Origin of the sequence: Shewanella colwelliana (genome assembly GCF_001735525.1) — a bacterium.
Taxonomy (GTDB): Bacteria; Pseudomonadota; Gammaproteobacteria; order Enterobacterales; family Shewanellaceae; genus Shewanella; species Shewanella colwelliana.
Genome location: NZ_MCBT01000030.1, coordinates 1 through 57,671, shown reverse-complemented (window position 1 = coordinate 57,671; position 57,671 = coordinate 1). Strand labels below are relative to the sequence as shown.

Sequence of the window (57,671 nt, the reverse complement as noted above, 5' to 3'; positions counted from 1 at the left end):
CAAGTTTCTGCGAGTTCATGGACCACACATTAATTGCCAGCCAAACTGATACGACGCCCTATCAGTATTTGATTAAAAAGGGCTTATAACCTTAACTTGCATCCCCTCCAGCCTGCAGTTTACACTGTTAAATAGCATTCAAAAGGACGGGAACAAAATGGCGAGTTTACTAGGTATTAGTTATAAAGTGGTCAAACGCGGCCCCATGCTGGAAACATCTAACGCGCTAGTCACCACAACGACAGGTGTCGCGCAGGACATATTTGGCAAGCCAAGCAAGCGACAGGTGACCGTTCTCTCTGCAGAGCAATGGCAACAAGCTTGTGACCATCTCAATATAGACCTTCCATGGACAACTCGTCGATCCAACCTGCTCATTGAAGGCTTGCAGTTTGGCGCAGACTCGGTAGGCAAAGTACTTAATATTGGCGAGCTCCAGTTGCATATCACTGGTGAAACCGATCCCTGTAAAAAAATGGAGCTGGCACAGCCAGGGCTCGAAACCGCACTTACACCTGACTGGCGTGGCGGTATCACTTGTCGCGTGCTCAATGATGCCAACATAAATATCGGTGATACGGTACACCTTACTGAACAACTCACTCTGATTTAGCTCGCCTACCGACAGCCTGTATATGCAGGCTGCTCACTTCTTAACACGCCAAATATTCACTAAATATCACAGATTTATGGTTTTCCTGTTACGCAATTTATGCGATAAATAACAGCTAAAATCATAACCCTAATCATCAACTAACTTATTCACCCCTAAACCCACAAAAGAACACGAATAAACGGGACATTAATGTTTAAACAAAAACTCACCCCGCTCTGCGCCGCTATAGCCTTAAGCCTTAGCCTTCCTGTATGGGCAGAAGACAAAACCGATGAAGCGACTTGGCAGGTCAATGCTCCTGCAAACGCTCCCCTTCAACAAGTCAAAATCGACGTATCCGAAGGCACCTGGATGAACGTCAGTGTCAGCCCAGACGGCAAAACTATAGTGTTTGATCTATTGGGCGATATCTACCAAATGCCAATTGAAGGTGGTGAAGCAAAAGCTCTCGCCAAAGGCATCGCATGGCAGATGCAACCCGTCTACAGCCCAGACGGCAAATCAATCGCCTTTACCTCAGATGAAGATGGTGGCGATAACATTTGGATAATGGATGCCGATGGCAACAACCCTCGCCCAGTTACCAAAGAGACCTTTCGTTTACTTAACAGTCCAGCTTGGAGCCCAGACTCTCAGTACCTGATCGCACGTAAGCACTTTACCGGCAGTCGTAGCTTAGGGGCTGGTGAAGTTTGGCTTTATCATGTTGCTGGTGGCGAAGGCGTCAAGCTCACTGAGCGCCCTAATGAACAGAAAGACCTAGGCGAACCGGCCTATTCACCCGATGGACGCTATGTTTACTTTAGTCAAGATGCCACACCAGGTAAAACCTTCCACTACTCAAAAGATTCAGTGAAGGGTATCTATAAAATTAAGCGCTATGACACTCAAACCGGTGATATTGAGGTTCTCATCGAAGGTACTGGTGGTGCGATTCGTCCAACCCCAAGCCCAGACGGCACTAAGTTGGCTTATATTAAACGTGACGGTTTCCAGTCATCGCTCTACCTACTCGATCTGAAGTCAGGCAAAAAAACCAAACTTTACGATAAGCTCGACCGCGACATGCAGGAGACCTGGGCTATCCATGGCGTATACCCAACGATGAGCTGGACCGCCAATAATGAAGAGATCGTGTTTTGGGCAGGCGGCAAAATAAACCGTCTCAATGTTGAAGATAAACAAGTTAGCCAAATCCCCTTCTCGGTTAAGACCGAACTGGCAGTCCAACCCTCAGTGCGCTTTAAGCAGAATATCGATAATGATAGTTTCGATGTCAAAATGCTACGTATGGCACAAGTTTCTCCAGATGGAAAAAAGGTCGTTTATGAAGCGCTAGGTAAGCTATGGGTTAAAGTCCTACCCGATGGCAAGGTTAGTCGACTCACTAAGCTAGACTCAGATCTGCGTGAGCTATTCCCGCAATGGTCTCGCGATGGTAAAAAGATTGTCTTCACGACTTGGGATGATGATAAGCAAGGAAGCGTGCGCGTTATTAGTGCACGCGGTGGCAAAGCTAAAACACTCACCCAAGAACCGGGTAAATATGTTGAACCCACCTTTTCGCCAGATGGCGAGTTAATTGTTTATCGTAAAGCGAAAGGCGGTAATATAACCCCTAGAACTTGGTCACAGGAACCCGGCCTCTATCTAGTCGACATCAAAGGCGACACTAATACCAAGATCACTCCAGACGGATATCAACCTCAGTTTGGCGCAGAATCAGACCGAGTGTTCTTTTTAGATCATGGCGAAACACCACAGCTCTCTTCGATTAATCTTCATGGCTTTCAAAAGCGGGTGCACTACACCAGTAAGCACGCCACCGAATTTAGAGTCTCGCCGGATGGAAAACAACTCGCTTTTGCTGAACGCTTTAAAGTCTGGGTAACACCATTTGCTAAACATGGTGAAACCATTAATATCGGCCCTAAAGCCAGCAACCTGCCAGTAACTCAATTAAGTGTCCGCGCAGGCGAAAGCATCAGCTGGAGCAGCAATAGTGACCAGCTTTACTGGACTCTGGGCCCAGAGCTATACCAAGTTAACGTCGATAACAGCTACACCACGCAGAAAGATGCCAAGGCTGATAACTCCCAACCTAAAATCACCGAGATTGGTTTCACTAAAAAAGCAGACGTTCCACGTGGAACCATTGCTTTTGTCGGCGGGCAAGTGATCACCATGGAAGATGATAAGGTTATCGATAACGGCATAGTGATAGTCAAAGACAACAAGATTGTCGCTGTAGGTGATGCAACAACTAAGATCCCGTCTGGAGCAGAGGTTATCGACATCAAAGGTAAGACGCTAATGCCGGGCTTATTTGATGCACATGCTCACGGATCACAAGGTGAAAGTGAAATTATCCCGCAGCAAAACTGGGAGCTTTACTCTAATCTGTCGCTAGGGGTTACCACTATTCATGATCCTTCTAACGATACCACTGAAATTTTTGCCGCCTCAGAGCAGCAAAAGGCGGGCAATATCGCTGGGCCACGTATCTTCTCTACTGGCACAATTTTGTATGGTGCAAATGCACCAGGCTATACCTCTCACATCGATTCACTCGATGATGCAAAGTTCCACTTAGAAAGGCTCAAAAAAGTCGGCGCCTTCAGCGTTAAGAGCTACAACCAACCTCGTCGTAACCAGCGTCAGCAAGTGATTGCTGCGGCACGTGAGTTAGAGATGATGGTGGTTCCAGAAGGTGGCAGCTTGTTACAGCATAACCTCACCATGATTGCGGATGGCCACACAACCATTGAGCATTCACTACCAGCTGGTGCCATCTATAACGACATCAAGCAATTCTGGAGCCAGACCGAAGTGCACTACACCCCCACCTTAGTCGTTGCCTATGGCGGTATCTCTGGTGAAAATTATTGGTACGACAAAACAGATGTGTGGTCTCACCCTCGCCTGTCTAAATACGTGCCAGGTGACTTGTTGCAAGCTCGCTCAATGCGTCGCCCAACTGCACCCGATGAACACTATAACCACTTCAATGTTGCGCGCGTTGCTAATGAGCTAAACGAACTTGGTGTTAAGCCAAACATTGGCGCACACGGACAACGTGAAGGTTTAGCCGCTCATTGGGAAATGTGGATGTTTGCTCAAGGCGGTATGAGTAATATGGAAGTGTTGAAAACAGCAACCATCAACCCTGCTGTGACCTTCGCCATGGATCATCAACTGGGTTCGATTAAGTCAGGTAAGCTTGCCGACTTGATCGTAATTGATGGCAATCCACTCGAAGACATTCGCGTTACAGACCGTGTCACTTATACCATGGTCAACGGCAAACTCTATAATGCCGAAACCATGGATCAGCTAAACGGTGACAAAACTAAACGGAAACCATTTTTCTTTGAACTTTAATCAAATTTTAATTTTAAAATCTGCCTGACTATAGTGGTAAATTTTAATTTCATAAAAATTTAAAAACAGTTCAAAATGTTGGTTTTCTAAATCAAAAAAGGGGTGTTCCACGTGGAACACCCCTTTTTTGATCTGCACAAACTGAATCTTTACCAAAAAAGATGATATTGCTAATGTAGGCAACTAACCTCTCAACAGGATGAGAGACCAAAAATAAAGGAATATAACATTGAAATTACCTCACCTACTTCTCAGCGCCACCCTCCTGCTATTTTTCCTTTTATTGACAACGTTTTTCTCTAGTCAGCAAACATTAATTGATGCGCAACAAGAAAGCCGTCATTCAACACAACAAGCCAAAGCAGTGCCCCCAATGGAGCCATTAACCAACAACGATGAGGCCGAGCAATCACAAGAATTGACAACTAGGGACGAGCAAGTACAAGCCCAAGATGAAGAGCTGGAACCAATAAGTGGTGAAGATATATCCAGCCTATTTATTGATGACGACAATGTGATTAATGGTGGCGCGGTGGAGCGACTTCTTCGTGAAGAACTAGATCAATTCATAGTTAGAATCACAGCGCTTGAGCAGGATGAGATGGGTGCTAACAGAATGTCTCTATTAGGAGACACTCTGTCAACATTAACTGATACTAGTATCTATTCACAGCAATTTGGCTGCACAGGCAGAATATGTGCTCTAACCCTAGTTACAGACAACTTGCCTCAACAAGTAACTGATAAAATTGCAAAGTTTGATGATAACTACACATTTATCCGCCGTGTTGAATCTGAAAACGGTGACATTAAGTTTCAGGCCATCTATCTGCAAACCCATGACCCATCAACCATGAGCTTTAGACAATAGCAAGGTTATCTTTGAGGCGGGTGATAGCAAAAACAATCGACCAAGTGATCGTTAACCATGCCGACAGCCTGCATAAAGGCATAGCAGATTGTCGGTCCGACAAAGTTGAAACCTAACTTTTTGAGGGCCTTTGACATTGCCTCTGACTCAGGGGTTTGTGCCGGAAGCTGCTCTAAAGAAGTGAAGTGATTAATAATGGGTTTACCACCAACAAAACTCCATAAAAATGTAGAAAAATCATTACCCTGCTCTACATATGCTAGATAGCCTTTGGCATTTTTAATAATCGAATTTACTTTTAGCCGATTACGCACAATGCCTGGGTTTTGCAACAATGCTTCTACCTTTTGCTGATCAAAAGTGGCTATAATCTTAGGGTCAAAATTGGCAAAGGCCGCCTCATAATTTTGCTGTTTTTTAAGAATAGTTATCCAAGATAAACCCGCCTGCTGACCATCTAAGCAGAGCTTAGCGAACAGTTCCTGGCTATCGTAGACTGGCCTACCCCACACTTCGTCATGATACGCTTGATATAAGGGATCATTGCTGACCCAGCCACAACGTTTAACTTCCATGGTGTTTTTTCTCAATTTTCCTCGGTTAAGATAAAAAATAACCTACATAAGCCGTTTTCAACAAGGTATAATCGAAACCATTTTCTATCACAAGCTGACAGTAGTAGACATGACGACGAAACATGACGTAAAAACATTCCAGGGTTTTATCTTTACCCTGCAAGAATACTGGGCGCAGCAAGGTTGCGCTCTCGTTCAACCGCTGGACATGGAAGTGGGTGCAGGTACATTCCATCCAATGACTTTCTTGCGTTCATTAGGTCCAGAGCCAATGAGCAGCGCGTATGTTCAGCCATGTCGCCGTCCAACCGATGGTCGTTATGGTGAAAACCCTAATCGCCTACAACACTACTACCAGTTCCAGGTTGTGCTAAAGCCGTCACCAAGCAACATTCAAGAGCTGTATTTGGGCTCACTTGAAGCCTTAGGTGTAGATATGGGCATTCATGACGTTCGCTTCGTTGAAGACAACTGGGAATCCCCCACACTTGGTGCTTGGGGCCTTGGTTGGGAAGTCTGGCTAAATGGCATGGAAGTGTCGCAGTTTACTTACTTCCAACAAGTCGGTGGCCTAGAGTGTAGCCCAGTAACAGGCGAAATCACCTATGGTTTAGAGCGTCTAGCTATGTATATCCAAGAAGTCGACAGCGTCTACGATCTTGTCTGGACTGATGGCCCGATGGGTAAAATTATGTATGGCGATGTGTTCCATCAAAATGAGGTTGAGCAGTCTACTTACAACTTCGAACACGCCAATGTTGAAGTACTGTTTAAGCAGTTTGATGACTGTGAAAAAGCCTGTAACGAGCTACTTGCTTTAGACACACCACTCCCCTTACCCGCTTATGAGCAGGTGATGAAAGCATCGCACGCTTTTAACTTACTCGATGCACGTCATGCTATTTCAGTTACCGAGCGTCAACGTTATATTCTTCGCGTTCGCACTATGGCGAAAGCAGTGGCTGAATCTTATTATCAAGCCCGTGAAGCCCTTGGCTTCCCAATGTGTAAGTAGAGGTTATTATTATGAAATTTGAAAACTTACTCATTGAAGTAGGCACCGAAGAGTTACCACCCAAGTCACTACGTAACTTGGCAGAATCATTTTTAGCTAACTTCACCGAAGAGCTAAACAAAGCAGAACTCAGTTTTGAATCGGCAACTTGGTACGCCGCTCCTCGTCGCTTAGCAATCAATGTTCAACAACTGGTATTGGCCCAAGCCGACAAGGTTGTAGAGAAGCGCGGACCAGCTATCGCACAAGCATTCGACGCCGATGGCAACCCAACCAAAGCTGCTATGGGCTGGGCTCGTGGTAACGGAATTTCCGTTGAACAAGCCGAGCGTCTTAAAACAGATAAAGGTGAATGGTTACTACACCAAGCTAAAGTCGTTGGCGTAGAAACAAAGTCACTGATCGCCGATATGGCTCAGCGTGCATTAGACAAGCTACCTATTCCAAAGCCAATGCGTTGGGGCAGCAGCAAAACACAATTTATCCGTCCTGTGCACACAGTAACTATGCTGATGGGTAGCGAGCTTATTGAAGGCGAACTACTGGGCATAAAATCTGCGCGTACCATACGCGGCCATCGCTTTATGGGTGTTGACACCTTAGAGCTAGACCATGCTGACAACTATCTCAGCGCGCTAAAAGAGCAAGGCAAAGTATTAGCCGATTATGCTGAGCGTAAAGCGATAATTAAAGCTGGGGCTGAAGCCGCTGCGGCTAAAATCGGTGGTGTTGCCGACCTTGAGGATGACCTACTTGAAGAAGTAACCTCTTTGGTTGAATGGCCAGTAGTATTAACGGCTAACTTCGAAGAGAAATTCCTCGACGTACCAGCAGAAGCCTTGGTTTATACCATGAAAGGCGATCAAAAATACTTTCCAGTATTTGATCAAGCTGGTGCACTGCTGCCTAACTTTATTTTCGTCACTAACATCGAATCTAAAGATCCGGCGCAGATTATTTCAGGAAATGAGAAAGTGGTTCGCCCACGTCTCGCCGATGCTGAGTTCTTCTTCGAAACCGACAAAAAGCAGTCACTCGAAGCACGTCTTGCCAGCCTTGAAACTGTCGTATTCCAAAAACAGCTAGGCACCATCAAGCAACGTGTTGAACGCATTTCAGCGTTAGCAGGTTTTATCGCCAGTAGCATTAATGTCAACAGCACTGATGCCGCACGTGCAGGTCTGTTATCTAAATCAGACTTGATGACCAATATGGTCATGGAGTTCACTGATCTGCAAGGCACCATGGGCATGCACTATGCGCGTCTAGATGGTGAAACCGATGCAGTAGCAGTAGCATTGGCAGAGCAGTACAAACCAAAGTTTTCAGGCGATACAGTGCCCACAGCGCCTATCTCTATCTGCGTAGCATTAGCAGAGAAGCTAGATACCTTGGTAGGTATTTTTGGCATTGGCCAAGCACCAAAAGGCGCAGCCGATCCGTTCGCGCTACGCCGTGCCGCTATTGGTGTGCTACGTATCTGTTTAGAGAACAACTTACCGCTTGATCTGGTTGAGCTAATTGCTAAAGCACAAGCACTTCATGGTGAGAGCCTCAGCAACGATAAGGTCGCAGAACAAGTACTTGAGTTCTTTATGGGACGTTTCCGTGCTTGGTATCAAGATCAAGGAGTGAGTGTAGACGTGATCTTAGCGGTATTGGCTCGTCGCCCTACTGCTCCTGCAGATTTCGAAAGCCGCATCAAAGCGGTAGCCCACTTTAGAACCCTTGAGCAAGCTCAAGCTCTGGCAGCAGCCAATAAGCGTGTCTCTAACATCCTAGCTAAAGTTGAAGGTGAGCTTCCAGCCACTATCGACGATAACTTATTAGTTGAAGGCGCCGAAAAAGCCCTCGCCGCTAAGCTTAATGAGCTACAACCTCAGCTTGCACCATTGTTTGCAGCCGCTAACTATCAAGAAGCCCTGTCACTGCTAGCCAACCTACGTGAAAGCGTAGATACCTTCTTTGAAGATGTGATGGTAATGGCCGATGATGAAGCACTGAAGAACAACCGCCTAGCCTTGCTATCTAGCCTACGTGAGCAGTTCTTACACGCGGCTGACATTTCGCTACTGCAGTAAGTGTTAAGTTTGCCTATAAAAACGCACCCGTAAGTGGTGCGTTTTTTTATGTCGGCCAATAAGCGACTGCGCTATCAAGATAGAAATCCCCCCTTGCTCACGCTAGACTAAGACCATCAAGTCAACAAAACCGAGAGCAGCGTGGCTTTAGACCCTATCATCTACCCTTTGGGTGAGCGCGGATTAGTACTCGACCCCACACCATCATCCCCAATTAACGTTGGTCTGCAGCGTAAACTGTGTTGGATAGCTGAGCAGTTACGCTCATCAAAAACCATTCTTGACGTGGTACCAGGGATGAATAACCTCACGCTATTCGTTACTCAGCCAGATCAACTTAAAGTGATACAGCAACAGCTTGAGACTCTGTGGCGCAACGCAAAACAACATCAGTTCCATGCTCGGGAGATAACGATTCCGGTCACTTACGGTGGTCAATTTGGTCCTGATCTCGATAACGTGGCCAAATACCACCAGCTCACCACAAATGAAGTGATCGCCTTACACTGCCAAGCTCAGTATCAAGTCTATTTTATCGGTTTCCAACCAGGTTTTGCCTATTTAGAGGGCTTAGTCGCAGAGCTGCATACACCAAGGCATTCACAGCCCAGATTAGAGGTTGCGGCAGGCTCAGTTGGCATAGGTGGCGAGCAAACAGGCATTTATCCTAGCCAAAGTCCGGGTGGCTGGCAGATAATAGGCAGAACCGACAGCCAGTTATTCAACCATACCAGCGCTGCTCCTTGCCTATTGCAACCCGGTGATATCGTTACCTTCGAGCCGACAAGGGATACACCATCATGATTGAAGTTACCCATATAATCGGTCATGTTACTATTCAGGACATGGGGCGCAGTGGTGTGGCACATCTTGGGGTCTCTTCTGGTGGAGCGCTAGATAAACACGCACTAATGCTGGCAAACCGTTTAGTTGCGAACCCCGATAATACGCCTGCTTTAGAGCTAAGCAGTGGCGAAATACAACTTAGCTTTGATAACGACACTTGGGTGGTACTTTGCGGTGCAGAGTATGATGCAAAAATAGCAAAAAGACCGCTATGGAATGGCTGGCGAGCCAAAGTGAATAAAGGCGAGCAGCTAACCATCCGTGGCCCAAAAAAAGGGATGTTGGGGTACTTAGCCGTAGCGGGTGGCATTGATGGCGAAAGGGTTTTAAATGGCTATGGTACAGATTTACGCGCGCAGTTTGGGGGCCATCACGGCCGCCACTTGCAGACGGGTGATAAGCTTGTACAGATGAAAGCTAGCCCGCCCTCTTTTAGTCGTCCAGTGGGAGCCGTTCAGCGTGCAAATGACGGTATTTTACGGGCACTTCCAGGCCCTGAATTAGCCCTATTTAGTGAGCCAAGCAGAAAAGCTTTTTGGCACTCCTCATGGCAAATCTCTCCTCAGCGAGACAGAATGGGAGTTCGACTCAGCGGGGCGACGCTTACCACCCAAACAGAGGTAAACTTGCGATCACACGGAGTGATGCCCGGGGTTATTCAAGTCCCCCCTTCTGGTGAGCCCATCGTTTTGCTAGCCGATGCACAAACCACCGGTGGCTATCCACGAATAGCCAGTGTCATCGAAGCGGATCTATGGAAGTTAGCGCAAACTCGCACTGGTGTGCCGATACGTTTTACTCACGTCAGTCCAAGCCAGGCGGAGGACGCTAACTATGAATGGCAGCAATATTTTTATCGACTATCGAGGGCAATGGATGCCAGCTAACGAACACAAGCCACATAGTTATGCTTTAGACCTTAATGCCGACTTAGGTGAAGGCGGTCGATATGACGAGTCACTATTGCGGCTCATCACTTCAGCCAATGTAGCCTGTGGTGGCCATATTGGTGATGAAGCCTCCATGATAAAGACTGTGACGTTAGCTAAACACTATCAAGTCAAAATCGGCGCGCATCCAAGTTACCCAGATCCAGCCAACTTTGGCCGAGTTACCATAGATATTAGCCATGATGAACTGTTTACCTCACTGCACCAACAAATTAATGCATTAAGAGAGATATGCGAGCTTACAGGCGTTAAACTACACCATGTAAAGCCTCATGGTGCGCTCTATAATCAAGCCGCCCAGAACAGTGCTCTGGGGCAAATTATAATAGATGTCATAAAGGCAATAGATCCCAAGCTAAAGCTCATGATTTTAGCCGGCAGCCAGCTTGTTAGTCAGGCGCGTGCACAAGGGCTTGCGGTGATAGAGGAAGCCTTTGCGGATCGACGCTACCTCTCCTCTGGAGCGCTTGCACCACGAGCTCAGCCTGAGGCGGTAATAGAAGATAGCCAGCAAGCGCTGCAACAGGTTAAAAAACTAACGACAGGAGAGCCGATCACAAGCTTAGATGGCCAACCGGTCATCATTAATGCCACCAGCCTTTGTGTCCATGGCGATAATCCACACGCATTAAGTCTGGCCAAATTAATAGGTCAACAACTTAAGGTTAATCATCCTGCCAATTAGGTGTTCGCTTTTTATAGAGAACCACAACATCACCACTGGCCATAGTTGTGGCGGTAACATCGAGCTCACTATGCTGTGCTTCAAACTGTGCCAAGTACTCTCGCACAAAGGTAACAGATTCATGATTGGCCCTAACCAAACACGTACTTTCTTTGCAGTAGTGAAAATTAACATTTAACGCGTCAAACTCACCGCCCCAATTATCAGTGTAAGCCTCATCTATGCGATTAAACTCCTCGACCTTGAGCTCTATGTAGTGGTCAGGATCATTAGACATAAGTTCATTAAGCGCTGGCGACGAGGCTAAGAAGTACGGGTTGCCATTATCATCTTTATAGAAATAAGCGATGCCCTCATCCATAAAAGGCCCCTGTTTCTCGCGGTACAATGCAAGTAAACGCAAGTAGTCTTTGCTGGATGGATCAACAATGTTAAGTTCTGTTTCGATCTGGTTATCTTTAACCGAATCAAGCGAATGATTTAGCTCAGATTGAGCCGGCTTTAAGCCTTGTAGAGCATCATTCACATCGACGTGTGACTGACTTAATCCAACGACTGGTTTACTTGCTTGCATAGCCTCTGAAGCAGCGAGCGCTTCAGGAGTCTGTCGGGGTTGTGCAAAATAAGACCAGCGCAAGCCAACAAGTATTACCACTACCGCTAACAGTATAGATAAATACCGCAATCGCATGTTCGACATCCTTTTCGTCAACACAGTGGCTTTAACATAATCAATGTAAAGTTCCACTTCGACCGTCTTAACGTAGAAATAAAAAAGCCCCAGATTTCTCTGAGGCTTATTCATTATCAATCTCGACATTCGAGACTGTTAACTTAGCGTTTAGACATCTAAGTTAGCAACATTCAGTGCGTTAGATTCAATAAAGTCACGACGTGGCTCAACCTGATCACCCATCAAACAGGTAAACAGCTGATCGGCACCAATAGCATCTTCAATAGTAACGCGCAGCATACGACGAGACTCTGGGTCCATCGTGGTTTCCCATAGCTGCTCAGGGTTCATCTCACCCAATCCTTTGTATCGTTGGATGTATAAACCGCGCTTCGAATCACCCATCAACCAATCTAATGCTTCAACAAACGAGGTGATCTCTTTAACACGCTCACCACGCTTAACATAACCGCCTTCTTCGATAAGTCCGTCAAGCGCTTCGGCTAGCGTCGACATACGCTGATAATCGCTTGAATGAAGGAAGTCGTATGAGAACAAGTAGTGCGTATCAATACCATGCTTACGAATGGTGATCTTAGGTACGTAAACCTGACGCTCAGGATCAAGGAAGGCTTCACCACTAAAGATAAACCCACCAGACTCAGCCTCAGTGAGTGCAGCAACGTAGTTGTCACACCACTGCTTAACCTTAGCTTCATCAGCTAACAGCTCGTCGGTTAATGCCGGTTGATAAAGCATACGCTCAGTCAGCATCAACGGAAAACGCTGTTCCAGACGAGTGAAAATTGTTTCAACTTCACGATACTGGTAAACCAACTTCTCTAACGGCGCACCAGACATCGCAGGAGCATCTTGAGACGGATGAATTTCACCACCGTCCAAGGCTAAGTTAGTCAGGTATTCAGTTAACGCAGGATCATCTTTCAAATACTGCTCTTGCTTACCTTTTTTAACTTTGTATAGCGGCGGTTGAGCGATGAAAACATAACCGCGCTCAATCAGTTCAGGCATTTGACGGAAGAAGAAGGTCAACAGCAAGGTACGAATGTGCGAGCCGTCGACGTCAGCATCGGTCATGATGACGATATTGTGATAGCGCGTCTTATCAGGATCATACTCATCACGACCAATACCACAACCTAATGCAGTAATGAGCGTTGCCACTTCTTGAGATGACAGCATCTTATCGAAGCGTGCTTTCTCAACGTTTAGAATTTTACCTTTAAGTGGAAGAATCGCTTGGTTCTTACGGTTACGCCCCTGCTTGGCGCTACCGCCAGCAGAGTCCCCTTCCACTATGTATATTTCAGAAAGCGCAGGGTCTTTTTCTTGGCAATCTGCAAGCTTACCTGGCAGACCACCTAAATCTAACGCGCCTTTACGACGTGTCATTTCACGAGCTTTCCGTGCGGCTTCACGTGCACGAGCAGCATCGATAATCTTACCCACAATCAGTTTAGCTTCGTTTGGATGCTCCATTAGGTAATCGCCTAACTGCTCACCCATGGTTTGCTCAACCGCTGTTTTCACTTCACTAGAAACCAGTTTATCTTTGGTTTGCGAGCTGAACTTAGGATCCGGCACTTTAACCGAGATAACCGCAGTCAAACCTTCACGTGCATCATCACCCGTAGCACTAGTTTTGCCTTTCTTATTAAAACCTTCACGGTCCATATAAGTATTTAGGTTACGTGTTAGCGCACTACGGAAGCCCGCTAAGTGAGTACCACCATCGCGCTGTGGGATGTTGTTAGTAAAACAGAAGATATTCTCTTGGAAACCGTCATTCCACTGCATAGCGACTTCAACGGTAATACCATCTTCACGCTCTTGAATAAAGTGGAAGACCTCTTTGTTCACTGGCGTCTTGTTAACGTTTAAGTAGTCAACAAACGCACTAATACCGCCTTCATATTTGAAAAACTCATCACGGTTATCACGCTCGTCAACCAAACGAATACCAACGCCCGAGTTTAGGAATGAGAGTTCACGTACGCGTTTAGCAAGTATGTCGAAATGGAATTCAACATCGGTGAAGGTTTCACCGCTTGGCCAGAAACGGATCTCAGTCCCCGTCGTCGTCGCGTCACCAATCGCCTTAATTGGCTCATTGGGTACACCATGAGTATAAAACTGCTCATAAAGCTTACCATCACGACGAATGGTCATTTGTAGTTTTTCTGACAGTGCGTTTACAACTGAAACACCCACACCATGAAGACCACCAGAAACCTTGTACGAGTTATCATCGAACTTACCGCCCGCATGCAGTACCGTCATAATAACTTCGGCAGCAGAAACCCCTTCTTCCTCATGGATAGAAACAGGAATACCACGACCATCATCTTTAACCGATACAGAACCGTCTGCGTGGATTTGGATAGTAACGTCGCTACAATAGCCAGCAAGTGCTTCATCGATAGAGTTATCGACCACTTCGAATACCATGTGATGTAGACCCGTACCATCGTCGGTATCACCGATATACATTCCTGGTCTCTTACGTACCGCATCAAGGCCTTTTAAAACCTTAATACTCGAAGAATCGTAACTATTCTCTGACATATTATTCTCTCGTCGGTTATTCAATTACCGTTACACGCCCTTGTTCCACATGGAACACCTTTGCAGGCGGCGTACTTAACGAATCTATTATTGCCGCAGGCTCGATGGCCGTCACAAAAACTTGTGCCCCGGTATCGCTTAGCTGCTGCAGCAAAAGCTGTCTGTGTCTTGCATCCAATTCCGATGGCAAATCATCCACCAGATAAATACTGTTTTTATCTATTTGTTGTTTTAGCAACTTTCCCTGTGCAATACGCAACGCACACACTAACAATTTCAGTTGACCCCTAGATAACGCATCTTGCACAGGCAGTGTGCCGACACGGAGTCTTAAGTCTGCTTTATGGGGACCACTCGCCGTATGGCCCGCTGCTAAATCTCTGGGATACTGTGCTTGCAATAACGCCTGATAATCCGTTTTGCTATCCCAACCTCGAGTAAAGGAAACTTTAACATCTATCTGAGGTAAAAACTCTTCGATTATACCCTTAAGTCGTTCATTTAACGAGCCTACATATTGCTTTCGTATCTCGGTAACAATTTCGGCATAACGAACTAATTCTTTATCCCAAAACTGCACCTGCTGATAAGGCGTTTCGTTTTTAAGCATCTGATTTCTATGCTTTAAAATCCTTCGCACATTAGCCCAAGCCGAATAGAAGTTTCTGTCGGTATGAAAGGCACCCCAGTCGATAAACTGCCGACGTGATTTCGGTCCCTCAAAAAGCAGCGAAAAACTCTCAGGCGTGATCACTTGAATCGGCAAAGTTTCAGCTAATGTCGACAGACGTTTAACCTTTTCACCATCAATTTTGACCTCTGTCTCACCAGAACGAAAACGGCGCAAACCGATCTTTTGCTCCTGCTCGCCTTGGTTCAAATTGGCAAACAGGGTGAGTTTATCTTCACTATTTTGGATCACACGTTGAGATAGGTGGCTTCGAAAGGAACGTCCCATCCCCAAAAAGTAGATCGCTTCGAGAATGCTAGTCTTACCGCTACCGTTATGACCGTATATAAGATTCAGCCCTTCGCCTAACTGCAGTTGCGCGCTAGTAATATTACGAAAGGAGTCGATATGAAGGCGAGTTAAACTCATTTAGTACTCAGTAGATCAGCCAAAGTCTTACAGCAAGCAGTACAAACGCCACCTTAGGTGGCGCTGTATAATCTTCTAAAGACGCATTGGCATAACCACATACATAGAATCTTCTTCGATATGGTTCTCTATCAAGGCGCTCGAGTTGCCATCGATAAGCGTGATACGCACATCATCAGAGGGGAGGTTATTCAACACATCCAATAGATAGCTGACGTTAAAGCCAATTTCTAGCGGTGTATTATCATATTCGATATCTAAGATCTCTTCCGCTTCTTCCTGTTCAGGGTTATTGGCAGTGATCTTAATTAAATTCTGTTCTAGCTGTACACGCACGCCACGGAACTTCTCATTAGAGAGAATAGAGGCACGCAGCAACGCTTGCTTTAGGTGGTTACGGCTAGCGATAACCACCTTATCACCACCTTTAGGTAATACACGGCGATAATCAGGGAAACGTCCATCAACCAGCTTACTGGTAAATACCGCACTCTGTGTGGTCGCCCTAATCGCGTTCTCGCCAATAGCGATAGTGACATCCAGATCTTCACCTTCAAAAAGGCGTTGCAGCTCAATAACACCCTTACGCGGTACAATGACCTGCTTCTCAGGTAGTGAGTCTTCTATCATTCGATGGCTAAGTGCCAAACGATGTCCATCGGTAGCAATCGCGCGAAGCACGTTACCTTCGGTCTCAAGCAACAAACCATTGAGATAGTAACGCACATCTTGGTTAGCCATAGAGAACTGAGTCGCATCGATCAACGACTTCAGCGTACCCTGCTTGATGGTGAATTGAATATCAGCTTGGAACGCTTCAACGTTTGGATACTCTTCAGCGGGTAGTGTGGCTAAGGTAAAACGACTACGACCAGAACGTAACAACAGACGATTTTCCTGCTGCTCTATTTTAAGCTCTACTTGATCGGGAAGTGATTTAACAATGTCGAGAAATTTCTTAGCCGGAACTGTGGTTCGTCCCTCATGAACCTCACCTTCAAGCTGTGCCTGGCCAACCAATTCAACTTCTAAATCGGTGCCGGTCAACTTGAGTGAGTGACCACTTACTTCAACTAAAAGGTTAGCCAGAATAGGCAAGTTATGTCGTCTCTCCACCGCTCCACTAACAAGTTGAAGCGGCTTTAATAGGGCATCCCTATCAATTGAAAATTTCATCGGTTTCAATTTCCCAGATTTTTATGAAGATAACGTTCGGATCAAGTTAGCATAATCTTCTTTAATGTCATGACTTTCTTCACGCAACTGCGCAATTTTACGACACGCATGCAAAACGGTGGTGTGGTCACGACCCCCAAAGGCGTCACCTATCTCAGGCAAGCTTTGGTTAGTAAGCTCTTTAGACAGTGCCATGGCCATCTGTCTTGGACGCGCCACACTGCGTGAGCGACGCTTAGATAACATATCAGCCATCTTGATCTTGTAATATTCAGCGACGGTTTTCTGAATATTGTCTATAGTGACCAATTTTTCTTGCAGAGCCAAGAGATCTCTTAACGCTTCGCGCACAAAATCAATGGTGATTGGGCGACCGGTAAAGTTAGCGTTAGCGATAACACGATTTAATGCGCCTTCTAACTCACGAACGTTGGATCTCAAACGCTTTGCAATAAAGAAAGCTACTTCATCTGGCAAGTTAATGCCACTCTCTTGCGCCTTACGCATCAAGATAGCAACACGGGTTTCTAATTCTGGTGGTTCGATAGCAACCGTTAAGCCCCAACCAAAACGAGACTTAAGACGATCTTCAACGCCGTCGATCTCTTTAGGGTAACGATCCGATGTCAAAATGATCTGGTGGTTACCTTCCAGCAAGGCATTAAAGGTATGGAAAAACTCTTCTTGAGATCGGTCTTTATTCGCAAAGAACTGAATATCATCGATAAACAAGGCATCGACGCTACGGTAGTAACGCTTAAACTCCTCGATAGCATTGTTTTGCAGTGCTTTAACCATATCTTGCACAAAGCGTTCAGAGTGCATGTAAACCACTTTGGCATTAGGGTTGTTCTTAATAATGCCATTGCCCACAGCGTGCAATAAATGGGTTTTACCTAAACCGGTGCCACCATAAAGGAATAGTGGGTTATAAGCACCGCCAGGGTTTTCAGACACCTGCAACGCTGCAGCCTTACCTAACTGGTTAGATTTACCTTCTACGAAGTTATCAAACTGGTAAGTCGGGTTAATGTTACTTCTATGATTAGCGGTCGCCGCAGGTTCATTAGTATTAAAAGTTGGCTTACTCGGCGAACGACTGACTGATGGGGGGCTTGGCATCCTTACCGACGCAGCTGGGGTCGCAGGTTTGCTCGCTGGGCGACTACCAATATCAAAACGCAACTTAGGTGCGTCACTACCCATCTGCTCGGTAAAAAACTGATTAATGGTATTAAGGTACTTGTCTCTAACCCAATCGAGAACGAATCGATTCGGTGCATATAATACTAGAGTATCCCCGTCCATTTCGGCTTGTAACGGTCTGATCCACATACTGAATTGCTGAGCTGAAAGCTCGTCTTGTAGTCGTCCGATACATTGCTGCCAAAGTGAAACCGCCACGTACTTATCCCCAAAAGATCATACAAAAGAGGTGTATTCTATAGGGAGATCACGATGATCGCTATCCTTTAAATAGATTTATCCCCAGTAAGATCATCTTTATTTCTTTACGCCGATCCAGATCGATCTGAGCCGATCAAAATAATTGCAGAAACCTGCAAACTCAGCTTTATTAAGCGATCCAGATCGATCTATAATTAGCAACCTTCGATCAGCGCAATGAAGACTAGATCCACAAGATGTAGTGTCCATTCACAGAGTTATCCACACTAGATAGTGTATTGGGATAACTTGATAAGAAGTTTATTAGGCAGATTTTGCATCCTTATGAGTTTTGCTTGTTGACGGGCACAACTAAAGTGATTACAATTCGGCCTCTTTTTTGCCCTTACCTCTATTTTATGGAGAGTAAGGTTTATTCACCTAACAAAGACGGATTGCCATAATGAGTAAACGTACTTTTCAACCTAGCAACCTGAAGCGCAAGCGTTCTCACGGCTTCCGCGCTCGTATGGCTACTGTAGGTGGCCGTAAGGTCATCGCACGTCGTCGTGCAAAAGGTCGCGCTCGTCTTTCTGCTTAATAAGTAGAAATGCTAGTGACCAGCTATACCTTTACGCGGGAGTTACGTTTGTTAACTCCCGCGCAATTCAAATCTGTATTCTCTAAACCTATCAAAGCTTCTTCGGCTGAAATTACCTTACTTGCAATTCCTAACACTGAGCAGCATCCACGTATTGGATTAACTGTTGCAAAACGTTATGTAAAGAAAGCTAATCAGCGCAACAGAATTAAACGTATCATCCGCGACAACTTTCGTTTGCATCAGCACGAATTACCCCCGCTTGATATCGTCGTTCTTGTAAGAAATGGCGTATTGGATATGGACAATGCAGCACTCCACAAACTGGTAGAGAAGTTATGGCGCAAACTCAGTCGCCGTTACAATGGCTAGCTACCACGTTAATTCGTGGCTACCAAATCTTTATCAGCCCTATACTAGGGCCAAAGTGCCGTTTTCATCCCACGTGTTCATATTACGCAATAGAAGCAATTCGTTTGCATGGTTTTGTGAAAGGGAGTTGGTTTGCAGGGAAACGCGTATTAAAATGTCACCCTTTACATCCGGGCGGAGAAGATCCCGTCCCCCCAAAAAATAACAGGTGTAATAAATAGGCTATGGAATCACAACGCAATATATTGCTTATCGGTCTGCTTTTTGTCAGCTTTTTGCTGTGGCAGCAATGGCAAACAGATAAAAACCCGCAACCCGTTGCAACTCAATCTTCAGTAGTTGCTTCGACTGCCCCAGAATCACACGGTAGTGACGTTCCTGACGCTGATGCAGGGCTTCCTGAAGCCGTTGTCGCCTCTAAAGAACTTATTACCGTAACCACTGACCAATTAGTCCTAAAGATTAACCCAGTTGGTGGTGACATTGTTTACTCGGCATTGGTATCGCATAAGCTTGAACTCGATAAAGACGAACCTTTCGTGCTTCTTGAGCAAACTAACGATATCTACTATATCGCCCAAAGTGGTTTGATTGGTCGCAATGGTATCGACAGCAGTGCTAAAGGCCGTGCTCATTTTTCTAGTCAGTCACAGCAATACACTTTAGCTGAAGGCAAAGATACCCTAGAAGTGCCACTTACCTATGTGGCAGACAATGGCGTTACTTATACCAAAGTCTTTGTACTACACCGTGGCAAGTTCAACATAGATGTTGACTACCGTATTAACAATACATCGTCTGAACAGCTTCAAGTGCAGATGTATGGCCAAATCAAGCACAGCATCAAAAAAAGCGAAAGCAGCATGATGATGCCGACTTACCGTGGCTCAGCATTCTCAACACAAGATACGCGCTACGAAAAGTACAGCTTTGAAGATATGGCTGACAAAAACCTAGACAAGAAAACACTGGGTGGTTGGGCTGCGATGCTACAACACTACTTTGTTTCTGCTTGGGTACCACCAGCAAACGATCAAAATACTATCTTCTCTAGCATCAGTGCTGGTGGGTTAGCTAACATAGGTTTCCGCGGCGCGGTATACGATATTGCCCCAGGTGCAAACCAAACCATCAATGCTCAGTTCTATGTTGGTCCTAAGGATCAAGCAGCTCTGTCTGAAATCTCTGAATCACTCAACTTAGTGGTCGACTATGGTTTCTTATGGTGGTTAGCAGTACCTATCTACAAACTATTGATGATCTTCCAATCACTAGTAGGTAACTGGGGTGCAGCGATTATTCTTATCACACTAACCGTACGTGGTTTGTTGTATCCGCTGACTAAAGCACAATACACCTCTATGGCTAAGATGCGTAACCTGCAGCCTAAGCTTGCAGAGATGAAAGAGCGCTTTGGTGATGACCGTCAGAAGATGGGCCAAGCCATGATGGAGCTGTATAAGAAAGAGAAAGTTAACCCTATGGGTGGCTGTCTTCCTATCTTGCTACAGATGCCAATCTTTATTGCGCTTTACTGGGTACTGCTAGAAAGCGTTGAATTACGCCACGCACCATTTATGCTTTGGATTACTGACTTATCAGTACAAGATCCTTACTACGTGATGCCAATCCTAATGGGTATCTCGATGTTCTTGATGCAGAAAATGCAGCCAATGGCACCGACGATGGACCCAATGCAAGTGAAGATGATGCAGTGGATGCCTGTGGTATTTACCGTGTTCTTCCTGTGGTTCCCAGCGGGTCTAGTACTTTACTGGTTAGTCGGTAACTTGGTAGCGATTACACAGCAGAAGATCATCTATGCTGGTTTGGAGAAAAAAGGGTTAAAATAACCTTTAGTTCCAACTGATAAAAGCGGCTGGATACCTTAGGTATTAGCCGCTTTTCTCTTTTATGAAACACCTTATTTTGTCAATTTTATAGGAATCACAGTAATGACAACTGATACGATTGTGGCACAAGCAACCGCGCCCGGACGCGGCGGTGTGGGTATCATCCGTATCTCTGGCGACAAAGCCAGTGACGTCGCCATGTCTGTTTTAGGACATCTACCTAAAACCCGCTACGCCGATTACTGTGATTTTAAAGCCACCGATGGTGAAGTGATTGACCAAGGCATTGCGCTTTACTTTAAAGGCCCTAACTCCTTTACTGGTGAAGATGTGCTTGAGCTTCAAGGTCACGGTGGCCAAATCGTTCTAGATATGTTGATTAAACGGGTCATGGAAGTGAGCGGTGTCCGTATTGCCAAGCCAGGTGAGTTTAGTGAGCAAGCGTTTATGAACGATAAGCTCGACTTAACCCAAGCTGAGGCCATTGCTGACTTAATTGATGCGACCAGTGAACAAGCGGCTAAAAGCGCCTTAAACTCAATGCAGGGGGAATTTTCAACCCAAGTACACGAGCTAGTTGAGCAAGTGACTAACCTGCGTCTGTATGTTGAGGCCGCCATCGACTTCCCAGATGAAGAGGTCGACTTTTTATCCGACGGCAAAATAGCCAGCGCACTCTATAACATCATCAGCAAGCTTGATCATGTGCAAGCAAGTGCCAAGCAAGGTGCAATTATTCGCGAAGGGATGAAAGTCGTCATTGCAGGCCGTCCCAATGCGGGGAAATCAAGTCTACTTAACGCCTTGGCAGGCAAAGAGTCTGCCATTGTGACTGAAATAGCAGGTACTACACGTGATGTATTGCGTGAACACATTCATCTTGATGGTATGCCGCTGCACATTATCGATACCGCAGGTTTGCGTGACACCACAGATACCGTTGAGTTAATCGGTATTGAGCGTGCATGGGCTGAAATCGACACCGCCGACCAAGTATTATTTATGGTTGATGGCACCACAACAGATGCCGTAGACCCTCATGACATCTGGCCAGACTTTATTGAGCGCTTACCCAAAAACTTAGGAATTACCGTGGTACGCAACAAAGCCGACTTAACCGGTGAATCACTCGATACAACCCAGGAACTTGGCCATAAAGTATTCCGTTTGTCCGCCAAAACAGGCTTAGGCGTAGAAGAACTCAAAGCACACCTAAAATCACTTATGGGTTATCAAAGTAACCTTGAAGGTGGCTTTATTGCCCGTAGACGCCATTTAGAGGCCTTAGAGCTTGCGACAAGTCACCTGATGCTAGGAAAAGAGCAGTTAGAGGTTTATGAAGCCGGTGAGTTACTCGCAGAAGAGTTACGCATGTGCCAAATGGCCCTGTCTGAAATTACTGGAAAATTCACGTCTGATGATCTGCTGGGAAAAATATTTAGCTCATTCTGTATAGGTAAATAGTCAAAAATAACCGTTCCAATTTAGGGCATCTAAAAGCTATTCAAACGCACCAAAATAGATGCCCTTAAATATCACGCTACCACAGGCCCTGCGGCACGACAATCGCTCATAATTCAAACAAAAAACAGTCGATCGTATTAAGATCTTGATGCATTTTGGTGCATAAATACCCAAGATCTTGATCAAATTAATCAACAGAGATATCAACAAGTAATTAAAACACTGATCTTATCCACTAAAAAACAACCAAAACTACATATCTATATGTTTTTTAATTGTTTTTTAATTTTATATATCACTACAGCCTTTTGCATCACGATCCAGTTTTAGATCAAATTAAAAAAGTTATACTCAGCAACTTGGATAACTTTTTTAGCTCGATCTACGCCAGATCTAGGTTTCATTTAACGTCAACGACACGACTGGCTTTTTTATACTGTATTTTCCAGCCCTGCCAACGCGGTAATTCCCACCGTTTTGGACCTGTTTTTCGCTGTCCCCCGCCATACTCAAGCAGGACAAATTTTCGCTTAGGAAAGTAGCTCACATTCAGCCTAAGATCGGCCAACACCACTTCAACAGGATAATGCTGATCAAACTCCGCTCGCTGCCAGCTTGGTACACCATTAAACAGTAGATCCTCAGCATCAATCAGCGCAAGATCATCAAAGGTTTCTACTCCCAATGCCAACAGCCGCTCTTCAAGATAGTGATGTAATGCCAAAGGTTGGTCAAAATCAGCCACATCACCAACTAACGGATCTTGATGCTTGCCCAATGCCAGCCAAATATTCCACGCAGCAATATCTCTTGTCAGTTGTAGGCCAAGCCCCTTGAAACTGCGCCCTTCACAAATGCTGCGTACAATCGCTTCAATAGCTTGCTCACCCGAAACTTGCTTACGATAGGTAGCAATAATACGTCCGGCATAGACACGCTCAATCAACACCGCCGCATCATCAGCCTGCTCTTTATTACTTGCTAATCTTTCCTCACCCAATTTCGCGTCCAGTAACGTATCAACCGAAACTGGCACCATGCAGGTAGCTAAGTTCAATGTCTGTTTTGCGCCTCGTCCTGCTATAGCAAATTGATCGAACACCACGGCAGCAGTGGGTAATACCTGTTTATCTATGGCAATGTCAAAACGAGAGTCCCGCGCAATTTGCACCTCGCTAAAGCCATTCCCCAATGCTTGCGGGCGTTTTTCTCGGCGTATAAATGCCAATGAAGGCAACGCATCAATCGCTGCTAAACACCAACGCTGCCTTAATATACTGTCGGATAACTCATTTACATGACTGCTGGGTAAATTGAGCACCTCTCTTATCTGCTTAGCCAACATACGAGCTTCCTTGAGCAAGCTAATATTTGCATCGGTGAGCGATAGCCACTCTGGCGCCGCACCACGCAACAGCTTAATCATTAAATAGCCATCACAGCCAAAGGGTTCCCATAACCCAAGTTGTTGCAGGCCAAACTCATCGCTAGGCAATGTATAAACCTGACCTGGTACGGTTAAAGCGGCAGCTAAATCAACCATCAACCCCTTACAGGTATCATCTGGCATCGCACTAATTAAGTGGGCAAATTGGGTATCGATGGGGAGTGGGAATAGCTTTCTACCATGAGTAGTAACTTGGCCAGCGTTATCAATCGCTGTCATCGACAATAATTGCTGTGTCGCCTTAGTTAACGACTTCTCAGGTAATTGATCGACAAAAGGCAGTCTTGACAACAGATAACCGCTGCAAGCAGCCGCAAGCATTGGCTCCACCAACTCCTCTCTTTGCAATTCTGGCGGAGTTATCGCCTCGAGCGGTGCGCCTTTGCCCCATAAACGAATACAGATCCCGGCTTGTACCCGCCCCGCTCTACCAAGCCGTTGTTCGCTGCTGGCTTTTGAGATTCGTGCTAACGACAACACAGTACGGCCATTCCGTTGATGTGTGCGGCGCTCAAGGCCCGAGTCAACCACGGCTGTCACCCCGGGAATCGTCAACGAGGTTTCTGCCACATTGGTGGCAAAGATCACCCGTTGATGCAAAGTCTCAGATAATATTGCTTGTTGCTGTTTAGCATCGATACCACCATGTAATCCCAGTAGTTCAAGGGATTCATGCTTGGCTAATAAACTATGGCAGGTCTGCAGACAAAGTTGGATCTCCCGCTTACCCGGTAAAAACACCAAGATGTCACCCCTGGTTTCCGCGAGTAGCGTTTCCACAGCATATTTTACGTTTTTATCAATATCACGCACATCGGCAAGATGATGACTCTCTGCAGATTGGTACCTTAGTTCCACGTGAAACCTTCGCCCTTCGGCTTGTAATCTGGCAGCTTTATTTCCATGACTATCTGTTAAATAGTTAGCTAAACGCTCGCCGTCAATGGTAGCAGAGGTGATAACTAAACGATGCTTGTCAGCGCTTTTAAGCAATGCCAACAGCAGATCAGTGTCCCAGCGACGCTCATGAAACTCATCGATAATAATGGTATCAAAACAGACTAACCCAGCTTTATCCCCCAACTCATTGTTGTCAGTATCTTCGGCATTAGCAGAGAGCCAGCGCAATGCAATACCGGGCGTTACAAACGCAATATCCGTCTGTTCATTCACCGTAGAGTCAAAGCGAATAGCGTAACCTACCTGTAAGTGAGTCTGTTTGGCGACAAAGTCGGCCAGGGCTAAACAGGCCACCCGCCTAGGCTCTATCACCAACACCCGTTGAGCCTTCCCCTCTGTATTAGTCTCAGCACACCAAAGTGGTAAACGAGTCGATTTCCCCGAACCTGTATCAGACTCCACCACCATGTGATGGTGCTTTATAGCTAGTTTAAACTCACTATAGAGCTTATCTATCGGCAAACTGGGCAAAGAAAACGCGGTGACTGAAGAGTTAGGCATGATTTAGCGACGATGATTAGCGATGAGTACAATGATAACGCGTCAATAGATAAATGGGGCAACTTTAACGCCAAGCTTAAACTCTCACATAAAAGCCGTTACAGATTCAACCGATAGGCCTGTAATCAAAGTAGCTTGTAATCAAAGAACTTGCGTTTATCAGGCCCACTGGCATTAGTGCTAACTTTATTAGGGTGCTTATACTCATCCCAACTCGCCACATTACGACCACGATTAAGGTGCGGAAACCCCTCTCTTTCAATGCCACTGTGCATGGATTCATCTATGGACAGCTCGCCACTGAAGTTTAAATCGCTGGCTAAAAATTGACGCAATTGAGGTAAACTATCTGGCTGGCTGATATCGATACAGATAAACTTATTTATGTTAGATTGTTTAAAATAATCAATTACTTGCTTTTTATGGCTAAGGTAACTACGCACCAAATGTTCAGCATCCAAGGGATTATCAATGCCGTTCACATCAAAACTATGATTAAAACTTCGTTTTAATATTGGATGAAACTTGCCAGTCTTATTATCTAAATGCACCATCATGCGGCTAAGTAGCATCTGCATCGATGGCACCCAAGCATCTAAGGCCCGCTCCAAATAAACAAATTTTGCATTGGGATAGAGCTGGTGTAATTGCCTATAGTCACTAAAGCATGGCGCATCAGACACCACATCAGCCAACTCAAACGCCTGCTTAGTAAATGCCTGATGCGCCACCTTATAGCCCATCTCTAACAAAGCCACACTGACACTCGTTGTCCCAGTTCTTGGCAGGCCGATGATGAAGATTTTGTGACTATTACAATCAAACTTAGTGATCAATTTCTACTGTCTCTAATAAATTAAAGTAATAAAATAAAGGGATACTAACAGGGTTAAAACTCAGTAAATTAATAGATAGTATATATTAATCAACAAAATAATCGGCTATCTTTGATGATAACCAAAAATCCTAATGAGAAGTAATAATGACAGAACGTCGCCCATGGTCACGGAATGACTTACTGGTAGCATTCTATCTATATAATAAAACATCATTTGGAAAAATCAGCGCTCGAAATCCAGAGATAATAAAAGTATCTAACCTTTTAAATCGAACTCCTTCTTCTCTATCAATGAAAATGGCCAATATAGCCAGTTGTGATCCAATGATCCAAGAGTCTGGCCGCAATGGACTAAAAGGAGCATCGAAAGCTGACAAGGATATGTGGGCAGAGATGTCTACCGATTGGGAAAATTTTTATATCACAAGTGTTGAAGCATTCCTTACTATCGCCAATAAACATGAAGAAAGTGAATCAACAGATAGCAACTTCATCGGCCGCGAAAGATTAGTTCAATCAAAGGCCCGTATCGGACAAAACCAATTCCGCCAGATAATACTGAGTTCTTATAATGATAAATGCTGTATTACAGATTTGAGTATTCCTAAATTATTGGTCGCGAGCCACATTATGCCTTGGAGTGTTAAGCCAAGTGAACGATTGAATCCGTGTAATGGATTGTGCCTATCGAGTATTCATGACAGTGCTTTTGACCAAGGTCTGCTCACACTCAACTCAAATCTAGAAGTCGTGTTATCGAGCAAACTACTACATCAAAATAATCCATTTGTGGATTACTGCTTTAAACAATACGAGGGAAAATCTATTACCCTTCCAACTAAATTTATTCCAAAAGAAGAGTTCTTAGCCCATCACCGCACAGAGATATTTCAGCAATAACAACGGATCAATAAGCCCATATACATTGATCAACTCACAGATGTTTAGCATAAATAAATGAGTAACGTTATCAATTAACTGCACCGTTCGCTAACACCGTAAACCTACCCTGCCAGTGATTAATGGTTTTAAACGCCACATCACTTTCATTTCTAATCGATCGCTGTAAAATCCGCGCCTTGTTTTAATCTCAAACCTTAAGCAGCCTATTTTTGATGATCGATCTCAATCTACTGCCACTCTATTTAACCAGTGTTATCGCCCTGCTCTTTATTCCTGGTCCGGATATGTTGCTGATCGCCAGCTCGAGCCTGAGTTATGGCAAAAAAGTCGGTGTCTACGCCAGCTTTGGCAATGCAACATCGGGGCTTATTTTGACATTATTGGCAGCAATGGGCGTATCGGCATTAATTGCTATGAATCCTATCGCACTAGAACTGCTGCGTGTTTTAGGCGGCGCCTATCTATTAAAGATGGGCTGGGATTGTATTCGCGCCAGTGCAGCCGACGCGCCGCAAATAGAGCAAAATAACAATCTTGCTAAGCTGCTCTATCGCCGCGCGGTAATGAGTAATCTACTCAACCCTAAAGCATTGATCTTTTTTGTACTGTTTCTACCGCAATTTGTCTCGACTCAACTAAATGCCAGCTCGGGTGAGCAGATGCTAGCATTAGGACTGCTGTTAAACGTAATGGGATTACTGTTTAATCTATTGCTGGTGGCTATGGTTGGGACGTTAGGTAAACCATTATTAAATAATGAAAAGTTTAGAACGTATCAAAACAAATTTATGGGCGTTATCTTTTTTGCCTTAGCGCTGTGGCTATTGGCCTCACAAGTACAAAGCATTAACTAGTGCCTAATGCTGATAGTAAAGACAGCACTAAAAAGAGTGCAAAAATGGCTACAGAAAATGTTCTTCGTAGCCATATTCAATCCAACCTATTCCTAGCATACAGCACTGATATTCAGCACTTTTCTCTATCTGCACCGTATTCAACAATGGTGTCACGATACAGTTTAAGTAGGACTTGATCTTTTACCGCTACACCGATCCGTTGATGCGCATTATCTTGCCAGTCATCATGCAAGTATTTTCGACCATCATACTTTTGCATTGTGTGCCCTTCTGCTGGGCCATCAGTCACCACCCGTATAGGCCCTTCACGCAGGGTGAACAGTGTCGGATCGATAACATAGGCGATTGCCGATGGATCATGCACATGGCACCCCTCTAGTCCCACCTTTTCTGAGTAGAATTTGAGGTAATAACGGCTAATATCCCAGATGAATTGACCCACTTCGCCCGCATCATCACGCAATTGATCTAAATATTCACGGGTAAAGAAGCTCTCTTCGGTGACATCTAAACCAATGACCACCACTGGCCATGATGCGGTAAATACCTTGTCTGCGGCATGGGGATCGTCATGAATATTGGCCTCAGCATACGGAGTGACATTGCCACGATGACCGTTAACACCAAATGCCCCACCCATCACGACCACCTCTTTAACAAGAGATACTATTTCGGGTTCAGCCTCTAAAGCCAATGCCAAGTTAGTCAGTGGCCCCACTGCGACTAAAGTGATTTCACCAGGTTCAGCGTTAACCGCATCGATAATATATTGGTACGCTGGACGGGGGTCGGCTTGGGCGGTTAATGCCTTTGGTGCATGCACATCACCAAAACCCGTTTCACCATGTACCACTACGGTTGGGCCCACTGGAGGCCGAACGATTGGTTTGGCCGCACCTTTAGCCACATCAGCACTGAAACCATATTTTTGTTTTAAAAATAATGCATTATGTGTCGCGTTATCAATAGTGGCATTGCCATATACCGTAGTAATCGCCTTAAGTTCAATCGCTGGGTGCGCCTGGGCAAACAGTATTGCCATGGCATCATCAATCCCTGGATCTGTATCGAGTATTATTTTATTTATCATTATCTAATGTCCCGCAGTCGCTCAATAAATGGGAAAAATCTGTAGCCCAAGATACCTCTAGTTTGCCAAAACTTATGTGATAATGCTTTTATCCGTGATGATCAAACCAATAAAAATCGCACTTTTACCTATATATTGCCAAGCCCCCTCATTGAGCTATACCCACCTCAAATGTGACCCCAAAACCGTAGCGATTACGTATATACTCAATTAATCGCCTAGTAGACACTCATTTTTATGTTAGATAAAAGCCAACTTAGTCCAACAATTAAACCACTCAATCAACAAGCTGAGATTGAAAAGTTTGATGCACTAGCCGCAGAATGGCGCGATCCCAACGGCAAATTCAAACATGTTTTGGCCTTTAATCAGACACGTTTAACCGCCATTGAAGACGCCATTGCGCTGCATTTTGAGCGCGATCTTAATCAAGACATTCCCTTTCAAGGACTGAGGATCTTAGATATTGGGTGCGGTGTAGGCTTACTATGTGAACCCTTAGCAAGCCAAGGCGCTGACGTAACCGGTATCGATGCCAGTGCTTACAACATTCGCTTAGCGCAGCAACATGCAAAGAACTGGTCTATAAAAGTTGAATATAAACATTGTCTTGCAGATGATTTACTCAATGATGAGCAAGAGTATGATGTGATTTTAAATACAGAGGTTATTGAGCATGTTGAAGATAAGCATCAGCTGATAGAGATCTGTTGTGATGTCTTGGCACCGGGCGGACTATTAGTCATGGCCACGCTGAACCGCACCGTTAAATCCTACTTAATCGCCATTATTGGTGCTGAATATGTAATGGGTTATCTACCAAAGGGAACCCATGATTGGCAGCACTTTGTTAAACCACAAGAGATAAGCCAGCAACTCAATGCTAAAGGACTAAACACCTTATCGGTTGAAGGAATTAAATTTAATCCATTAATAAATAAGTGGAAAATAACAAAAGAAACAAGCGTTAACTATCTGCTTTATGCGGAAAAACCTACCTAAAGACAGCCCAGCTATTTACCATACTGCCGTTAAATCGCAGGCTATAACGTGGGCAAATTGGCTTTTAAATGCCTTATATATAGCTAAAGCGGTTTTGTAGGCATGTCGACAGTTCCAGTAAAGCAACAAGACCACAAGCACTTTTTACCTTATGATTGGGCCATTATCTCATCGACTTTTTGCAATATTGATCCGCTAAGATCGCGTTTAGCAATGTAAAGATGAGCAATTACCTCCCCCAAAATTTAGGAAATCAGATGGCAAAAATAGAACTTTTAGTCGGTACCACCTTGGGCAGTGCCGAGTATGTTGCCGATGAATTAGCGGCACAATTAGAGGCTGGTGACCATGAAACTCAGGTTCATTTAACCCCTGAATTGAGTGATATTGACCCTAAAAGCTTGTGGTTAATCGTCTCTTCAACTCATGGTGCAGGCGACCTACCAGACAATATCCAGCCATTTTTTGAAGAAATAGAGGCGAAAAAGCCCGATCTCAGCCGTACCAAATTTGCCTTATGTGCGATCGGTGATTCAAGTTACGACACTTTCTGCCAAGGCCCAGAAAAATTAGTTGAAGCGATAGAAAACTGCGGTGCACAAGTCTATGTGGATAAGATCCAGATCGATGTGCAATACGATCCAATCCCTGAAGAACCCGCCCAAGCTTGGTTATCGAGCTGGCAAGATCTACTTTAACGATCTATTTAAGGTATAACCCTCTTAACAACCCACAGATTAGATCTACTTTATCCACATATTACGATCTTAAATGATAAATATGTGGATAAGCTATTATTTGATCATGATCTAACTCTGTATTATTCACTGTCCGATCCGACCAAAGATCCACCTTGTGGATAAGTAGGCGATCTATCCCCAAGCTTATGCCAATAAGATCGCCAACAGATCACAGGATCAGGATCGTGCTAACTATTGATTCTAATAATGAATTAGAGTTATCCACCGAAAACAGCGATCCTAATAGTAAACATAATAAAGAATCTATATAAAGATCTTAAGATCTATTAAGCAGATCCACTTGAGATCGAAAGGCCTAAATTGATCTTTCACCAAAGGTCTTCCAAGTGCTAAAATACTCGGCTACTCGATGAGTAATTGATCGATAGCTAAATCAATTTCTACTTTTAACTTTGATACGGTTTTATTTAAGGTACTGTGATGCATTTTCATGAGCGGTTTGATGTAATTGTTGTTGGTGGTGGTCATGCCGGAACCGAAGCAGCATTGGCATCTGCTAGAATGGGGTCAAAAACACTGTTGTTGACCCACAACATAGATACCTTAGGACAGATGTCCTGTAATCCCGCTATTGGTGGTATTGGTAAAGGCCATTTGGTCAAAGAGATTGATGCCTTAGGCGGTGCTATGGCGATTGCAACTGACCATGCAGGTATTCAGTTTAGAACGCTTAACTCAAGCAAAGGGCCAGCGGTTAGAGCAACACGTGCACAAGCCGATCGTGCGTTATATCGTGCTAAGATCCAGCAGATTTTACAAAACCAGCCTAATTTACGACTTTTCCAGCAGTCTGTAGACGATCTGATTGTTGAAAACGATCGTGTTATTGGTGTTGTTACCCAAATGGGACTCGCCTTCGAGGCTCCTGCAATCGTGCTAACCGCAGGCACTTTCCTCAGTGGTAAGATCCATATTGGTTTAGAAAATTACAGCGGTGGACGCGCAGGTGATCCACCATCTATCTCATTGGCACAACGATTACATGAATTACCTATTCGAGTTGGTCGTTTAAAAACGGGCACTCCACCACGTATTGATGCCAATACAATTAATTTTGATCTGATGACTGAGCAAAAAGGTGATGATCCATTGCCTGTGATGTCATTTATCGGTGATGTCAAAGACCATCCGCGTCAGGTGAGCTGTTTTGTCACCCATACCAACGAGCGTACCCACGATATTATTCGTGGTGGACTCGACAGAAGCCCTATGTACTCAGGGGTCATTGAAGGGATCGGTCCACGATACTGTCCATCGATTGAAGATAAGATTAATCGTTTTGCTGATAAGTCTTCACACCAAATTTTTATTGAACCTGAAGGGCTTAATACCAATGAGATCTACCCTAATGGTATCTCTACCAGTTTACCTTTCGATGTGCAGTTAAACTTAGTCCGTTCTATTCAAGGTATGGAAAACGCTGAGATTATTCGTCCTGGTTACGCGATTGAATATGACTATTTCGATCCTCGCGATCTTAAAAATTCTTTAGAAACCAAAGCTATTAGCGGTTTATTCTTTGCCGGACAAATTAACGGTACTACGGGTTATGAAGAAGCGGGTGCCCAAGGCTTACTTGCGGGGATGAATGCTTCCCTGCAAGTGCAAGGCAAAGATGCTTGGTCTCCTCGTCGTGATGAAGCCTATTTAGGCGTGTTGGTCGATGATCTGTCGACGCTAGGCACCAAAGAACCCTACCGTATGTTCACTAGCCGTGCTGAATACCGTCTACTGCTCCGTGAAGACAATGCCGATCTGCGTTTAACCGAGAAAGGCCGTGAGATTGGTTTGGTTGACGATGAGCGCTGGGCGAAATTTAATGCTAAGCGTGAAGCCATTGAGCTTGAGTTGCAGCGGTTACGTAGTCATTGGGTGCACCCAAATTCACCATTGGTCGATGAACTTAATCCACATCTCAATACGCCTATTACTCGTGAGGCTACCTTCGAAGAGTTATTGCGTCGCCCAGAACTCGATTATCCCAAACTGATGGGGATCGAAGGCTTTGGCCCGGCGATTGAGGATCAACGCGCTGCCGAGCAGGTGCAGATTCAGGTTAAGTACTCAGGTTATATTCAGCGTCAGCAAGATGAGATCGACAAAGCGATTCGTCATGAAAAAACCTTAATGCCACAAAATCTTGATTATCAAGAAGTGCCAGGTTTATCAAACGAAGTGATCGCCAAATTGAATGATCATAAGCCTGAGACCATAGGTCAGGCATCACGGATCTCTGGGATCACTCCTGCTGCGATTTCAATACTGCTTGTTCACCTTAAAAAGCGTGGCTTGTTAAGAAAGAGCGCCTAATCACAGGTTTTATCTATTTTTAACTCAGATGGGAGGTCTTTGGACTTCCCATCTGAGCCTCTCAGCTTCATAATATCCGATTGTTTACCGAGGATACGTCTGTGTTATCAGCCCAACTAGATACCTATTTGGCCGAAATTGATTTAGCGGCTACCCCAGAGCAAAAGCAACAGTTGCTCGATTTTGTCGCCATGTTAGCTAAGTGGAACAAGGCTTATAACCTCACATCGGTAAGAGATCCTGAGCAGATGTTGATCCGTCACATCATGGATAGCCTAGCTGCAAGCAAGCATTTAGTGGGCGAACGCTTTATTGATGTTGGCACTGGACCTGGATTGCCTGGTATTCCATTGGCCATCATGAACCCTGATAAAACCTTTGTGCTGCTTGATAGTTTAGGTAAACGGATTCGTTTTCAAAAGCAGGTTCAGTTTGAACTTGGGATCAATAATATCAGCTCTGTTGAAAGCCGTGTTGAAGCCTATCAACCTGAAGAGTTATTTGATGGTGTACTCAGCCGCGCATTTGCATCGATTCAAGATATGCTGCATTGGTGTCATCATCTGCCAAAAGAGAGCGGTTGTTTTTATGCATTGAAAGGTCAGTTAAGTGATGAAGAGATGGCGCACTTGCCTCACGGATTTGCCGTTACTGATGTGTTCCAATTACATGTACCTCGTCTCGATGAACAGCGCCATTTGTTAAGAGTGGTCAAAAACTCAGCGGTATAAGTCGCTTTTGAGTTGCATTATTTAACCAGTTCAAGCAATTTGATAGATTATTAAGCGTATCGAATTAGCTAACGTGATAGACAGGATAATATTGTGGGTAAAGTCATAGCCGTAGCTAACCAGAAAGGTGGCGTCGGAAAAACAACAACTTGTGTGAATTTAGCTGCTTCTTTGGCTGCCACAAAGCGCAAAGTGTTACTTATCGATCTTGATCCTCAAGGTAATGCAACCATGGGCAGTGGCGTCGACAAATACAGCGTCGAAAATACCGCTTATGAGTTGCTTGTTGAAGAGAAAAGTTTTGATGAGATCGTTTACCGAGATACTGCTGGTAAGTACGATCTGATTGCTGGCAATGGTGATGTTACTGCGGCTGAGATCAAGTTAATGGAGTTTTTTGCTCGCGAAATTCGCTTGCGCAATGCCCTCGCACCAATTAAAGATGATTACGATTTTATCTTTATCGACTGCCCGCCTTCGCTCAATATGTTAACGGTAAACGCTATGTCGGCTGCCGATTCAATTTTGGTGCCTATGCAGTGTGAGTATTACGCGCTGGAAGGGTTAACCGCTTTGATGGATACCATCAGTAAGCTGGCGTCTATGGTTAATCCAGGACTCTCTATCGAAGGGATCTTACGTACTATGTACGATCCACGTAATCGACTAGCTAATGATGTCTCTGATCAACTCAAACAGCATTTTGGCGATAAAGTTTATCGTACCGTGATCCCTCGTAACGTTAGACTGGCTGAAGCCCCAAGTTTTGGTGCGCCAGCCATGTATTATGATAAGTCTAGCGCAGGTGCTAAGGCCTACCTTGCGTTAGCGGGTGAAATTATTAGACGTGCAGAGCAACATTCAAAGTTAGAGCAAGCTTAAGGAAAAACAGATGACCCCTAAAAAACGCGGCCTAGGCAAAGGATTAGATGCACTGTTAAGTACAAGCCATGCGGCGGCTAACAGTGTGTCGGCGCAAGATGCTGCAAGCAATGGTGCTGAAGAGCTGAAGATGATTGCGGTGGATCTGTTGCAACCAGGTAAGTACCAGCCACGTAAAGATATGTCGCCAGAAGCACTTGATGAGCTTGCTGAGTCTATTCGTACCCAAGGGATCATTCAGCCTATCGTTGTGCGTCGCGTATCGGATAAGGGATATGAAATCATTGCTGGTGAGCGTCGCTGGCGTGCGTCGCAATTGGCTAAGCTTGAAAAAGTTCCCTGTATCATTAAACAAGTTCCTGACGAATCGGCTGTCGTCATTGCGTTGATTGAAAATATCCAGCGTGAAGATCTTAATGCGATGGAAGAAGCGATTGCGTTAAATCGTCTAATTGAAGAGTTTGATTTGACGCATCAGCAAACCGCTGATGCGGTGGGTAAATCCCGTGCGACCGTCTCTAATCTACTGCGTTTAAATGGCCTGAATGAGCCGGTAAAGCGTATGTTGGAGTATGGTGATATCGATATGGGTCATGCGCGAGCCTTGCTTGCCATTAACGGTGACGAGCAAACTAATCTAGCTAGATTAGTAAGTGCGAAAGAACTAACCGTTCGTGAAACTGAACGATTAGTTAATAAAACCTTAAATCCACCTGAAGTCGTCGATAAACCGGCAAAAGATCAAGATGTCACCCGTCTAGAGAGCCAATTAATTGAAAAATTAGGTGCCAAAGTTTCTATTACTCATAATAAAAAAGGTAAGGGAAAATTGGTAATTAACTATCAAAATTTGGCTGAATTGGATGGTATCATTGGGAAAATCCGCTAAATTCTCTAAGTTAACGTAATATTATGTAACTTTGTGACATCTGTTAATCTTCCACTTTTAGACTTTTGGCGTAGTTCACGTTAAAAGTCTCCTTTTTCCTCACCTTAAACTTGCTTTGAATGGCCGAAAAGGTATACTTTCGCAAGCTTTTTGTACCTCAACATTGTCCGGCGTTTTGTAGTCCGGTCATAGAAACAAAAAGTATGAATGCGGAGAAGATGAATTGAGCAAGGTTTTAGCACGTCGTGGCCGGTGGTCTGCCTATAAGTTGGTTATGATGCAGGCGGCGGTGGCTGGGGGTGTTTCGATTGTCTTTTTCGCCGTGTGGGGAGCTCAGTATGGACTATCTGCCTTGGCAGGTGGCGCTATCGCTGTACTCCCTAATTTTGTATTCGCGACCCTCGCTTTTTCCCATACGGGAGCAAGTTCAGCAGGAAAAGTTATGAAAACTTTTTACTGGGGGGAAGCGGTAAAGTTGCTGTTAACCATAGCTATGTTTTCGCTAGCTTTTATCAATCTTAAGGTTGTATTTATGCCGCTTTTTGTTTGTTATGTCGCTGCGTTAATTGTGCATTGGACAGCTCCTTTATACTTCAAGCAAAGTAAAGTGGGATGAATCATGGCTGCAACTGGTGAAGCGTTAACACCGCAGGGCTATATCCAGCACCACCTTACCAACTTAAGTGTTGGTGAAGGCTTCTGGACATGGCACATTGATTCGTTGTTCTTTTCGGTTGGGCTTGGTGTTCTATTCTTGTGGCTATTCCGCAGCGTTGGTAAGAAGGCTACAACAGGCGTTCCTGGCAAACTTCAGTGTTTTGTCGAGATGATTGTTGAGTTTGTCGATTCTAGCGTGAAAGAAACCTTCCATGGCCGCAATCCTGTTATTGCTCCGTTGGCATTAACGATTTTTGTTTGGGTATTCATGATGAACTTCATGGATATGGTTCCAGTTGACTGGATCCCATCACTGGCAGCTGCTGCTGGTATCCCTTACATGAAAGTTGTACCAACGACAGACTTAAACATTACCTTTAGCTTAGCTATTGGTGTGTTCTTGCTGATTATTTACTACAGCATTAAAGTCAAAGGCGTATCAGGCTTTGTTAAAGAATTGACGCTACAGCCGTTTAACCATAAGGCAATGATACCCGTCAACCTCCTATTAGAGTCAGTTACCTTAATTGCTAAGCCAATCTCATTGGCATTACGTCTATTTGGTAACTTGTACGCAGGTGAGTTGATCTTCATCCTTATTGCGCTGATGTATGGTGCTAACATGGCGTTATCTGCCCTAGGTGTAACACTGCAACTAGGTTGGTTAATCTTCCATATTTTGGTTATCACTCTGCAAGCGTTTATCTTCATGATGCTTACGATCGTGTATCTAAGCATGGCTCATGAAGATCATTAAGGGTTGCTGAAGAAATTTTTTTAAGCTAAATCACTAACTAACTAAAGATTTAGAATACTGGAGATAGAGATGGAAACTGTATTAGGCATGACAGCTATCGCTGTTGCTCTACTGATTGGTATGGGTGCTCTTGGTACCGCTATCGGTTTCGGCCTACTAGGTGGCAAGTTCTTGGAAGGCGCTGCGCGTCAACCAGAAATGGCTCCTATGCTACAAGTTAAGATGTTCATTGTTGCTGGTCTATTGGATGCGGTAACCATGATCGGTGTAGGTATTGCACTATTTATGCTGTTTACTAACCCACTGGGTGCAATGCTGTAATCAACGCTTCTGTCTTTAATCTAAATAGGAGGCTGTTGTGAATATCAACGCTACCCTAATCGGTCAGACGGTTGCCTTTATTATCTTCGTGTGGTTCTGCATGAAGTTTGTTTGGCCCCCTTTGATGAATGCCATCGAAGAGCGTCAAAAAAAGATAGCCGACGGTCTAGCTGATGCTGATCGTGCTGTAAAAGACCTTGAGTTGGCGCAGGCGAAAGCCACCGACCAACTAAAAGAAGCTAAGGCAACTGCTAACGAAATCATTGAGCAAGCTAATAAGCGTAAAGCTCAGATTGTCGATGAGGCCAAAGCCGAAGCAGACGCTGAGCGAGCTAAAATTATCGCTCAGGGTAAAGCAGAAATTGAAGCTGAACGTAATCGCGTGAAAGAGGACTTGCGTAAGCAAGTTGCTTCTCTAGCCATCGCTGGTGCTGAGAAGATCCTTGAGCGTTCGATTGATGAAGCCGCCCACAGTGACATAGTTAATAAACTAGTTGCTGAAATTTGATAAGGGAGTTGAGTTATGGCTGAAATAACCACCATCGCTCGTCCTTACGCAAAGGCAGCGTTTGACTTTGCTATTGAGAAAAATGCAGTAGATAGTTGGGCAGAAATGCTTAACTTTGCCGCCATAGTTAGTGAAAACGAAACTATGAAGCCGCTACTGTCTGGCGCTTTAGCCAGTAACCAGCTTGCAGAGCTTTTTATTAAAGTTTGTGGTGAGCAGGTCAATGAGCAAGGTCAAAACCTGTTAAAGGTAATGGCTGAAAACGGTCGTTTGGAAGTACTACCTGCTGTAAGTGAACTCTTTCATGAGTTCCGCAATGAGTGGGCAAAAGAGGTTGAAGCAAATGTTGTTTCTGCCACTGAGCTTAACGCAGAGCAACAGCAGCACATTAGTGCTTCTCTAGAGAAACGTCTCACACGCAAAGTTAAGCTGAATTGCAGCGTAGATGCCAGCCTTGTTGCTGGTGTAATTATCACGGCAGGCGACCTAGTCATTGATGGCTCGGTCAGCGGTAAACTAAACCGTCTGTCTGAAACGCTGCAGTCGTAATTGGGAGTTTGAGCATGCAACTGAATTCCACTGAAATCAGCGATCTGATTAAACAGCGGATCGAGCAGTTCGAAGTCGTTAGTGAAGCTCGCAACGAAGGTACTATCGTTGCAGTAAGTGACGGCATCATCCGCATCCACGGCCTAGCCGATGTTATGCAAGGTGAAATGATCGAACTGCCTGGTAACCGTTTCGCAATCGCGTTGAACTTAGAACGTGATTCTGTCGGTGCCGTAGTTATGGGTCCTTATGCCTCTTTGGCAGAAGGTCAAAAAGTTAAAACAACTGGTCGTATTTTGGAAGTTCCAGTTGGCCGTGGTCTATTAGGCCGTGTAGTCAACACATTGGGTCAACCAATCGACGGTAAAGGACCTATCGACAACGATGGTTTCTCTCCTGTTGAAGTTATCGCACCAGGTGTTATTGAACGTAAGTCAGTAGATCAACCAGTGCAAACTGGTTATAAAGCCGTTGACTCTATGATCCCTATCGGTCGTGGACAACGTGAATTGGTAATTGGTGACCGTCAGACTGGTAAAACAGCGCTAGCGATCGATGCCATTATCAATCAAAAAGACTCTGGCATTAAGTGTGTATACGTAGCAGTAGGCCAAAAGGCTTCTACCATTGCTAACGTAGTTCGCAAACTTGAAGAGCACGGCGCATTGGCTAATACCATCGTTGTTGTTGCAACCGCTTCTGAAGCAGCTGCACTACAATATTTGGCGCCATATTCTGGCTGTTCAATGGGTGAATACTTCCGTGACCGCGGTGAAGACTCACTAATCGTCTATGATGACCTGTCTAAGCAAGCAGTTGCTTATCGTCAGATCTCATTGCTACTAAAGCGTCCTCCAGGACGTGAAGCATACCCAGGCGACGTTTTCTATCTTCACTCACGTCTACTAGAACGTGCTTCACGTGTAAACGTTGAGTATGTTGAGAAGTTCACTAAAGGCGAAGTTAAAGGCCAAACTGGTTCTCTAACAGCATTGCCAATTATTGAAACTCAAGCTGGTGACGTATCTGCATTCGTACCGACCAACGTAATTTCGATTACCGATGGTCAGATCTTCCTTGAAACTGACCTATTTAACTCAGGCCTACGTCCTGCTGTTAACCCTGGTATTTCAGTTTCTCGTGTTGGTGGTGCGGCGCAGACTAAGATCATCAAGAAACTGTCTGGTGGTATCCGTACCGCACTAGCACAGTATCGAGAGCTTGCGGCGTTCTCTCAGTTTGCATCTGATCTTGATGATGCAACTCGTGCTCAGCTTGAGCATGGTGAGCGTGTTACCGAACTTATGAAGCAAAAGCAATACGCGCCAATGAGCGTAGCTGATCAGTCTGTGTCTATTTTCGCAGCTGAAAAAGGTTACCTAAAGGCCGTTGAGCTTAACAAGATCGGTGACTTCGAAGCTTCTTTGCTCTCTTACATGAACAGCGAGCATGCTGACCTAATGAAATCTATCAATGATACTGGCGATTATAATGCTGATATCGAAGGTAGTTTGAAGGCTGGCCTCGACAAGTTCGTAGAAACCCAAACCTGGTAAAGACACAGAGGTGTCTTAAGACACCTCAGGTCCAGATTGGAGAGTAAAGATGGCCGGCGCTAAAGAGATTAAAACCAAGATCGCGAGTGTTCAGAACACTCAGAAGATCACATCTGCGATGGAAATGGTTGCAGCCAGCAAAATGCGCAAAGCGCAGGACCGCATGGCAGCGAGCCGTCCATATGCAGAAAATATGCGTAAGGTGATCGGTCACGTGGCGCAAGGTTCTCTCGAATATAAGCATCCATATTTGGAAGTGAGAGAAGCTAAGCGAGTTGGTTATATTGTTGTATCAACCGACCGTGGTCTTTGTGGTGGTCTGAACGTTAACCTTTTCAAAAAGGTTATCGCAGACGTGAAGAAGCAACGTGAAGCCGGCGCAGAAGTTGAATTCTGCCCAATTGGCGCACGTAGCGTACAATTCTTCTCAAGCTTTGGTGGACAGGTATCTGCTTCTGCTTCAGGTCTAGGTGACGCTCCGTCGTTAGCTGACTTGATCGGTACAGTACGTGTGATGCTAGAAGCTTACAACGAAGGCAAGCTAGACCGTCTGTATGTGGTATTTAACAAGTTTGTTAATACCATGAGTCAGACGCCTGTGATCGAACAGCTGCTACCTTTGCCTAAGTCGGAAAACGATGAGATTTCTCATCACTGGGATTACCTGTACGAGCCTGATCCAAAAGAACTTTTGGATACCTTATTGGTTCGTTATGTTGAATCTCAAGTGTATCAAGGTGTTGTCGAAAACATCGCATCTGAACAAGCAGCCCGTATGGTTGCTATGAAAGCTGCGACAGACAATGCTGGTGATCTTATCAGTGACTTGCAGTTGGTCTACAACAAAGCCCGTCAGGCTGCGATTACGCAGGAACTGTCGGAAATTGTTTCAGGGGCTTCAGCAGTTTAGGCTGGGTAACGAATAAAAGTTTAGAGGATTAATCATGAGCACAGGTACTGTTGTCCAAGTAATTGGCGCGGTTGTGGACGTTGAGTTTCCACATGATGCCGTACCTCAGGTTTATGACGCTCTAGAGATCAAAAGTGAAGACTTGGTGCTGGAAGTTCAGCAACAACTTGGTGGTGGTGTAGTTCGTACCATCGCTATGGGTACTTCAGATGGTCTGCGTCGTGGTCTTGAGGTAGTAAATACAGGTTCACCTATTTCTGTTCCGGTTGGGGCTGCAACCCTTGGCCGTATCATGAACGTATTAGGTAAGCCGATTGATGAAGCGGGCCCAATTGGTGAAGAAGATCGTTATGAGATTCACCGTGAAGCGCCTTCATATGAAGATCAATCAAACACTACTGAACTTTTAGAAACAGGTATTAAGGTTATCGACCTTGTATGTCCGTTTGCTAAGGGTGGTAAAGTAGGTCTGTTTGGTGGTGCGGGTGTTGGTAAAACAGTTAACATGATGGAACTGATTAACAACATCGCTAAAGCACACTCAGGTTTATCAGTATTCGCTGGTGTAGGTGAGCGTACTCGTGAGGGTAACGACTTCTACTACGAGATGGAAGAGTCTGGTGTTCTCGACAAAGTGGCCATGGTTTATGGTCAGATGAACGAGCCTCCAGGTAACCGTCTACGTGTGGCACTGACTGGTCTAACAATGGCTGAGAAGTTCCGTGACGAAGGTAAAGATGTTCTTTTCTTCGTTGATAACATCTATCGTTACACCTTGGCGGGTACTGAAGTATCTGCACTGCTAGGCCGTATGCCATCAGCAGTAGGTTATCAGCCAACATTGGCTGAAGAGATGGGTGTACTTCAGGAACGTATTACTTCAACTAAGACAGGGTCTATTACCTCTGTTCAAGCTGTATACGTACCTGCGGATGACTTGACGGATCCGTCACCAGCAACAACCTTCGCTCACTTAGATGCGACTGTTGTATTGTCACGTAACATTGCTTCGCTAGGTATCTACCCAGCGGTTGACCCATTGGATTCGACTTCACGTCAGCTAGATCCATTGGTTGTTGGACAAGAGCATTACAACGTAGCAAGTGGTGTACAAACGGTACTACAGCGCTATAAAGAGCTGAAAGATATCATCGCGATTCTTGGTATGGACGAATTATCTGATGAAGATAAGACCACTGTATCTCGTGCGCGTAAGATTGAAAAATATCTTTCTCAGCCTTTCTTCGTAGCAGAAGTATTCACCGGTTCTCCAGGTAAGTACGTTTCTCTAAAAGACACTATCCGTGGCTTTAAGGGACTATTGGAAGGTGAGTTTGACCACATTCCAGAGCAAGCGTTCTACATGGCAGGTTCAATCGACGAAGTTATCGAGCGAGCTAATAAAAAATAATCGAGCCCTAGGCTTGGTATTTTAAGGAGAACGGATGGCAGCCATGACAGTACAACTTGATATAGTAAGTGCAGAAAGTAGCATCTATTCTGGTCTTGTAGCACACCTACAAGTAACTGGTTCAGAAGGTGATTTAGGTATTATGCCTGGTCACGCGCCTTTGCTGACAAATATCAAACCTGGCATGGCGCGCATCGTCAAGCAAGATGGTAAAGAAGAGGTGTTCTATCTTTCGGGTGGTATCCTGGAAGTGCAACCTTCTTCAGTTTCCGTATTGGCTGACGTGGTATTGCGTGCCGAAGAGATTGATGAGCAGGCAGCTGTAGAAGCGAAGCGTCGTGCAGAGGCCCATATGGCTGATGCTGGTGCAGACCTAAACTATGCCGCTGCAGCGATTGAATTAGCTCAGGCTATCGCTCAATTGCGCGTTGTAGAAACCATCAAGAAGAACATTGCCAGATAAGGTTATTGTTTGATGAAAAAAAGCGCCTCATGGCGCTTTTTTTGTGTCTAAAAAAGTTAAAAGCAGCTCCTAGATGCTAGGAAAAACAAAGACGAACGGCCTGCGGCCTAGGGAACGTGACTGCGTCACTTACGGAACGCTACGCTGACGGAAAAGATGGTTCTAGAAAAGTCGTTGCGAACGCTTTGCTGACGGATAATAGAACGCTTGCAAGCTCACTAACGGAAAAGACGAAATAATTTGATTTTTGTAGGTCAGGCTTTAGCCCGTCAATTAAGGGGGGCTAAATTTGTTGTAAGAGCAGGAAAGCCAAGTTAGCGTTGTCGGTATAGCTCTTATAGGACCTAGCAGGAGCGTAGCGACGCTCTAGCCGTGACAGCGTCACGTCCTAGTACCTTTTAGTAGAATCTAATCGCTTGAATTAATTATCGTGATCCGTGTAAGTCTTTAAACCTGATTTGAGTGTTAACCTCTGGCACTCATTTAATGTCTGGGAACTTATCTATGCAACACGTCCTTATTATCGTTAATGACGCCCCTTATGGATCTGAAAGACTCTTTAATGCCCTGCGTCTGGCTATACAGCTCAATGAACAAGAAAGTCCACCAGCACAAGTTAGCTTATTTCTATTATCAGATGCGATCACCGCTGTAATCCCTAAACAAAATCCAAATGAGGGCTATAACATTCAGCAGATGCTGGAGATTTTGATAGCACAAAACAGCCCTGTGAAGTTTTGTGGTTCTTGTATGCATGCTCGTGGGTTAGCGCAACTTAATGTGATTGAAGGTTGCGAAGTGGCTACGATGGATGAACTCGCCCAATGGGTATTAAGTGCAGATAAAACCGTTTCCTTTTAAATATAGTGTGGTGTTGGCTGTAGTCGCTTTTAGGCTACTAATAGCTTAAAATCAGTCCATAAAAATAGACCTCAAATTTACTTTTTACCATTAGGTAGTCTCTCAAGGATTTTTTCATGGCATTGAATGTAGTGATTTTGGCCGCAGGCAAGGGAACCCGCATGCGCTCAGATCTCCCTAAAGTTCTTCATCCTATAGCGCACAAAAGCATGGTTCAACATGTTATCGATACAGCCCATCAGGTAGGCAGTGATGCGATTCAGCTGGTTTATGGTTACGGTGCCGATAAACTGCAAGCAAACCTAGGTGAGCAACAACTTAACTGGGTACTGCAAGCAGAGCAACTGGGGACAGGGCATGCTGTAGCTCAAGCTAATACTCATATTGCTGATGATGATACCGTGCTCATTCTATATGGCGATGTGCCATTAATTCAGGCATCGACGCTCGAGGCGCTACTATCAGCGCGTGAAGCGAATGGTTTGGCTATTTTGACTGTTAATCTGCCCAATCCTACGGGCTATGGTCGTATCGTGCGTGAGGCGGGTAAGGTCATAGGTATTATCGAGCAGAAAGATGCGAATGCTGAGCAGTTAACCATCAATGAGATTAATACCGGCATTATGGCTGCCCCCGGCAAGCAGTTAAAAGAGTGGTTAGGTCAACTGTCATCGGACAATGCCCAAGGTGAATATTACCTTACTGATATAGTGGCTATGGCTCACCGCGATGGTGTGGCGATTACCACTGCACAACCTCAGTCGGCTATCGAAGTGGAAGGCGCTAACAACCGCGTGCAATTAGCACAATTGGAACGTGCCTATCAGGCTCGCGCTGCCGAGAAACTGATGCTTGAGGGCGCAAACCTTAGGGATCCTGCTCGTATCGATATCCGCGGTGATGTTAGCGTGGGCATGGATGTTATGGTCGATGTTAATGTGATATTCCAAGGCAAAGTGACTATCGGTAATAACGTTACTATTGGCGCTGGTGCGATTTTGATTGATTGTGAGATTGGCGATAATGCTGAAATCAAACCTTATTCTATTATCGAAAATGCCAAGCTTGGTATTGAGGCTAGCGCTGGGCCATTCGCTCGCCTGCGTCCCGGTGCCGAATTAAAACGTGACGCCCATATTGGTAACTTCGTAGAGATGAAGAAAGCGGTGTTGGGTGAAGGTTCTAAAGCGGGGCACTTAGCCTATATAGGTGATGCGCAAATTGGTGCTGGGGTAAATATAGGTGCAGGAACCATTACCTGTAATTATGATGGCGCTAATAAACACCTTACCATTATTGAGGACAACGTGTTTGTTGGTAGTGATACTCAGCTTGTGGCACCTGTGACTATAGGCAAGGGGGCAACGCTTGGCGCGGGCTCGACGATTACTCGTGATGTGGCCCCGGATGAATTAGTAATAACTCGTGTTAAACAACGTCATTTATCGGGGTGGGCTCGCCCAGTTAAGAAAAAGAAGTAAATTTCCTTCATTAAAAAAGCGACCTAAGGGTCGCTTTTTTATTGGTTAAGTCTCACTCATTAAGGGGGAGTTATCGACTTTGTTGATGGTGATCTCTTTGCAATGTAAAGAGTGTAAATAAATCTCAAATAAAAACGATTCTCATTTATATTCCTTCCAACTTTGATGTTATTCCCGTTTTTTTGTTGTGAGGTTTTCATGTCTCTTAAAGGTTTTTCGTTTAATTATTCTACTATTGGTTTAGCTGTTTTAGCGGGCATCGCCAGCCTACCTGCTGTTGCCGAAGATGCTGCAGAGAGTGTGGTAACTGCCAATATTGAGCGGATTACTGTTACTGGACGTACATTCAACGATTATAAAGTGGGAGTCGCGTCCGGTGCGATGCGGGGGGATATTGATTTAATGGATACCCCTCAGTCGGTAACTATTATTCCTGACTTTGTTACTGACGAGCAATTAGCGACCAATTTATCGGAAGTCTTAGTCAATGACTCTAGCGTAACGGGTGGCAGCGAAAAGTGGAACCGCCAAGTATTCAATATTCGTGGGTTTGAGTTATCTTCAGGCTCAGGATTCTTAATCAATGGTCAGCAGCAATGGTCTCACTATGTTCAGCCTATTGAGACACTGCAACAAGTTGAAGTACTTAAAGGCCCATCAAGTATGTTATATGGCCAATCTGGCCCTGGTGGATTGATTAACATGGTGACTAAGAAGCCAACCTATGACACGTTTTTCGATGTTGGCTTTGATACTGATGAGCATGGTTCTACTCGTTACCAAATTGATGCTGGCGGCAGTTTGAATGAAGATCAAACAATTCGCTATCGCAGTGTATTAGTTAAACAAGATACGACTTACTGGCGTGAATACCAAGACGGATCGAACCAAGAGCGTGACCGCTGGCTAGGTTACTTAAATCTTGAATTTGATATTACCGATGATCTATTGCTGTCACTTAAATACGATCACACTCAAGACAAGACCGGAATTGATCGCGGTGGTTGGCTTAATAGCGACGGCGAGTTAATCGGTGGCAAAGATATTATTTGGGATATGCCGTGGGCTTTTACTGATAATACGGTATCAAACTTGGGGGCCGAGCTGACTTATCACATCAGTGATGATTGGAAAGTGAAAGCGGGTTATAACGATCAGCAGTTTAATCGTCAGCGTTTAGATTCATCGCCAAGTTTAGCTAAAGGTTCTGAAGATCCATTCAAAGACGGTTATACCATCAGCCCATTCGATCGCTATGATGACTGGCAACATAAGACAGGCTTTATCGACTTTACTGGTGAATTCAGCACTGGCGATATTGATCATCAGTTTCTCATCGGCGCCAATATGCTCGACTACTACTATGGACAGCTAAAAGATGCTGGTGATAAAAACCAAATTGTTATGCCGGGTCAACCCATGCCGAAGCCAGACCTTGATTACCATCGTGATGGTACCCTCTATGAGAGCGAATACAAACACTACGGCTTCTATATCCAGGACCTAGTTACATTAAATGATCAGTGGCAGTTATTAGCTGGTGTGCGTTACGACGAGCAAAAGAAAGACGGGTCGGGTAATAACAGCTACGCCGTGTCACCAAAGTTTGGCGTTATTTATTCGCCAGCGGAAAACGGCAGTATTTATGTTAACTATTCCAAAAGTTTCACCCCGCAAGGGATAGTGAATGATGAGGATGATGTAAATAACGGCATGAATCTCGATCCTGAATATGGCGAGCAATATGAAATAGGTACCAAGTGGGAACTCTTTGATGGCAGTTTATTATTAACCGGTGCCGTATTCGATATTACCGTTTCCAATGTCACCGTCACGCAAGATCTTGAAGTGCCTAATGAAGAGGGTGATAAAACGATTACTAACCAAAGTGGTGAGCAACGCCATAAAGGCTTCGAGATGGGCGCTCAGGGTCAAGTCAGTGATAGCTGGTTTGTCACAGGTTCAATGATGTATTTGGATGCGGTTTATGACACCGCAGATGCATTAGACGGTAAGACGCCAGTCGATGCACCTGAGTGGTCGGCCAATATCTGGACCCGTTATGAAGTCACTGAAGCATTAGCATTTAACTTTGGCGCCGTGTATGTGGGTGAACGTTTTGCTAATACTCAAAATACCATTAGCAAAGATAGCTATGTTCGTTTCGATATGGGCGCTGCGTATTCCATGGATGTGATGGGCAGTGACGTTAGTGTGCGTTTGAACGTTAAAAATCTATTCGACACTGACTATCTAGCCGGTGGTACCAATACTGATGTGACTGTCGGCGAAGGGCGACACTTTGGTTTGGCGCTAGAAGCTAAGTTCTAAACAAGTTGAGTTTGGCGTAAGCCATACATTATTTATGAGCCCCTATCTTTCGATAGGGGCTTTTTTTGGGAAATTTAGCCAAAATGAGTTTCGATGCTGGTAAAAATGTTTCGTTTCACTATAATGCATCTTTCGAAACGAAAGTTAAATGAAAGGTTTTATGAACAAACGAAATACGCAACAGCGCCGACACAGCATTATTGCCATCTTGAATCAGCAAGGTGAAGTCAGTGTCGATGAGTTGTCTAATCGTTTTGAAACCTCTGAAGTAACTATTCGAAAAGATCTTGCTGAGTTAGAAAAAACCGGTTTGTTACTACGCCGTTATGGCGGTGCCGTAGCCATTCCTGATGAAGTGACCCAACAGTTTAGTGCCAAAATTGCACCCAATAAGCTGTCCATCGCTCAGGCAGCCGCCAAGCTAATAAAAGATCATAATCGTATCATTATCGACAGTGGCAGCACGACCTCAGGCATAGTGCAGCAGCTAAATGATAAGCGTGGTTTGGTGGTGATGACCAATGCACTGCAACTGGCTAACTCTATACATGAGCTGGAAAATGAACCAACATTATTGATGACTGGTGGCACTTGGGACCCGCATTCTGAATCCTTTCAAGGCCAGGTCGCCGAGCAAGTATTGCGCTCCTATAACTTCGACCAGCTATTTATTGGTGCCGATGGTATCGATTTAGGCCGTGGTACCACCACATTTAACGAACTGACTGGCTTGAGCAAGGTGATGGCCGAAGTGTCTCGTGAAGTTATCGTAATGGTGGATTCAGATAAAATTGGTAAGCGTATTCCCAATTTAGAGCTCGCTTGGCAGCAGATTAGTGTGTTGGTTACCGATGATAGAGTCGAGCCTTCAGTCATCAAACAAATTACAGAGCAGGGTGTTGAAGTGATATTAGCGCCCTATTCAAATTAACTTTAGTTTTTAATATTTATTAAGTGTAGGAATAGATTATGTGCGGAATTGTTGGCGCAGTAGCGCAAAGGGATGTTGCGGAAATTTTGGTCGAAGGCTTACGTCGTCTTGAGTACCGCGGTTACGACTCGGCGGGCGTTGCGGTTATCCATAATGGTGAGCTTAGCAGTACTCGTCGTGTGGGGAAGGTGCAAGAGCTATCGAGTGCGCTAGAACAAATGCCATTGGTTGGCGGCACGGGCATTGCCCACACCCGTTGGGCGACTCACGGTGAGCCAAGTGAGCGCAATGCGCATCCACATCAATCATCTGGTGATATTGCCGTGGTACACAATGGTATTATCGAAAACCACAATAAGCTACGCGAAATGCTTAAAGGCCTAGGCTATGTGTTTGCCTCTGATACCGACACCGAAGTGATCTGTCACTTAGTGCATCATGAGCTTAAGTCACATGACACCTTACTTGCCGCAGTCCAAGCCACGGTAAAGCAACTGGAAGGTGCCTACGGTACTGTTGTTATTGACCGTCGCGATAGCGAGCGCATGATTGTTGCCCGTAGCGGTAGCCCACTGGTTATTGGTTACGGCCTAGGTGAGAACTTTGTTGCTTCTGATCAGTTAGCGCTACTGCCAGTGACACGCTCTTTTGCTTTCTTAGAAGAGGGTGATGTTGCAGAAGTGACTCGTCGCACCGTGAGTATTTTTGATGTCGATGGCAATGCCGTTGAGCGTGAAATCAAAGAGTCTGAAGTGACCCATGATGCGGGTGATAAAGGTGAATATCGCCATTACATGCTTAAAGAAATTTATGAGCAGCCACGCGCGATTGCCCATACCTTAGAAGGTCGTATTGCGAGTGGCCACGTTCTAGATTCAGCATTTGGCGAAAATGCCGCTGAGTTTTTAAAAGATATTAAACACGTACAAATTATTGCCTGTGGTACCAGCTATCATGCAGGTATGGCTGCACGTTACTGGCTTGAAGATTGGGCGGGTGTGTCATGTAACGTCGAAATTGCCTCTGAGTTCCGTTACCGCAAATCACACCTGTTTCCTAACAGCTTGCTAGTGACTATTTCACAGTCAGGTGAAACCGCCGATACATTAGCGGCGCTACGTCTTGCTAAAGAGATGGGTTACAAAGCCACTATGACCATCTGTAATGCACCGGGTTCCTCTTTGGTGCGCGAGTCAGATATGGCTTACATGATGAAAGCGGGCGCTGAAATTGGTGTCGCATCAACTAAAGCCTTTACGGTACAACTCGCTGGCCTTCTTATGCTAACCGCAGTAGTTGGGCGCCATAACGGCATGTCTGACGAAATGCAGGCTAAGATCACTCAAAGCCTACAATCTATGCCAGCTAAAGTTGAGCAGGCTCTAGGTTTAGATGATGCAATTGCTGAACTGGCGGAAGATTTTGCTGACAAGCATCACGCACTGTTTTTAGGTCGTGGCGATCAGTACCCTATTGCGATGGAAGGTGCGCTTAAGCTTAAAGAGATCTCTTATATTCATGCAGAAGCTTATGCATCGGGTGAATTAAAGCATGGCCCATTAGCCCTTATCGATGCTGATATGCCAGTGATTGTTGTTGCACCCAACAATGAGTTATTGGAAAAACTAAAATCAAACGTTGAAGAAGTACGCGCACGTGGCGGCCTAATGTATGTGTTTGCCGACAAAGATGCCGAGTTTGAGTCAGATGACACGATGAAGGTGATCCCAGTTCCTCATTGCGATGAGTTTATGGCACCACTTATCTACACCATACCTCTGCAGCTTCTGTCATATCATGTGGCATTGATTAAAGGTACTGATGTGGATCAGCCTCGTAACCTCGCAAAATCTGTAACAGTGGAATAACCCATCGGTTGACCACATTGCTCATTATTTAAAAGCAGCCTCCATTGAGGCTGCTTTTTTTATTCTCTATTTTCTTGACCTGTGTCTAACACACAGGTTTATAGTCAAGGCATAGAGTTTAAAAATGTCTTATTGGAGTGTTGTTATGCGAGTCAATCAACTAGCTAAAAATCTAAATATTACCGGTGATACAGTGCGCTTCTATACGCGTATTGGCCTGCTAACGCCGATTAAGTCAGAGGTCAATGGCTATAAAGATTACAGCGAAACTGATCAGTCGCGCATGCAGTTTATTTTAAGTGCTCGTAACCTTGGTTTTAGTGTCGACGATATTAAAGTGATCTTTTCCCGCACCGATCATGGTGAAAGCGCCTGCCAAATAGTGAGACAGATGATAGTGCTTAAACTACAAGAGACTGAAAAGCAGTTTCAAGAGATGGTAAAGCTGCGCTCTAAACTGACTCAAGCCGTGACGGAGTGGTCGACAAAGCCTGATCAAGCGCCAACGGGTAATATGATTTGTCACCTTATAGAGGGCAGTGCCAACCTTAGCGGCGCGAATGGGGGAGAGCATCATGAGTAAATCATCAAGTATTCAGCTCAATATTATTGGTGCTGGCTGTGCTAGTTGTGTCGGAAAAATTGAGGCTGCCATTAAGGGCGTCGCTGGTGTCGAGTCTGCCGAAATGAATTTTGCTGACCGTACTGTTTTAGTGCTGGGTAGCCCCCCAATTGAGCAACTTATTGATGCGGTTGAAGCCGCGGGTTACAAGGCTACAGCTATTCAAGCAGGCGCTTCTGAAGCTGCAATGAATGAGAAAGAACTGGCGGATCAGGCCTACTATCATAAGCTGTTGCGTTACACCTTTGTGGCGCTTAGTGTTGGCGTGCCTTTGATGGTCTACGGACTATTGATAGGTGAGATGACGGTGAGTAGCCCCTCTGAACAGATAGCTTGGAGTGCGGTTGGCTTAGTGACTCTCGCCATTATGGCTGTGTCGGGTAAACATTTTTATGTCGGGGCTTGGAAATCATTCCTTAACCATAACGCTAATATGGATACGTTGATCGCATTGGGTACAGGTACTGCTTGGCTCTATTCAATGGTCGTGGTTGCGGTGCCTGATCTGCTGCCGCAAATGGCACGCCACGTCTATTTTGAGGCGACGGCGATGATCATAGGTTTGATCAATCTTGGCTTGGCATTAGAGGTCAAAGCTCGGGGGAAAACCTCGGAAGCTATCAAGCGTCTTATTGGATTGCAAGCGAAAACGGCACGAGTGATCCGTGATGGGATTGAACTTGATATCGATATTGCTCAGGTGTTGCTCGGTGACATCGTCAAAGTACGCCCTGGTGAAAAAGTACCGGTAGATGGCGTTGTTGTTGACGGTAGGACCACCATTGATGAGTCGATGTTAACGGGTGAACCTATGCCAATCAAAAAAAACATTGATGACGAGGTGGTTACAGGCACCCTCAATAAATCCGGTTCCATTACTTTTACCGCTACACGCGTTGGTAAAGATACCGCGCTGGCCCGCATTATCAATATGGTTAAGCGAGCACAGAATGCAAAACCACCAATTGGACGGCTAGCCGACATGATTGCCGGTTACTTTGTTCCAGCCATTATCATTATCGCTACTATTAGCGCCATGGTATGGCTCAACTTTGGCCCTCAACCCTCATTGGTATTTGCTGTGGTATCGGCTACGACCGTATTGATCATCGCATGTCCTTGTGCCTTGGGTTTAGCCACGCCAATGTCAGTGATGGTGGGCGTTGGTAAAGCGGCTGAGTCAGGCGTGCTGATCCGTAATGGCGAAGCTCTGCAAACAGCCTCTAAAATTACTGCCATGGTGCTAGATAAAACCGGCACTATTACCGAAGGGGCCCCCAAGGTCACAGACATCGTATTGACTGATGTCAAAGACTTTGATGAAGACACAGTTTTAAGTCTAGCTGCAAGTATTGAGCGTCACTCTGAACATCCCTTGGCCGACGCGATTGTGGCGAGTGCTGCAAGTCGTTCACTACCGCTGGTGGATATCACAATGTTTAACGCGTTAGCGGGTAAAGGGGTTGAGGCCGATTTTAAAGGCCAAATACTGCTATTTGGTAATGAGAAGTTAATGCATGACAGCAAGATTAACATCGATGCTTATCAAGCTAAGGCGCAACAGTTAGCCAGTGAGGCAAAAACCCCCATCTATTTTGCGGTAGCGGGCCAATTGGTTGCCATTATTGCGGTAGCAGACCCGATTAAAGTCGACTCAGTGGCAGCCATCAAACGTCTAAAGCGTAATGGTATTAAAGTAATTATGTTAACCGGGGACAATAAATCTACTGCAGAGGCCGTGGCAGCGATGGTAGATATTGATCATTTTTATGCCGAAGTGATGCCGGAGGATAAAGCTAAAAAAGTTGCAGACCTGCAAGCTGAAGGCGAGATAGTCGGCATGACAGGTGATGGTATTAATGATGCGCCAGCCTTGGCATTAGCTAATGTGGGGTTTGCTATAGGCACTGGAACGGATGTTGCCATTGAAAGTGCTGATATTACCCTCATGCGTGGATCTCTGCATGGATTGGCGGATGCGATAGCCGTGAGTAAGGCGACGCTAGCAAACATTAAGCAAAATCTATTTGGCGCATTTATCTATAACATCGCAGGCATTCCCATTGCTGCGGGGATTTTATATCCCTTGTTTGGTGTGTTGCTTAACCCGGTGATAGCTGGGGCTGCTATGGCTTTCTCTTCGCTAACTGTGGTGAGTAATGCTAACCGTTTACGCTTATTTAAAGCTAAAGATCATTAGGAGTTACTGTATGTTATTTATCAATATATTCTGTGTCGCCTTTATTGGATTCATCATCTGGTGGTTCTGGTTATACAAGCCAGCTGTCGCGACAAGTGTCGGTGATAATCAAGCGATTGTGGTCAAAGATGGGGTCTACACACCTGCGAGAGTCAAAGTGAAAGCACAACAGGCCACCACACTGACTTTTCTTCGTCATGATCAGTCTGGCTGCTCGGCAAGTTTGTTGATCCCTGATTTAGAGATAAGCCAAGAGTTAGCCTTAGGTTCGGCCACGCTTATTAATCTTCCGCCACTAGCGAAAGGCGTTTATCCATTTCATTGTCAAATGCAGATGTATAAAGGTGCGCTTATTGTTGAATAGATTTTATGGGCAGGGTAAACCACCGACTTAGGTTTACCCTAATAGAGGTTGTTAGCGTTAGAATCTATAGCCTAGGTTAATGGTTGTGGTATGTGTATCAAGCAGATCCATGGTTTGGAAAGCATAGTTAACGGACATCTCTAACCCTGAACTAAACTCAAAGCGCCAACCCAGACCCGCAAGCAAGCCAACGCCATCCTTTTTATGTCGCTGGTCATCATTATTGGTATCGATAAACTTGAGGTTATATTGGTTAGCGCCAAGTTTAAACACTAGGCGGTTACGCTGAGAAAGCGGAAGTGCATATAAGGCCGCCACGCGAAAACTGTACACATCTTTTAGTTGATTGTTGATGGTGATGATATCGGTTAGAAAAACATCTTGCTCCATATAACCCAGCTCCACGCCCCACTCAGGATTAAACTGATACCGGTAGGCAATATCGTAGTGGGTTTGCACATCATCAGTATCAATATCTTTGTCTGATGACGCTTCGGTCACTCCCCAACCTATACCGGCCGATAGCGCGTGCTGGTAGTCTGCGGCGAGTGTGAGCGGGGAGATAAGCAGGCATAATGCAGTGATTACTGTTTTCATAACAATCCTTTGTAAAGTGATAACGACTAAATATCGAAACTGACTTATATCAGATATTTAATCTGTCTGAAACAGGGTATACCATACTTTACCAAAGTGTTTCCTTAACATTGAGTTGATTAGTTTTTGTTTGTGTCGAATTAATAGATAAACCTCTGTGGGATGCAGGCACTATCGCGACCGTTATTTTTTGCACCGCATCAATGGTGGTAACCGTCTATAAATGGTCAGGCGGCTAAGGGCTTGAGTTGTTTATTCTCAAAGCGCTTCCATATTTTTTCATGGAAGTAGAACACCACAGTGTTGATCGCAGGCTCAATCAAGGCAATAGCACCACCAATGACAATACTGCCTGTTAATAGGTAAGTAACAGTGAAGGCAACGCTGAAATGCAGTATTGCAAAAGTGAATGTCTTAGTCATGATGTAACTCCTCTTTAATATTTTTAAATGATAACCATTATCATTTGCGCTGTAAATAAGAGAGTATCGATAGAGATGTAAGCCAAAGCCGATTAAGCTCAATGATGAGATGGAATAAAAAGTTAAAAACGCTAAGCCGCAGAAGGCGGCCTAGCGAGAGTTTGAAAAGAGATTAATAGTGCCAAGGGAATTTAGAAAAGTCTTGGTCACGCTTTTCTAAGAAAGCATCGCGTCCCTCAACCGCCTCATCGGTGCCATAGGCCAGACGAGTCGCCTCACCAGCAAACAGTTGCTGACCGACTAATCCATCATCTGGGAGGTTGAAGCCATACTTCAACATGCGCATGGCCGTTGGCGATTTTGAGTTAATCTCTTTCGCCCAGACTAAGGCCTCGGTTTCAAGTTCTGCGTGAGGAATCGAACGATTGACCATACCCATATCGAACGCTTCATCTGCGCTGTAGTTAAAACCTAAGAAGAAGATTTCACGGGCACGCTTTTGACCGACCATCTTGGCAAGATATGCGCTGCCGTAGCCAGAATCGAAACTGCCGACGTCAGGGTCTGTTTGTTTAAATATGGCATGCTCTTTTGATGCAAGAGTGAGATCGCACACGACATGCAAGCTATGGCCACCACCAACAGCCCAACCCGGTACTACAGCAATCACGACTTTCGGCATAAAGCGGATCAGACGCTGAACCTCTAATATATGTAGGCGACCCATGCGGGCTATATCGGGGGTACCTTGCTGCTCCCCTTCATATTTATAACCGTCTTTGCCACGAATACGTTGATCACCGCCAGCGCAAAAAGAGTATTGCCCTTTGGCTGATGGGCCATTGCCAGTGATTAATACACAACCCACATCTGACCATTGGCGCGCATGGTCCAAAGCAATATAGAGTTCATCGACTGTTTTGGGTCTAAATGAGTTGAGGCAATCGGGGCGATTAATAGCGATACGAACAGTACCCTGATCTTTGGCTCTATGGTAGGTGATATCTTCAAATTCAAATCCAGCCACTTGATCCCACAATCTAGGGTCAAAAATATCTGAAACCTTATCAGTCATGTTCATTATCCTGTATCTGACTCGTTAACTAAGAGGAATTTGCCAAGGCTAGGCTTAATATTTATTGAGGTCAATAATGGATATGAAAACAGTGCTGTGAGCGCGGCGTTCATATCTTATCGAAGGGACTATCTTAATTTATCGCAAATGAAAATCTGATTGTCTTTACTTAAATCAGAGAAGCGGCTGGCTTTGCCACCACAATATTCATCTTTGTACTCTAATACGGTTTGTTCTGATTCGAGAATGCTATCTAACGCAGCAAGTTCTGCTTTTGTTAGCCGATTAGCTATTTCGGTTTTAAGTTGAGAGGTATGGCTATCGACTTTGATGATTTTGGTACCTGTCATTGAGTCCAGCTTACGCTCAACCTTTTTCATCAGTGCATCGGTCTGAGCCATGGGCTCATCCAGCTTATCTGTTTCGGTCGCGAGGTAATAAAGTAACCCAACACCCACTCCTAAAATAATCCAGCCTCTCATTATTTAACCAACCTTGGTGAACAATTTGTAATAGAAAAGGTATAATAAGCCAGTTTTCATGGAATATTAAAGCTGTAAGGCTGCTAAATATGAACGCAGAATCAAATAAAAAGGATTATTCAAAGACTGAGCGAATCAAAATTCATCAGCCTGACGTCAATAAGTCCGATCGTTTTAACCCCCGCAACCGCATTTATGTCAGAGCAATCGAAGGTGTGTGGACACAACTTCGTCGCCGTTTGGGTTGGGTCGCGATGCTATTCTTCCTTATATTGCCTTGGATCCCTTGGGGGGATAGACAAGCAGTATGGTTTAACCTTGGTGAGCAGAAGTTTCACATCTTTGGTTTAACTATCTGGCCTCAAGACCTTACCTTACTCGCAGCACTATTAATGATAGCTGCATTTGGCCTATTTTTCGTTACTACCTATCTTGGCCGTGTTTGGTGTGGCTACACTTGCCCACAAACCGTGTGGACCTTTATCTTTATCTGGTTTGAAGAGAAGTTAGAGGGAGCGCGCAATAAGCGCATTAAGCTAGATCAAATGCCATGGAGTTTTAATAAACTGTGGCGTAAAACGGCTAAACATACAGCTTGGCTATTGATCTCACTCTTAACGGCAATGACCTTTGTTTCCTACTTTGTGCCAACCACTGAAGTCTACATCGATGTATTTAGTGGCAGCGCGTCCGGTGGTATCTACTTCTGGGTGGTGCTTTTTACCTTAGCGACATACGGGAACGCGGGGTGGATGCGTGAAATCATGTGCATTCACATGTGTCCTTATGCACGTTTCCAGGCGGCGATGTTCGATAAGAACACCTATATAGTGGGCTATGATGCAAAGCGTGGTGAATCTAGAGGTCCTCGTTCACGTAAAGCTGACCACAAAGAGATGGGCCTTGGTGACTGTATCGATTGTGACCTGTGTGTACAGGTATGCCCAACCGGTATCGATATTCGTAACGGCTTGCAATACGAGTGTATTAACTGCGGTGCATGTATCGATGCGTGCGATACCACCATGGAGCGTATGGGTTATCAAAAAGGCTTAATCGCTTACACCACTGAAAATAAACTAGATGGTGTAAAGGAAAAGGTACTTCGCCCTAAGTTGGTGGGTTATGGTGTCGTGCTGACTGTCATGATACTTATCTTTGTCTATGCTAGCGCCACGATTGCACCAGTGCGAGTGGATATCATCCGTGATAGAAACCAGCTGTTTAGAGAAAATGATCAGGGACTCACAGAGAACACCTTTACTCTAAAAATTCTCAACAAGACTGAATCCGTGCATGAATATGATTTAAGTGTCGATGGACTGCCAGAGTATCAGTGGTTTGGCCCACAGACTGTAACCATTGCAGGCGGTGAGGTATTAACGCTACCAGTTAGTGTTGCGGTTGACCCTGTCTCCTTATCTCGACCAATGCTTAAAGTCGACTTTAAGGTTTCTACCGTAATAGATGGAGAGACTGTGGAAGCGACACAGGAATCGAGGTTCTTCAGCCAATAACCGCGAAGATCATGTTATATAGGTAGTAAAAGGGGCTAATTAGCCCCTTTTTTATACGTATCGTTTGATAACTGCGCGCTCAAACATAAATGTGTCATATTCTTTCAAAAAGCCCTTGCGCCCATCCGAGAACTCCCTATAATGCGCATCCACTGACACGGCACAGCAGGCCAATCGCTCTTAGCAAACGCTAGGCAGCACGGGACTTGCAGCAGTGTGAGAGAGTTTAGTTTTTCGGAATTAGACTTAGGTGGTAAGCGCTTTAGCAGGCTTCCAGTGTTGATTGGTTATCACATTAGTGGTTAACAAATCATCGCTTGGAAAACTTCTTAAAATAAGCACTTGACGCCGACAACGGGAAGTGTAGAATACGCATCCCTAAGCCAA

Annotated in this window: 53 protein-coding genes (1 of these 53 running past the window's edge); 40 read left to right on the top strand and 13 right to left on the bottom strand. The window is 44.9% G+C overall.

All coding sequences use genetic code 11. The features are described 5' to 3' along the window. The 4 genes from tusA to BEL05_RS10305 all read left to right on the top strand — a co-directional run. On the top strand, nt 1–89 hold the 3' portion of the coding sequence (gene tusA, locus BEL05_RS10320) for a sulfurtransferase TusA (RefSeq protein ID WP_028763447.1). It extends 157 nt beyond the left edge of the window; 89 of the gene's 246 nt are visible here — the last part of the coding sequence; its start codon lies beyond the left edge, outside the window; its stop codon occupies nt 87–89. A gap of 68 nt (nt 90–157) precedes the next feature. Then, entirely contained in the window at nt 158–613 is a 456-nt protein-coding gene (locus BEL05_RS10315; protein ID WP_069671115.1) for an MOSC domain-containing protein, read from the top strand. A gap of 192 nt (nt 614–805) precedes the next feature. Then, the gene (locus tag BEL05_RS10310; protein WP_069671114.1) at nt 806–3,997 is read left to right on the top strand and encodes an amidohydrolase family protein; all 3,192 of its coding nucleotides are present in this window, start codon (nt 806–808) and stop codon (nt 3,995–3,997) included. A 229-nt stretch (nt 3,998–4,226) separates the two neighbouring features. After that, nucleotides 4,227–4,868 carry a hypothetical protein gene (locus BEL05_RS10305; protein ID WP_069671113.1) on the top strand — a complete coding sequence of 214 codons (642 nt, stop codon included), beginning with the start codon at nt 4,227–4,229 and terminating at the stop codon, nt 4,866–4,868. 5 nt (nt 4,869–4,873) lie between these two features. Here BEL05_RS10305 and BEL05_RS10300 read toward each other — a convergent pair whose 3' ends face one another. Next, entirely contained in the window at nt 4,874–5,443 is a 570-nt protein-coding gene (locus tag BEL05_RS10300; protein WP_069671112.1) for a DNA-3-methyladenine glycosylase I, read from the bottom strand. A gap of 109 nt (nt 5,444–5,552) precedes the next feature. On the opposite strand from BEL05_RS10300, the gene glyQ reads away from it, so the two are divergent. The 5 genes from glyQ to pxpA all read left to right on the top strand — a co-directional run bounded on the left by glyQ (nt 5,553) and on the right by pxpA (nt 11,020). Further along, nucleotides 5,553–6,458, top strand: a complete 906-nt coding sequence (glyQ, locus tag BEL05_RS10295; RefSeq protein ID WP_028763452.1) for a glycine--tRNA ligase subunit alpha — start codon at nt 5,553–5,555, stop codon at nt 6,456–6,458. 11 nt (nt 6,459–6,469) lie between these two features. Next, on the top strand, nt 6,470–8,539 hold the full coding sequence (glyS, locus tag BEL05_RS10290; RefSeq protein ID WP_028763453.1) for a glycine--tRNA ligase subunit beta: 2,070 nt from the start codon (nt 6,470–6,472) through the stop codon (nt 8,537–8,539). Between the two features lie 141 nt (nt 8,540–8,680). Beyond that, nucleotides 8,681–9,343: a 5-oxoprolinase subunit PxpB gene (gene pxpB, locus BEL05_RS10285; RefSeq protein ID WP_069671111.1), complete on the top strand. Its 663-nt coding sequence runs from the start codon at nt 8,681–8,683 to the stop codon at nt 9,341–9,343. Further along, on the top strand, nt 9,340–10,272 hold the full coding sequence (locus BEL05_RS10280; protein WP_069671110.1) for a 5-oxoprolinase subunit C family protein: 933 nt from the start codon (nt 9,340–9,342) through the stop codon (nt 10,270–10,272). The genes pxpB and BEL05_RS10280 overlap by 4 nt, the downstream gene beginning before the upstream one ends. Then, nucleotides 10,220–11,020 carry a 5-oxoprolinase subunit PxpA gene (pxpA, locus tag BEL05_RS10275; protein ID WP_245686975.1) on the top strand — a complete coding sequence of 267 codons (801 nt, stop codon included), beginning with the start codon at nt 10,220–10,222 and terminating at the stop codon, nt 11,018–11,020. Before BEL05_RS10280 ends, pxpA begins: the two co-directional genes overlap by 53 nt. On the opposite strand, the gene BEL05_RS10270 is transcribed toward pxpA, so the two are convergent. The 5 genes from BEL05_RS10270 to dnaA all read right to left on the bottom strand — a co-directional run bounded on the left by BEL05_RS10270 (nt 11,001) and on the right by dnaA (nt 17,958). Continuing rightward, nucleotides 11,001–11,711: a hypothetical protein gene (locus tag BEL05_RS10270; protein ID WP_069671108.1), complete on the bottom strand. Its 711-nt coding sequence runs from the start codon at nt 11,709–11,711 to the stop codon at nt 11,001–11,003. The genes pxpA and BEL05_RS10270 overlap by 20 nt on opposite strands. 150 nt (nt 11,712–11,861) lie before the next feature. Further along, nucleotides 11,862–14,279: a DNA topoisomerase (ATP-hydrolyzing) subunit B gene (gene gyrB, locus BEL05_RS10265; protein WP_028763458.1), complete on the bottom strand. Its 2,418-nt coding sequence runs from the start codon at nt 14,277–14,279 to the stop codon at nt 11,862–11,864. Between the two features lie 16 nt (nt 14,280–14,295). Continuing rightward, nucleotides 14,296–15,378 carry a DNA replication/repair protein RecF gene (gene recF / locus BEL05_RS10260; RefSeq protein WP_028763459.1) on the bottom strand — a complete coding sequence of 361 codons (1,083 nt, stop codon included), beginning with the start codon at nt 15,376–15,378 and terminating at the stop codon, nt 14,296–14,298. 75 nt (nt 15,379–15,453) lie between these two features. After that, nucleotides 15,454–16,554 carry a DNA polymerase III subunit beta gene (dnaN, locus tag BEL05_RS10255; protein WP_028763460.1) on the bottom strand — a complete coding sequence of 367 codons (1,101 nt, stop codon included), beginning with the start codon at nt 16,552–16,554 and terminating at the stop codon, nt 15,454–15,456. Between the two features lie 21 nt (nt 16,555–16,575). Next, complete coding sequence (gene dnaA, locus BEL05_RS10250; RefSeq protein WP_069671107.1) at nt 16,576–17,958, bottom strand: chromosomal replication initiator protein DnaA; 1,383 nt, start codon at nt 17,956–17,958, stop codon at nt 16,576–16,578. Nucleotides 17,959–18,403: 445 nt separating this feature from the next. Here dnaA and rpmH point away from each other — a divergent pair, with 445 nt between their 5' ends. The 5 genes from rpmH (at nt 18,404) to mnmE (ending at nt 22,230) form a co-directional block, all read left to right on the top strand. Further along, nucleotides 18,404–18,541 carry a 50S ribosomal protein L34 gene (gene rpmH / locus BEL05_RS10245; protein ID WP_011867659.1) on the top strand — a complete coding sequence of 46 codons (138 nt, stop codon included), beginning with the start codon at nt 18,404–18,406 and terminating at the stop codon, nt 18,539–18,541. Nucleotides 18,542–18,556: 15 nt separating this feature from the next. Beyond that, entirely contained in the window at nt 18,557–18,913 is a 357-nt protein-coding gene (gene rnpA, locus BEL05_RS10240; protein WP_028763463.1) for a ribonuclease P protein component, read from the top strand. Then, a complete protein-coding gene (yidD, locus tag BEL05_RS20760) occupies nt 18,880–19,134 on the top strand; it encodes a membrane protein insertion efficiency factor YidD (RefSeq protein ID WP_081730661.1) in 255 nt (84 codons plus the stop codon). Before rnpA ends, yidD begins: the two co-directional genes overlap by 34 nt. A 3-nt stretch (nt 19,135–19,137) precedes the next feature. Continuing rightward, nucleotides 19,138–20,766 (top strand): membrane protein insertase YidC, encoded by a 1,629-nt coding sequence (gene yidC / locus BEL05_RS10235; protein WP_028763464.1) that lies wholly within the window; start codon nt 19,138–19,140, stop codon nt 20,764–20,766. Nucleotides 20,767–20,868: 102 nt separating this feature from the next. Further along, complete coding sequence (gene mnmE / locus BEL05_RS10230) at nt 20,869–22,230, top strand: tRNA uridine-5-carboxymethylaminomethyl(34) synthesis GTPase MnmE (RefSeq protein ID WP_069671106.1); 1,362 nt, start codon at nt 20,869–20,871, stop codon at nt 22,228–22,230. 400 nt (nt 22,231–22,630) lie between these two features. On the opposite strand, the gene BEL05_RS10225 is transcribed toward mnmE, so the two are convergent. Then, entirely contained in the window at nt 22,631–25,138 is a 2,508-nt protein-coding gene (locus BEL05_RS10225; protein WP_069671105.1) for a helicase-related protein, read from the bottom strand. A gap of 125 nt (nt 25,139–25,263) precedes the next feature. Beyond that, entirely contained in the window at nt 25,264–25,974 is a 711-nt protein-coding gene (locus tag BEL05_RS10220; RefSeq protein WP_069671104.1) for a sulfotransferase family protein, read from the bottom strand. 146 nt (nt 25,975–26,120) lie between these two features. Here BEL05_RS10220 and BEL05_RS10215 point away from each other — a divergent pair, with 146 nt between their 5' ends. After that, entirely contained in the window at nt 26,121–26,876 is a 756-nt protein-coding gene (locus BEL05_RS10215; protein WP_069671103.1) for an HNH endonuclease, read from the top strand. Between the two features lie 215 nt (nt 26,877–27,091). Continuing rightward, a complete protein-coding gene (locus BEL05_RS10210; RefSeq protein WP_175427336.1) occupies nt 27,092–27,733 on the top strand; it encodes a LysE family translocator in 642 nt (213 codons plus the stop codon). A 112-nt stretch (nt 27,734–27,845) separates the two neighbouring features. Here the strand turns inward: BEL05_RS10210 and BEL05_RS10205 are convergent, their stop codons facing one another. Next, complete coding sequence (locus BEL05_RS10205) at nt 27,846–28,826, bottom strand: nucleoside hydrolase (protein WP_069671101.1); 981 nt, start codon at nt 28,824–28,826, stop codon at nt 27,846–27,848. Between the two features lie 237 nt (nt 28,827–29,063). Between BEL05_RS10205 and ubiG the strand changes: the two genes are divergently transcribed. The 23 genes from ubiG (at nt 29,064) to BEL05_RS10090 (ending at nt 53,191) form a co-directional block, all read left to right on the top strand. Beyond that, nucleotides 29,064–29,828, top strand: a complete 765-nt coding sequence (gene ubiG, locus BEL05_RS10200) for a bifunctional 2-polyprenyl-6-hydroxyphenol methylase/3-demethylubiquinol 3-O-methyltransferase UbiG (RefSeq protein WP_069671100.1) — start codon at nt 29,064–29,066, stop codon at nt 29,826–29,828. Between the two features lie 257 nt (nt 29,829–30,085). Then, nucleotides 30,086–30,526 (top strand): FMN-binding protein MioC, encoded by a 441-nt coding sequence (gene mioC / locus BEL05_RS10195; protein WP_069671099.1) that lies wholly within the window; start codon nt 30,086–30,088, stop codon nt 30,524–30,526. Nucleotides 30,527–31,009: 483 nt separating this feature from the next. Continuing rightward, nucleotides 31,010–32,899 carry a tRNA uridine-5-carboxymethylaminomethyl(34) synthesis enzyme MnmG gene (mnmG, locus tag BEL05_RS10190; RefSeq protein ID WP_069671098.1) on the top strand — a complete coding sequence of 630 codons (1,890 nt, stop codon included), beginning with the start codon at nt 31,010–31,012 and terminating at the stop codon, nt 32,897–32,899. Nucleotides 32,900–33,000: 101 nt separating this feature from the next. After that, complete coding sequence (gene rsmG / locus BEL05_RS10185) at nt 33,001–33,630, top strand: 16S rRNA (guanine(527)-N(7))-methyltransferase RsmG (RefSeq protein WP_028763471.1); 630 nt, start codon at nt 33,001–33,003, stop codon at nt 33,628–33,630. A gap of 93 nt (nt 33,631–33,723) precedes the next feature. Further along, on the top strand, nt 33,724–34,512 hold the full coding sequence (locus tag BEL05_RS10180) for a ParA family protein (RefSeq protein ID WP_069671097.1): 789 nt from the start codon (nt 33,724–33,726) through the stop codon (nt 34,510–34,512). A gap of 10 nt (nt 34,513–34,522) precedes the next feature. Further along, on the top strand, nt 34,523–35,401 hold the full coding sequence (locus BEL05_RS10175; protein ID WP_028763473.1) for a ParB/RepB/Spo0J family partition protein: 879 nt from the start codon (nt 34,523–34,525) through the stop codon (nt 35,399–35,401). Nucleotides 35,402–35,624: 223 nt separating this feature from the next. Then, the gene (locus BEL05_RS10170; RefSeq protein ID WP_028763474.1) at nt 35,625–36,017 is read left to right on the top strand and encodes an ATP synthase subunit I; all 393 of its coding nucleotides are present in this window, start codon (nt 35,625–35,627) and stop codon (nt 36,015–36,017) included. Between the two features lie 3 nt (nt 36,018–36,020). Next, nucleotides 36,021–36,815, top strand: a complete 795-nt coding sequence (gene atpB / locus BEL05_RS10165) for a F0F1 ATP synthase subunit A (protein ID WP_028763475.1) — start codon at nt 36,021–36,023, stop codon at nt 36,813–36,815. A 69-nt stretch (nt 36,816–36,884) separates the two neighbouring features. After that, nucleotides 36,885–37,136, top strand: coding sequence for a F0F1 ATP synthase subunit C (gene atpE, locus BEL05_RS10160; protein WP_011639455.1), 252 nt, complete (start codon nt 36,885–36,887; stop codon nt 37,134–37,136). Nucleotides 37,137–37,173: 37 nt separating this feature from the next. Further along, nucleotides 37,174–37,644, top strand: a complete 471-nt coding sequence (gene atpF / locus BEL05_RS10155; protein WP_028763476.1) for a F0F1 ATP synthase subunit B — start codon at nt 37,174–37,176, stop codon at nt 37,642–37,644. A gap of 15 nt (nt 37,645–37,659) precedes the next feature. Next, nucleotides 37,660–38,193: a F0F1 ATP synthase subunit delta gene (atpH, locus tag BEL05_RS10150; protein ID WP_028763477.1), complete on the top strand. Its 534-nt coding sequence runs from the start codon at nt 37,660–37,662 to the stop codon at nt 38,191–38,193. Nucleotides 38,194–38,207: 14 nt separating this feature from the next. Beyond that, nucleotides 38,208–39,749, top strand: a complete 1,542-nt coding sequence (atpA, locus tag BEL05_RS10145; protein ID WP_028763478.1) for a F0F1 ATP synthase subunit alpha — start codon at nt 38,208–38,210, stop codon at nt 39,747–39,749. 49 nt (nt 39,750–39,798) lie between these two features. Further along, complete coding sequence (gene atpG / locus BEL05_RS10140; protein ID WP_069671096.1) at nt 39,799–40,659, top strand: F0F1 ATP synthase subunit gamma; 861 nt, start codon at nt 39,799–39,801, stop codon at nt 40,657–40,659. Between the two features lie 34 nt (nt 40,660–40,693). Next, a complete protein-coding gene (gene atpD / locus BEL05_RS10135) occupies nt 40,694–42,070 on the top strand; it encodes a F0F1 ATP synthase subunit beta (RefSeq protein WP_028763480.1) in 1,377 nt (458 codons plus the stop codon). A 34-nt stretch (nt 42,071–42,104) separates the two neighbouring features. Continuing rightward, nucleotides 42,105–42,533, top strand: coding sequence for a F0F1 ATP synthase subunit epsilon (locus BEL05_RS10130; protein ID WP_028763481.1), 429 nt, complete (start codon nt 42,105–42,107; stop codon nt 42,531–42,533). Nucleotides 42,534–43,037: 504 nt separating this feature from the next. Further along, on the top strand, nt 43,038–43,394 hold the full coding sequence (locus BEL05_RS10125) for a DsrE/DsrF/TusD sulfur relay family protein (RefSeq protein WP_069671095.1): 357 nt from the start codon (nt 43,038–43,040) through the stop codon (nt 43,392–43,394). Nucleotides 43,395–43,510: 116 nt separating this feature from the next. Next, nucleotides 43,511–44,875, top strand: a complete 1,365-nt coding sequence (gene glmU, locus BEL05_RS10120) for a bifunctional UDP-N-acetylglucosamine diphosphorylase/glucosamine-1-phosphate N-acetyltransferase GlmU (RefSeq protein WP_069671094.1) — start codon at nt 43,511–43,513, stop codon at nt 44,873–44,875. A gap of 198 nt (nt 44,876–45,073) precedes the next feature. Beyond that, the gene (locus BEL05_RS10115) at nt 45,074–47,206 is read left to right on the top strand and encodes a TonB-dependent receptor (RefSeq protein ID WP_069671093.1); all 2,133 of its coding nucleotides are present in this window, start codon (nt 45,074–45,076) and stop codon (nt 47,204–47,206) included. A gap of 160 nt (nt 47,207–47,366) precedes the next feature. Beyond that, nucleotides 47,367–48,137, top strand: a complete 771-nt coding sequence (locus BEL05_RS10110) for a DeoR/GlpR family DNA-binding transcription regulator (protein WP_028763485.1) — start codon at nt 47,367–47,369, stop codon at nt 48,135–48,137. Between the two features lie 38 nt (nt 48,138–48,175). Then, on the top strand, nt 48,176–50,005 hold the full coding sequence (gene glmS, locus BEL05_RS10105; RefSeq protein WP_028763486.1) for a glutamine--fructose-6-phosphate transaminase (isomerizing): 1,830 nt from the start codon (nt 48,176–48,178) through the stop codon (nt 50,003–50,005). A gap of 145 nt (nt 50,006–50,150) precedes the next feature. Beyond that, on the top strand, nt 50,151–50,588 hold the full coding sequence (locus BEL05_RS10100) for a MerR family transcriptional regulator (protein WP_037428259.1): 438 nt from the start codon (nt 50,151–50,153) through the stop codon (nt 50,586–50,588). Beyond that, the gene (locus BEL05_RS10095) at nt 50,581–52,827 is read left to right on the top strand and encodes a heavy metal translocating P-type ATPase (protein WP_175427335.1); all 2,247 of its coding nucleotides are present in this window, start codon (nt 50,581–50,583) and stop codon (nt 52,825–52,827) included. Before BEL05_RS10100 ends, BEL05_RS10095 begins: the two co-directional genes overlap by 8 nt. Before the next feature lie 10 nt (nt 52,828–52,837). Next, nucleotides 52,838–53,191 (top strand): cupredoxin domain-containing protein, encoded by a 354-nt coding sequence (locus tag BEL05_RS10090; RefSeq protein WP_069671091.1) that lies wholly within the window; start codon nt 52,838–52,840, stop codon nt 53,189–53,191. A 57-nt stretch (nt 53,192–53,248) separates the two neighbouring features. On the opposite strand, the gene BEL05_RS10085 is transcribed toward BEL05_RS10090, so the two are convergent. From BEL05_RS10085 to BEL05_RS10070, 4 genes are all read right to left on the bottom strand, one after another. Further along, nucleotides 53,249–53,788, bottom strand: coding sequence for a porin family protein (locus BEL05_RS10085; protein ID WP_069671090.1), 540 nt, complete (start codon nt 53,786–53,788; stop codon nt 53,249–53,251). Nucleotides 53,789–54,015: 227 nt separating this feature from the next. Continuing rightward, on the bottom strand, nt 54,016–54,210 hold the full coding sequence (locus tag BEL05_RS10080) for a DUF2061 domain-containing protein (RefSeq protein ID WP_069671089.1): 195 nt from the start codon (nt 54,208–54,210) through the stop codon (nt 54,016–54,018). Between the two features lie 172 nt (nt 54,211–54,382). Continuing rightward, nucleotides 54,383–55,285 (bottom strand): 1,4-dihydroxy-2-naphthoyl-CoA synthase, encoded by a 903-nt coding sequence (locus BEL05_RS10075; RefSeq protein WP_028763491.1) that lies wholly within the window; start codon nt 55,283–55,285, stop codon nt 54,383–54,385. 128 nt (nt 55,286–55,413) lie between these two features. Then, complete coding sequence (locus BEL05_RS10070) at nt 55,414–55,767, bottom strand: hypothetical protein (RefSeq protein ID WP_069671088.1); 354 nt, start codon at nt 55,765–55,767, stop codon at nt 55,414–55,416. A gap of 89 nt (nt 55,768–55,856) precedes the next feature. On the opposite strand from BEL05_RS10070, the gene ccoG reads away from it, so the two are divergent. Further along, nucleotides 55,857–57,284 (top strand): cytochrome c oxidase accessory protein CcoG, encoded by a 1,428-nt coding sequence (gene ccoG / locus BEL05_RS10065; protein ID WP_028763493.1) that lies wholly within the window; start codon nt 55,857–55,859, stop codon nt 57,282–57,284. Nucleotides 57,285–57,671: the final 387 nt, after the last annotated feature.

Excerpts from the sequence above, each read along its gene's own strand:
- gyrB (WP_028763458.1), bottom strand. The coding sequence starts at position 14,279 with ATGTCAGAGAATAGTTACGATTCTTCGAGTATTAAGGTTTTAAAAGGC.
- glyQ (WP_028763452.1), top strand. The coding sequence starts at position 5,553 with ATGACGACGAAACATGACGTAAAAACATTCCAGGGTTTTATCTTTACC.
- atpH (WP_028763477.1), top strand. The coding sequence starts at position 37,660 with ATGGCTGAAATAACCACCATCGCTCGTCCTTACGCAAAGGCAGCGTTT.
- BEL05_RS10125 (WP_069671095.1), top strand. The coding sequence starts at position 43,038 with ATGCAACACGTCCTTATTATCGTTAATGACGCCCCTTATGGATCTGAA.
- glmU (WP_069671094.1), top strand. The coding sequence starts at position 43,511 with ATGGCATTGAATGTAGTGATTTTGGCCGCAGGCAAGGGAACCCGCATG.
- atpD (WP_028763480.1), top strand. The coding sequence starts at position 40,694 with ATGAGCACAGGTACTGTTGTCCAAGTAATTGGCGCGGTTGTGGACGTT.
- BEL05_RS10310 (WP_069671114.1), top strand. The coding sequence starts at position 806 with ATGTTTAAACAAAAACTCACCCCGCTCTGCGCCGCTATAGCCTTAAGC.
- glyS (WP_028763453.1), top strand. The coding sequence starts at position 6,470 with ATGAAATTTGAAAACTTACTCATTGAAGTAGGCACCGAAGAGTTACCA.
- BEL05_RS10225 (WP_069671105.1), bottom strand. The coding sequence starts at position 25,138 with ATGCCTAACTCTTCAGTCACCGCGTTTTCTTTGCCCAGTTTGCCGATA.
- BEL05_RS10280 (WP_069671110.1), top strand. The coding sequence starts at position 9,340 with ATGATTGAAGTTACCCATATAATCGGTCATGTTACTATTCAGGACATG.
- mnmG (WP_069671098.1), top strand. The coding sequence starts at position 31,010 with ATGCATTTTCATGAGCGGTTTGATGTAATTGTTGTTGGTGGTGGTCAT.
- atpG (WP_069671096.1), top strand. The coding sequence starts at position 39,799 with ATGGCCGGCGCTAAAGAGATTAAAACCAAGATCGCGAGTGTTCAGAAC.
- BEL05_RS10085 (WP_069671090.1), bottom strand. The coding sequence starts at position 53,788 with ATGAAAACAGTAATCACTGCATTATGCCTGCTTATCTCCCCGCTCACA.
- BEL05_RS10175 (WP_028763473.1), top strand. The coding sequence starts at position 34,523 with ATGACCCCTAAAAAACGCGGCCTAGGCAAAGGATTAGATGCACTGTTA.
- pxpA (WP_245686975.1), top strand. The coding sequence starts at position 10,220 with ATGAATGGCAGCAATATTTTTATCGACTATCGAGGGCAATGGATGCCA.
- BEL05_RS10270 (WP_069671108.1), bottom strand. The coding sequence starts at position 11,711 with ATGCGATTGCGGTATTTATCTATACTGTTAGCGGTAGTGGTAATACTT.
- atpA (WP_028763478.1), top strand. The coding sequence starts at position 38,208 with ATGCAACTGAATTCCACTGAAATCAGCGATCTGATTAAACAGCGGATC.
- BEL05_RS10300 (WP_069671112.1), bottom strand. The coding sequence starts at position 5,443 with ATGGAAGTTAAACGTTGTGGCTGGGTCAGCAATGATCCCTTATATCAA.
- BEL05_RS10110 (WP_028763485.1), top strand. The coding sequence starts at position 47,367 with ATGAACAAACGAAATACGCAACAGCGCCGACACAGCATTATTGCCATC.
- rpmH (WP_011867659.1), top strand. The coding sequence starts at position 18,404 with ATGAGTAAACGTACTTTTCAACCTAGCAACCTGAAGCGCAAGCGTTCT.
- BEL05_RS10215 (WP_069671103.1), top strand. The coding sequence starts at position 26,121 with ATGACAGAACGTCGCCCATGGTCACGGAATGACTTACTGGTAGCATTC.
- mioC (WP_069671099.1), top strand. The coding sequence starts at position 30,086 with ATGGCAAAAATAGAACTTTTAGTCGGTACCACCTTGGGCAGTGCCGAG.
- BEL05_RS10130 (WP_028763481.1), top strand. The coding sequence starts at position 42,105 with ATGGCAGCCATGACAGTACAACTTGATATAGTAAGTGCAGAAAGTAGC.
- dnaN (WP_028763460.1), bottom strand. The coding sequence starts at position 16,554 with ATGAAATTTTCAATTGATAGGGATGCCCTATTAAAGCCGCTTCAACTT.
- BEL05_RS10115 (WP_069671093.1), top strand. The coding sequence starts at position 45,074 with ATGTCTCTTAAAGGTTTTTCGTTTAATTATTCTACTATTGGTTTAGCT.
- BEL05_RS10080 (WP_069671089.1), bottom strand. The coding sequence starts at position 54,210 with ATGACTAAGACATTCACTTTTGCAATACTGCATTTCAGCGTTGCCTTC.
- BEL05_RS10100 (WP_037428259.1), top strand. The coding sequence starts at position 50,151 with ATGCGAGTCAATCAACTAGCTAAAAATCTAAATATTACCGGTGATACA.
- BEL05_RS10070 (WP_069671088.1), bottom strand. The coding sequence starts at position 55,767 with ATGAGAGGCTGGATTATTTTAGGAGTGGGTGTTGGGTTACTTTATTAC.
- BEL05_RS10090 (WP_069671091.1), top strand. The coding sequence starts at position 52,838 with ATGTTATTTATCAATATATTCTGTGTCGCCTTTATTGGATTCATCATC.
- atpB (WP_028763475.1), top strand. The coding sequence starts at position 36,021 with ATGGCTGCAACTGGTGAAGCGTTAACACCGCAGGGCTATATCCAGCAC.
- BEL05_RS10075 (WP_028763491.1), bottom strand. The coding sequence starts at position 55,285 with ATGACTGATAAGGTTTCAGATATTTTTGACCCTAGATTGTGGGATCAA.
- recF (WP_028763459.1), bottom strand. The coding sequence starts at position 15,378 with ATGAGTTTAACTCGCCTTCATATCGACTCCTTTCGTAATATTACTAGC.
- BEL05_RS10205 (WP_069671101.1), bottom strand. The coding sequence starts at position 28,826 with ATGATAAATAAAATAATACTCGATACAGATCCAGGGATTGATGATGCC.
- BEL05_RS10095 (WP_175427335.1), top strand. The coding sequence starts at position 50,581 with ATGAGTAAATCATCAAGTATTCAGCTCAATATTATTGGTGCTGGCTGT.
- BEL05_RS10210 (WP_175427336.1), top strand. The coding sequence starts at position 27,092 with ATGATCGATCTCAATCTACTGCCACTCTATTTAACCAGTGTTATCGCC.
- BEL05_RS10315 (WP_069671115.1), top strand. The coding sequence starts at position 158 with ATGGCGAGTTTACTAGGTATTAGTTATAAAGTGGTCAAACGCGGCCCC.
- atpE (WP_011639455.1), top strand. The coding sequence starts at position 36,885 with ATGGAAACTGTATTAGGCATGACAGCTATCGCTGTTGCTCTACTGATT.
- ubiG (WP_069671100.1), top strand. The coding sequence starts at position 29,064 with ATGTTAGATAAAAGCCAACTTAGTCCAACAATTAAACCACTCAATCAA.
- mnmE (WP_069671106.1), top strand. The coding sequence starts at position 20,869 with ATGACAACTGATACGATTGTGGCACAAGCAACCGCGCCCGGACGCGGC.
- glmS (WP_028763486.1), top strand. The coding sequence starts at position 48,176 with ATGTGCGGAATTGTTGGCGCAGTAGCGCAAAGGGATGTTGCGGAAATT.
- ccoG (WP_028763493.1), top strand. The coding sequence starts at position 55,857 with ATGAACGCAGAATCAAATAAAAAGGATTATTCAAAGACTGAGCGAATC.
- yidC (WP_028763464.1), top strand. The coding sequence starts at position 19,138 with ATGGAATCACAACGCAATATATTGCTTATCGGTCTGCTTTTTGTCAGC.
- yidD (WP_081730661.1), top strand. The coding sequence starts at position 18,880 with ATGGCGCAAACTCAGTCGCCGTTACAATGGCTAGCTACCACGTTAATT.